General features: G+C 69.5%; 53 protein-coding genes, 1 other RNA gene and 1 pseudogene (1 of these 55 cut by a window edge). 33 read left to right on the top strand and 22 right to left on the bottom strand.

Annotated features, from left to right (window positions below; genetic code table 11):
* From rpsU to E6O51_RS10270, 4 genes are all read right to left on the bottom strand, one after another.
* Positions 1-12, bottom strand: partial view of a 30S ribosomal protein S21 gene (gene rpsU / locus E6O51_RS10285; protein WP_110522461.1) — the start only. Its footprint begins 201 nt before the window's first position; the window shows 12 of its 213 coding nt (coding positions 1-12); the start codon lies at positions 10-12; its stop codon lies beyond the left edge, outside the window.
* 90 nt (positions 13-102) lie between these two features.
* Complete coding sequence (locus E6O51_RS10280; RefSeq protein WP_136384908.1) at positions 103-747, bottom strand: BON domain-containing protein; 645 nt, start codon at positions 745-747, stop codon at positions 103-105.
* Positions 744-1337, bottom strand: coding sequence for a phosphoheptose isomerase (locus tag E6O51_RS10275; RefSeq protein WP_136384907.1), 594 nt, complete (start codon positions 1335-1337; stop codon positions 744-746). Before E6O51_RS10275 ends, E6O51_RS10280 begins: the two co-directional genes overlap by 4 nt.
* 151 nt (positions 1338-1488) lie before the next feature.
* A complete protein-coding gene (locus tag E6O51_RS10270) occupies positions 1489-1902 on the bottom strand; it encodes a YraN family protein (protein ID WP_211091383.1) in 414 nt (137 codons plus the stop codon).
* Between E6O51_RS10270 and rsmI the strand changes: the two genes are divergently transcribed.
* The 21 genes from rsmI (at position 1901) to E6O51_RS10165 (ending at position 23076) form a co-directional block, all read left to right on the top strand.
* Complete coding sequence (rsmI, locus tag E6O51_RS10265) at positions 1901-2761, top strand: 16S rRNA (cytidine(1402)-2'-O)-methyltransferase (RefSeq protein ID WP_230976758.1); 861 nt, start codon at positions 1901-1903, stop codon at positions 2759-2761. The two genes, E6O51_RS10270 and rsmI, sit on opposite strands and share 2 nt — an antisense overlap.
* An 83-nt stretch (positions 2762-2844) precedes the next feature.
* On the top strand, positions 2845-3882 hold the full coding sequence (gene pyrC / locus E6O51_RS10260) for a dihydroorotase (protein WP_136384905.1): 1038 nt from the start codon (positions 2845-2847) through the stop codon (positions 3880-3882).
* Positions 3883-3926: 44 nt separating this feature from the next.
* Complete coding sequence (locus tag E6O51_RS10255) at positions 3927-4343, top strand: hypothetical protein (RefSeq protein ID WP_136384904.1); 417 nt, start codon at positions 3927-3929, stop codon at positions 4341-4343.
* A 24-nt stretch (positions 4344-4367) separates the two neighbouring features.
* Positions 4368-4751: RNase P RNA component class A (gene rnpB / locus E6O51_RS10250), an RNA gene on the top strand.
* Positions 4752-5067: 316 nt separating this feature from the next.
* A complete protein-coding gene (mraZ, locus tag E6O51_RS10245; protein WP_136384903.1) occupies positions 5068-5511 on the top strand; it encodes a division/cell wall cluster transcriptional repressor MraZ in 444 nt (147 codons plus the stop codon).
* Positions 5508-6443, top strand: a complete 936-nt coding sequence (gene rsmH / locus E6O51_RS10240; protein ID WP_136384902.1) for a 16S rRNA (cytosine(1402)-N(4))-methyltransferase RsmH — start codon at positions 5508-5510, stop codon at positions 6441-6443. The genes mraZ and rsmH overlap by 4 nt, the downstream gene beginning before the upstream one ends.
* Entirely contained in the window at positions 6440-6706 is a 267-nt protein-coding gene (gene ftsL / locus E6O51_RS10235; RefSeq protein ID WP_136384901.1) for a cell division protein FtsL, read from the top strand. The genes rsmH and ftsL overlap by 4 nt, the downstream gene beginning before the upstream one ends.
* On the top strand, positions 6703-8466 hold the full coding sequence (locus E6O51_RS10230) for a peptidoglycan D,D-transpeptidase FtsI family protein (protein ID WP_136384900.1): 1764 nt from the start codon (positions 6703-6705) through the stop codon (positions 8464-8466). The genes ftsL and E6O51_RS10230 overlap by 4 nt, the downstream gene beginning before the upstream one ends.
* The gene (locus E6O51_RS10225) at positions 8463-9971 is read left to right on the top strand and encodes a UDP-N-acetylmuramoyl-L-alanyl-D-glutamate--2,6-diaminopimelate ligase (RefSeq protein WP_136384899.1); all 1509 of its coding nucleotides are present in this window, start codon (positions 8463-8465) and stop codon (positions 9969-9971) included. Before E6O51_RS10230 ends, E6O51_RS10225 begins: the two co-directional genes overlap by 4 nt.
* Positions 9968-11380 (top strand): UDP-N-acetylmuramoyl-tripeptide--D-alanyl-D-alanine ligase, encoded by a 1413-nt coding sequence (locus E6O51_RS10220; protein ID WP_136384898.1) that lies wholly within the window; start codon positions 9968-9970, stop codon positions 11378-11380. Before E6O51_RS10225 ends, E6O51_RS10220 begins: the two co-directional genes overlap by 4 nt.
* Positions 11370-12458, top strand: coding sequence for a phospho-N-acetylmuramoyl-pentapeptide-transferase (gene mraY / locus E6O51_RS10215; RefSeq protein ID WP_136384897.1), 1089 nt, complete (start codon positions 11370-11372; stop codon positions 12456-12458). Before E6O51_RS10220 ends, mraY begins: the two co-directional genes overlap by 11 nt.
* A complete protein-coding gene (murD, locus tag E6O51_RS10210) occupies positions 12455-13852 on the top strand; it encodes a UDP-N-acetylmuramoyl-L-alanine--D-glutamate ligase (protein ID WP_136384896.1) in 1398 nt (465 codons plus the stop codon). The genes mraY and murD overlap by 4 nt, the downstream gene beginning before the upstream one ends.
* The gene (ftsW, locus tag E6O51_RS10205) at positions 13849-15081 is read left to right on the top strand and encodes a putative lipid II flippase FtsW (protein WP_136384895.1); all 1233 of its coding nucleotides are present in this window, start codon (positions 13849-13851) and stop codon (positions 15079-15081) included. The genes murD and ftsW overlap by 4 nt, the downstream gene beginning before the upstream one ends.
* On the top strand, positions 15078-16145 hold the full coding sequence (gene murG / locus E6O51_RS10200; RefSeq protein WP_136384894.1) for an undecaprenyldiphospho-muramoylpentapeptide beta-N-acetylglucosaminyltransferase: 1068 nt from the start codon (positions 15078-15080) through the stop codon (positions 16143-16145). Before ftsW ends, murG begins: the two co-directional genes overlap by 4 nt.
* Positions 16142-17557 carry a UDP-N-acetylmuramate--L-alanine ligase gene (gene murC, locus E6O51_RS10195; RefSeq protein ID WP_136384893.1) on the top strand — a complete coding sequence of 472 codons (1416 nt, stop codon included), beginning with the start codon at positions 16142-16144 and terminating at the stop codon, positions 17555-17557. The genes murG and murC overlap by 4 nt, the downstream gene beginning before the upstream one ends.
* Positions 17554-18468 carry a D-alanine--D-alanine ligase gene (locus E6O51_RS10190; RefSeq protein ID WP_136384892.1) on the top strand — a complete coding sequence of 305 codons (915 nt, stop codon included), beginning with the start codon at positions 17554-17556 and terminating at the stop codon, positions 18466-18468. Before murC ends, E6O51_RS10190 begins: the two co-directional genes overlap by 4 nt.
* Positions 18461-19294: a cell division protein FtsQ/DivIB gene (locus E6O51_RS10185; RefSeq protein WP_136384891.1), complete on the top strand. Its 834-nt coding sequence runs from the start codon at positions 18461-18463 to the stop codon at positions 19292-19294. Before E6O51_RS10190 ends, E6O51_RS10185 begins: the two co-directional genes overlap by 8 nt.
* On the top strand, positions 19291-20520 hold the full coding sequence (gene ftsA, locus E6O51_RS10180; RefSeq protein WP_136384890.1) for a cell division protein FtsA: 1230 nt from the start codon (positions 19291-19293) through the stop codon (positions 20518-20520). The genes E6O51_RS10185 and ftsA overlap by 4 nt, the downstream gene beginning before the upstream one ends.
* A 144-nt stretch (positions 20521-20664) precedes the next feature.
* Positions 20665-21801 carry a cell division protein FtsZ gene (ftsZ, locus tag E6O51_RS10175; RefSeq protein WP_136384889.1) on the top strand — a complete coding sequence of 379 codons (1137 nt, stop codon included), beginning with the start codon at positions 20665-20667 and terminating at the stop codon, positions 21799-21801.
* Positions 21802-21960: 159 nt separating this feature from the next.
* Positions 21961-22878 carry a UDP-3-O-acyl-N-acetylglucosamine deacetylase gene (lpxC, locus tag E6O51_RS10170; RefSeq protein ID WP_136384888.1) on the top strand — a complete coding sequence of 306 codons (918 nt, stop codon included), beginning with the start codon at positions 21961-21963 and terminating at the stop codon, positions 22876-22878.
* A gap of 12 nt (positions 22879-22890) precedes the next feature.
* Positions 22891-23076 carry a hypothetical protein gene (locus E6O51_RS10165; RefSeq protein ID WP_136384887.1) on the top strand — a complete coding sequence of 62 codons (186 nt, stop codon included), beginning with the start codon at positions 22891-22893 and terminating at the stop codon, positions 23074-23076.
* Between the two features lie 7 nt (positions 23077-23083).
* Here the strand turns inward: E6O51_RS10165 and E6O51_RS10160 are convergent, their stop codons facing one another.
* On the bottom strand, positions 23084-23512 hold the full coding sequence (locus E6O51_RS10160) for a DciA family protein (protein WP_136384886.1): 429 nt from the start codon (positions 23510-23512) through the stop codon (positions 23084-23086).
* Positions 23513-23639: 127 nt separating this feature from the next.
* On the opposite strand from E6O51_RS10160, the gene secA reads away from it, so the two are divergent.
* Together secA and argJ are read left to right on the top strand one after the other, a co-directional pair.
* A complete protein-coding gene (gene secA / locus E6O51_RS10155; RefSeq protein WP_136384885.1) occupies positions 23640-26366 on the top strand; it encodes a preprotein translocase subunit SecA in 2727 nt (908 codons plus the stop codon).
* Positions 26367-26415: 49 nt separating this feature from the next.
* Positions 26416-27654 (top strand): bifunctional glutamate N-acetyltransferase/amino-acid acetyltransferase ArgJ, encoded by a 1239-nt coding sequence (gene argJ, locus E6O51_RS10150; RefSeq protein ID WP_136384884.1) that lies wholly within the window; start codon positions 26416-26418, stop codon positions 27652-27654.
* Between the two features lie 9 nt (positions 27655-27663).
* On the opposite strand, the gene E6O51_RS10145 is transcribed toward argJ, so the two are convergent.
* Entirely contained in the window at positions 27664-28776 is a 1113-nt protein-coding gene (locus E6O51_RS10145; protein WP_136384883.1) for a PA0069 family radical SAM protein, read from the bottom strand.
* Between the two features lie 162 nt (positions 28777-28938).
* Between E6O51_RS10145 and E6O51_RS10140 the strand changes: the two genes are divergently transcribed.
* Together E6O51_RS10140 and E6O51_RS10135 are read left to right on the top strand one after the other, a co-directional pair.
* A complete protein-coding gene (locus tag E6O51_RS10140) occupies positions 28939-29766 on the top strand; it encodes a PP2C family protein-serine/threonine phosphatase (protein ID WP_136384882.1) in 828 nt (275 codons plus the stop codon).
* Positions 29767-29780: 14 nt separating this feature from the next.
* Complete coding sequence (locus E6O51_RS10135) at positions 29781-30770, top strand: tetratricopeptide repeat protein (RefSeq protein ID WP_168735244.1); 990 nt, start codon at positions 29781-29783, stop codon at positions 30768-30770.
* A 4-nt stretch (positions 30771-30774) separates the two neighbouring features.
* Here E6O51_RS10135 and E6O51_RS10130 read toward each other — a convergent pair whose 3' ends face one another.
* The 3 genes from E6O51_RS10130 to apaG form a co-directional block, all read right to left on the bottom strand.
* Positions 30775-32472 (bottom strand): protein kinase domain-containing protein, encoded by a 1698-nt coding sequence (locus E6O51_RS10130; RefSeq protein ID WP_136384880.1) that lies wholly within the window; start codon positions 32470-32472, stop codon positions 30775-30777.
* A gap of 11 nt (positions 32473-32483) precedes the next feature.
* Positions 32484-33002 (bottom strand): FHA domain-containing protein, encoded by a 519-nt coding sequence (locus E6O51_RS10125; protein ID WP_211091382.1) that lies wholly within the window; start codon positions 33000-33002, stop codon positions 32484-32486.
* A 168-nt stretch (positions 33003-33170) separates the two neighbouring features.
* Positions 33171-33554, bottom strand: a complete 384-nt coding sequence (gene apaG, locus E6O51_RS10120) for a Co2+/Mg2+ efflux protein ApaG (protein ID WP_136384879.1) — start codon at positions 33552-33554, stop codon at positions 33171-33173.
* 117 nt (positions 33555-33671) lie between these two features.
* Between apaG and purB the strand changes: the two genes are divergently transcribed.
* Together purB and E6O51_RS10110 are read left to right on the top strand one after the other, a co-directional pair.
* Positions 33672-35039: an adenylosuccinate lyase gene (gene purB / locus E6O51_RS10115; RefSeq protein ID WP_136384878.1), complete on the top strand. Its 1368-nt coding sequence runs from the start codon at positions 33672-33674 to the stop codon at positions 35037-35039.
* A gap of 105 nt (positions 35040-35144) precedes the next feature.
* Positions 35145-35462 carry a DUF2322 family protein gene (locus tag E6O51_RS10110; RefSeq protein ID WP_136384877.1) on the top strand — a complete coding sequence of 106 codons (318 nt, stop codon included), beginning with the start codon at positions 35145-35147 and terminating at the stop codon, positions 35460-35462.
* 70 nt (positions 35463-35532) lie between these two features.
* Here the strand turns inward: E6O51_RS10110 and secF are convergent, their stop codons facing one another.
* The 3 genes from secF to yajC all read right to left on the bottom strand — a co-directional run bounded on the left by secF (position 35533) and on the right by yajC (position 38757).
* On the bottom strand, positions 35533-36465 hold the full coding sequence (gene secF, locus E6O51_RS10105; protein ID WP_136384876.1) for a protein translocase subunit SecF: 933 nt from the start codon (positions 36463-36465) through the stop codon (positions 35533-35535).
* 21 nt (positions 36466-36486) lie between these two features.
* On the bottom strand, positions 36487-38352 hold the full coding sequence (gene secD, locus E6O51_RS10100) for a protein translocase subunit SecD (RefSeq protein WP_136384875.1): 1866 nt from the start codon (positions 38350-38352) through the stop codon (positions 36487-36489).
* A gap of 81 nt (positions 38353-38433) precedes the next feature.
* Positions 38434-38757 (bottom strand): preprotein translocase subunit YajC, encoded by a 324-nt coding sequence (gene yajC / locus E6O51_RS10095; protein ID WP_136384874.1) that lies wholly within the window; start codon positions 38755-38757, stop codon positions 38434-38436.
* A gap of 247 nt (positions 38758-39004) precedes the next feature.
* Here yajC and E6O51_RS10090 point away from each other — a divergent pair, with 247 nt between their 5' ends.
* Genes E6O51_RS10090 through mnhG form a run of 6 tightly spaced genes read left to right on the top strand, consistent with a single transcriptional unit; the run spans position 39005 to position 45065 of the window.
* Complete coding sequence (locus tag E6O51_RS10090) at positions 39005-41929, top strand: monovalent cation/H+ antiporter subunit A (protein ID WP_136384873.1); 2925 nt, start codon at positions 39005-39007, stop codon at positions 41927-41929.
* Positions 41929-42273, top strand: coding sequence for a Na+/H+ antiporter subunit C (locus E6O51_RS10085; protein WP_136384872.1), 345 nt, complete (start codon positions 41929-41931; stop codon positions 42271-42273). Before E6O51_RS10090 ends, E6O51_RS10085 begins: the two co-directional genes overlap by 1 nt.
* A complete protein-coding gene (locus E6O51_RS10080) occupies positions 42270-43916 on the top strand; it encodes a monovalent cation/H+ antiporter subunit D (protein ID WP_136384871.1) in 1647 nt (548 codons plus the stop codon). The genes E6O51_RS10085 and E6O51_RS10080 overlap by 4 nt, the downstream gene beginning before the upstream one ends.
* Positions 43913-44419: a Na+/H+ antiporter subunit E gene (locus tag E6O51_RS10075; RefSeq protein WP_136384870.1), complete on the top strand. Its 507-nt coding sequence runs from the start codon at positions 43913-43915 to the stop codon at positions 44417-44419. The genes E6O51_RS10080 and E6O51_RS10075 overlap by 4 nt, the downstream gene beginning before the upstream one ends.
* Entirely contained in the window at positions 44416-44694 is a 279-nt protein-coding gene (locus tag E6O51_RS10070) for a K+/H+ antiporter subunit F (protein WP_136384869.1), read from the top strand. The genes E6O51_RS10075 and E6O51_RS10070 overlap by 4 nt, the downstream gene beginning before the upstream one ends.
* Positions 44691-45065 carry a monovalent cation/H(+) antiporter subunit G gene (gene mnhG / locus E6O51_RS10065; protein WP_136384868.1) on the top strand — a complete coding sequence of 125 codons (375 nt, stop codon included), beginning with the start codon at positions 44691-44693 and terminating at the stop codon, positions 45063-45065. The genes E6O51_RS10070 and mnhG overlap by 4 nt, the downstream gene beginning before the upstream one ends.
* Here the strand turns inward: mnhG and E6O51_RS10060 are convergent.
* From E6O51_RS10060 to E6O51_RS10015, 10 genes and pseudogenes are all read right to left on the bottom strand, one after another.
* Positions 45062-45964 carry a DMT family transporter gene (locus E6O51_RS10060; RefSeq protein ID WP_136384867.1) on the bottom strand — a complete coding sequence of 301 codons (903 nt, stop codon included), beginning with the start codon at positions 45962-45964 and terminating at the stop codon, positions 45062-45064. The two genes, mnhG and E6O51_RS10060, sit on opposite strands and share 4 nt — an antisense overlap.
* 101 nt (positions 45965-46065) lie before the next feature.
* Positions 46066-46839: a MetQ/NlpA family ABC transporter substrate-binding protein gene (locus tag E6O51_RS10055; protein WP_136384866.1), complete on the bottom strand. Its 774-nt coding sequence runs from the start codon at positions 46837-46839 to the stop codon at positions 46066-46068.
* Positions 46840-46878: 39 nt separating this feature from the next.
* Positions 46879-47544, bottom strand: coding sequence for a methionine ABC transporter permease (locus E6O51_RS10050; RefSeq protein ID WP_136384865.1), 666 nt, complete (start codon positions 47542-47544; stop codon positions 46879-46881).
* Positions 47541-48551, bottom strand: coding sequence for a methionine ABC transporter ATP-binding protein (locus E6O51_RS10045; RefSeq protein WP_136384864.1), 1011 nt, complete (start codon positions 48549-48551; stop codon positions 47541-47543). Before E6O51_RS10045 ends, E6O51_RS10050 begins: the two co-directional genes overlap by 4 nt.
* A gap of 154 nt (positions 48552-48705) precedes the next feature.
* Entirely contained in the window at positions 48706-49422 is a 717-nt protein-coding gene (locus tag E6O51_RS10040) for an ABC transporter ATP-binding protein (RefSeq protein WP_136385070.1), read from the bottom strand.
* On the bottom strand, positions 49422-50246 hold the full coding sequence (locus E6O51_RS10035; protein ID WP_136384863.1) for an ABC transporter ATP-binding protein: 825 nt from the start codon (positions 50244-50246) through the stop codon (positions 49422-49424). Before E6O51_RS10035 ends, E6O51_RS10040 begins: the two co-directional genes overlap by 1 nt.
* Positions 50243-51541, bottom strand: coding sequence for a high-affinity branched-chain amino acid ABC transporter permease LivM (gene livM / locus E6O51_RS10030; RefSeq protein WP_136384862.1), 1299 nt, complete (start codon positions 51539-51541; stop codon positions 50243-50245). Before livM ends, E6O51_RS10035 begins: the two co-directional genes overlap by 4 nt.
* Entirely contained in the window at positions 51541-52455 is a 915-nt protein-coding gene (locus tag E6O51_RS10025; protein WP_136384861.1) for an ABC transporter permease subunit, read from the bottom strand. The genes livM and E6O51_RS10025 overlap by 1 nt, the downstream gene beginning before the upstream one ends.
* A 155-nt stretch (positions 52456-52610) precedes the next feature.
* Positions 52611-53714, bottom strand: a pseudogene (locus E6O51_RS10020) (branched-chain amino acid ABC transporter substrate-binding protein); the annotation flags it as partial.
* A gap of 175 nt (positions 53715-53889) precedes the next feature.
* Positions 53890-55777: L-glutamate gamma-semialdehyde dehydrogenase (locus E6O51_RS10015; RefSeq protein WP_136384859.1), on the bottom strand; the 1888-nt coding region annotated here is incomplete at its 5' end.

The following is a 55777-nucleotide window of genomic DNA, read 5'->3' as shown; positions in this document are numbered from 1 at the left end:
AATACCCGGCATTGCGTACTTCCTTGAGATGTCTGTTGGGCAGAAAAGGCGGCAAGTATAACCGCGTGCGGCACGTCCGCCAAGTCCACTGCCCGGATGAGTTTACTTGCTCTGGCCGACGCGCGCGTCCAGCCGGCGCGCCTCGTCGTCGCTGATGTATTCGAACACGCGCACGACCTTGCGCACGCCGTTCGTGGTGCGGGCCACTTCGGTGGCCGCGTCGGCCTCTGCGCGGGTGACCAGGCCCATCAGGAACACCGTGCCCGCCTCGGTGACGACCTTGACGTGATGGGCGCCGAAGGTCTGCGTATCGACGAAGCGCGCCTTGACCTGGGAGGTGGTCACCGCGTCGGTGGCGCGCGCGCTCAGGGGGCTGATGCCGGCGACCTGGGTCTCGTTGATCACGGCGCGCACGTTGGTCACGCCCTTGGCGATGGTCTCGATTTCGGCACGCGTCGGCTCGTCGGGTACTTCGCCCGTGAGCAGCACGTTGCGGTTGTATGAGGTGATGCTGACGTTGACCGCGTCGCCGAAGCGCTCCTTGATGCGGTTGCGGGTGCGCCATTCGATACCCTCGTCCTCCACGTAGGAGCCCGAGGTGCGGCGGTCGGCGAACATGGCGGCGCCGACTCCGGCGCCGGTCGCGACCACCGGGAAGCAGCCTTGCAGGGCGGGAACGGCGCCGAGGGCGGCCAGCGCGAGCAGCGCCTTGCGGCGGGGGATGGATACGTGGGCTGTTTTCGTCATTCTTCCACTCCGAGTAGCAGACAATCGATGCCGTCGCACAGGCAGTGCAGGGCCAGCAGATGGACTTCCTGGATGCGCGCGGTGCGGTCGGCCGGAACGCAGAGATGGACGTCCTGCGCGCCCAGTTGTTCCCCCATCCGGCCGCCGCCTTTCCCCGTCAGCGCGACCACGCGCATGTCGCGTTCGTGGGCGGCGGCGATGGCCTCCATCACATTGGGCGAATTGCCGCTGGTGGAAATGGCCAGCAGCACGTCGCCCGGTTGGCCCAGCGCGAGGACCTGCTTGGAGAACACCTGGTTGTAGTCGTAGTCGTTGGCGATGGAAGTCAGCGTGGAGCTGTCGGTCGTCAGCGCCACGGCCGCCAGCGGCGGGCGTTCCATCTCGAAACGGTTGACCAGCTCGGCGGCGAAATGCTGCGCGTCGGCAGCCGAGCCGCCGTTGCCGCAGGCGAGGATCTTGCCGTTGTTGAGCAGGCAGTTCGTCATCACCTCGATCGCGCCGGCCAGCGGGGCGGCCATGGATTCGACCGCGGCGAGCTTGGTCTGCGCGCTGTCGTGGAACTGGCGGGAGATGCGTTCGATGAGGTCCATGCGTGAGCGTCGGTCGGGGTTCGTGCGGGGCAGAAAGTCTAGCATGCCGGCCCAGGCTGCCCGGCCGCGGGACGGCGGGGCGAGGGGAATGTAGCGCGGATGCCGCGGCGGCGGCGCCTGTGCTTACAGGAATTTACCAAGCGCGCGACCTTCATTCCGCATCGAAGGCGGCGTGGATCCACTCCACGCCGGCGGGGTCCAGATCGCGCAGCAGCACGGCGTCGAAGCGGCAGGGGTGGTCGGCGTACGCCCGTCCCGCGCCGGCCAGCCACCAGCGCGCGGCGAGCACGACGCGCCGGCGCTTGTGGGCGGTGATGCTGGCGGCGGGTCCGCCGAAGGCGCTGCCGCTGCGCAGACGGACCTCGACGAAGACGACGGTGCCGCGCACCAGGCCGACGAGATCGATCTCGCCGCCGCGGCAGCGCACGTTGCGGGCGAGGATGCGCATGCCGTGGGCGGCCAGGAAACGCGCCGCGAGTTCTTCCGCCGCGTGCCCGCGGGCTTGCGCGGCCGGCGCTGCGGCGTCGAGAATCGGTCTTCGAATGCCTGCGAGGAAACGTTTCATGAGCCGCGAGATCATGCCGCTGTCCAGTACGCCGTCATTGTATGTGGTGGCCACGCCGCTCGGGAACCTGCACGACATCAGCCCCCGCGCCGTGGCCGTGCTGGGCGCGGTGGCGGCCATCGCGGCCGAGGACACGCGCCACAGCCAGCGCCTGCTCGATGCCTGCGGCCTCCGCACGCGCCTCATGGCGCTGCACGAGCACAACGAGCAGGCCGCCGCCGGGCAGGTGATCCGCTTGCTGGAAGAAGGCGATTCGGTGGCCCTGATCAGCGATGCGGGCACGCCCGCGGTGTCCGACCCGGGGGCTCGGGCGGTGGCGCGGGTGCGCGAGGCGGGTTTCCCGGTGATCGCGGTGCCGGGGCCGTGCGCCGCGGTGGCGGCGCTGTCCATCAGCGGCTTCGGCGAGCACGGCTTCCGTTTCGTCGGCTTCCTGCCGCCCAAGTCGGCCGCGCGTCGTGCGGCGCTCGATGCCCTGCGCGACGACGCCGATGCGCTGATCTTCTACGAGGCGCCGCACCGCATCGCGGAATGTGTCGTCGATCTGGCCGCGGTGTTCGGGCCGCAGCGCCGCGTGCTGATCGCCCGCGAACTGACCAAGCTGCACGAACAGAGCGTGGTGCTGGCGCTGGGCGAGGCCCCGGGCTGGCTGGATGCGGACCCGAACCGCCTGCGCGGCGAGTTCGTGCTGGTGGTCGAGGGGGCACCGCCGGCGAGCGGCCTGGGCGCCGAGGCCGAACGCGTGCTCGCCCTGCTGCTGGCGGAACTGCCGCTCAAGGCGGCGGTGCGTCTCGCGGCCGAGATCACCGGCGCGCCGAAGAACGCGCTGTACGCCCGTGCGCTGGAACTCAAGGGCGCCTGAAGCGCGCCTATAATGCGCGGGCCGGCGCCTTGCCCAGGCTCCGGCGACATCGACCGGCACACCGCACCATGGATGCAACGAGCATGACCGCACTGACCCTCATCCGCCCCGACGACTGGCATCTGCACGTGCGCGACGGCGCCGCGCTGGCCACCGTGGTGCCGCACACCGCGGCCCGCTTCGGCCGGGCGCTGGTCATGCCCAACCTGCGCCCGCCGGTCACCACCACCACGCAGGCGCTCGCCTACCGCGATCGCATCCTCGCCGCCGTGCCGCGGGGCGTGTGCTTCGAGCCGCTGATGAGCCTGTATCTCACCGACAACCTGCCGCCGGACGAGATCGACCGGGCGAAGGCGAGCGGCGCCATCGTCGCCGCCAAGCTGTATCCGGCCGGCGCCACGACCAACTCCGACGCGGGCGTCACCGCCATCGAGAAAATCCACCCGGTGCTCGAACGCATGGAGAAGGTGGGCCTCGTCCTGTGCGTGCATGGCGAGGCCACCGGCGCCGAGGTGGACGTGTTCGACCGCGAGCAGGTCTTCATCGAGCGCGTGCTGGCCCCGCTGGTGCGGCGCTTTCCGGGCCTGCGCGTAGTGTTCGAGCACATCACCACGGCGGAGGCGGCGGCCTTCGTGCGCGAATCCGGCGACAACGTCGGCGCCACGGTCACCGCCCACCACCTGCTGCTCAACCGCAACGCCATCTTCGCCGGCGGCATCCGGCCGCACCACTACTGCCTGCCGGTGCTCAAGCGCGAGACCCACCGCCTCGCGCTGGTGGAGGCGGCCACGTCCGGCAGCCGCAAGTTCTTCCTCGGCACCGATTCGGCGCCCCATGCGAAGAGCACCAAGGAGGCCGCCTGCGGCTGCGCCGGCTGCTACACCGCCCACGCCGGCATCGAACTCTATGCCGAGGCCTTCGAAGCGGCCGGTGCGCTCGACAAGCTCGAAGCCTTCGCCAGCCTGAACGGCCCGGCCTTCTACGGCCGGGCGCCGAACCCGGACACCATCACGCTGCGGCGTGAGGCGTGGACCGTGCCGGCGTCCTACGATTACCTGGAGGCCGATCCGCTGGTGCCGCTGCGCGCGGGCGAAGCGGTCGCCTGGTGCCTCGTATCATAGAAAGAGAAGACAGCCAAGAAAGAAAAAACAACCGGAGACCGTCCATGCCGTCCATCCTGCGCCGCCTCAGCCCCCTGGTGCTGCTGCCCCTGCTCGCCGCGTGCGAGAACAGTGCCACCGCCTTCATGGTGGAGGGCAACCAGCATGCCGTCGTCCTGGTGCGCGAGCAGCCCTATTTCTGGACCGCCGAGGTCGAACAGGCGGTCGTCGTCTCCCGCCTGCCGGCCTGCCAGCGCAAGGTGGCCATTCATCCGAGCCCCAAGGAACTGGTGGAGGTGGAGGTGTTCGAGGCCGGCAACCTGCTGTGGGCGATGCGCCAGGGGCAGCGCTGGTATCTCGCCAGCACCGAGCGCTGCCTGGTGCAGGACTGGACCAACGAAGCCGGCACGCCGCCGGGGCCGCTGGTCGGCACCTTCCGCCTGGGCGAGGGCAAGCCCGTATTCGTGCGGGCGGGGCAGTGAACGACCGGCTATAATTCCGGCCGGGAAGTTCGCCAGGCAGTCGCTGCGCACCCCGCTGTGCGTGGAGGAAAGTCCGGGCCCCATAGAGCAGGATGCCGGCTAACGGCCGGGCGCCGCGAGGCGACGGAAAGTGCAACAGAGAGCAGACCGCCGATGGCTTTCGTGAGAAAGATCAGGCAAGGGTGAAAGGGTGGGGTAAGAGCCCACCGCGGTCTTGGCAACAAGGCTGGCACGGCAAACCCCATCTGGGGCAAGGCCAAATAGGGGAGCGATGGCGTGGCTCGCGCTGCTCCCGGGTAGGCTGCTGGAGCGCCGCGGCAACGCGGCGCCAAGAGGAATGACTGCCCGACGGCCACGGTGCGAACCGCGGCCGTTCGACAGAACCCGGCTTATCGGCGGACTTCCCGATCCTCATTCGGCAGCACCGACGCGGCACGGAAGTGGGGCGGAACCCCACTTCCGTGCCGCGTCTCCCACTGTGCCCCACTTCTCCGGTCGGGGTGTTCGTAGTTCAAGTCCTTTCTCATGAAAACGCGCTATATGCCTTGATTTTTCAAGGTTTACTTCGTGTGCGCATTTTCTCCGTAAGTCATTGTGTAACAACGGGAAAGCCCCCGGGGCCTCCCTTGACCGGGTTTTGCCTTTGCTCTAGAGTGGGAAACAGTGGTGAAAAGTGGGTGAAAGTGTCAGAAAAGCACTTTCGCCGGATGCTTCAGGGGAATCCATGTTCCAGGGTGCAATTCAGCTCAGTCTCGATGCGAAGGGTCGCCTGGCGATCCCTGCGCGGCATCGGGATGCGCTGGTGCCGGAAGGCGCCCCCCTGGTGATCACCGCCCATCCCCACCAGTGCCTGCTGGTCTATCCGCAGGCCGCCTGGGAACCCATCAGCCAGAAGATCGCCGCCATGCCCGGCCTGGACAAGACCACGGCGGCGCTCAAGCGCCTGCTCGTCGGCTTCGCCCAGACCGAGGAGACCGACGCGGCGGGCCGCGTGCTGGTGGCGCCTTCGCTGCGCCAGTGGGCGCAGCTCGACAAGCAGGTGTGGCTGGTCGGGCAGGGCACCCATTTCGAATTGTGGTCGGATGCGGGCTGGCAGAAGCAGTTGGAGTCCATGCAGGGCCTCGACAGCGATGCCCTGCCGCCCGGATTCGAGAGCCTGGCCCTGTGAACGCAGTGCAGCAGCATGTCAGCGTCCTGCTCGAAGAGGCACTGGACGCGCTGGCGGTCAGGCCGGACGGGGTGTACGTGGACGGCACCTTCGGCCGCGGCGGGCACAGCCGGGCCCTCCTCGCGCGCCTGGGCGCGGCGGGGCGGCTGATCGCCTTCGACCGCGACCCGGCGGCCATCGCGGCCGGCCGGACGATAGCCGATGAACGCCTGACGCTGGTGCATGCGCCGTTCAGCGCCCTGGCCGAGGAACTGGACGCCCTCGGCGTGAATGCGTTCGACGGCCTGCTGCTCGATCTGGGCGTATCGTCGCCGCAACTGGACGACGCCGCGCGCGGCATGAGTTTTCGCTTCGATGCGCCGCTGGACATGCGCATGGATACGAGCCGCGGGCAGACCGTGGCGGACTGGCTGGCGGAGGCGTCCGTCGGCCAAATCACGGAGGTGCTCAGGGACTATGGGGAAGAACGGTTTGCTCATGCGATTGCAAAGGCGATTGCAACTGCTCGGGCAGGGGGGGCTGTTGCGACCACTGGACAACTTGCCACGCTCGTGGAAAAGGCGGTCCGTACGCGCGAGCCAGGTCAGCACCCGGCGACGCGCAGCTTTCAGGCTCTACGGATTTTCATCAATCAGGAGCTCGAGGAGCTGAGCCGTGTCCTGCCCGAAGGCGTGGCGCGGCTGAAACCGGGCGGGCGGCTGGTGGTGATCAGCTTCCATTCCCTGGAGGACCGCATCGTCAAGCGCTTCATGCGCGACGAGTCGCGGGCCGACCGCCTGCCGGCGCGCCTGCCCCTGCGCGCGGACCAGTTGCCCAAACCCCGCCTGGCGCTGGTCGGCAAGGCGGTGCGTCCGTCCGCCGCCGAAGTGGCCGCCAACCCGCGCGCGCGCAGCGCGGTGATGCGCGTGGCCGAGCGCATGGAGGCGGCATGATCCGGCTGGATGCCTTCATCATCGCCCTGGTGGTGGCCAGCGCGCTGGGCGTGGTGGCCGCCCAGCACCAGGCGCGCAAGCTCTTCTCCGAGCTGGAGCGCGAACAGGCACGCGCGCGCGGGCTGGAGGTCGAATGGGGACAGCTCCAGCTCGAACAGAGTACCTGGGCCGCCCACGGCCGGGTGGAGCGCATGGCCCACGAGGTGCTGGGCCTGCGCCCGCCGGCCAGCGGCCAGGTCATCGTCGTGGAGCCGCGCCGATGAAGAAGAAGCCCGTGGCCGTGACCCTCAACCACAACCCCCTGCTCAAGCGCGAACTGCCGGTGTGGCGTTCGCGCGTGGTGCTGGTGGGTCTGCTCGGCTGCTCGGTGGCGCTGGTGGCGCGGGCGGCCTGGCTGCAGGGGTTCAACAACGAATTCCTGCAGGCCAAGGGCGAGTCGCGCTATGCGCGCTCGCTCGAAGTGCCCGCCACCCGCGGCCGCATCACCGACCGCAACGGCGACGTGCTGGCCATGAGCACGCCGGTGCGCTCGGTGTGGGCGATTCCGTCCGACGCGCGCCTGTCGCCCGCCGATGCCCGAGCGCTGGCGGGGCTCCTCGGTATGGACGTGGCGGACCTCAACGACCGCCTCGGCAGCGCGCGCGATTTCGTCTACCTGCGCCGCCAGCTCGCCCCCGAAGTGGCCGAGAAGGTGGCCGCGCTCAAGCTGCCCGGCATCCATCTGCAGCAGGAATACCGCCGCTATTACCCGGCTGGCGAGACCACCGCCCACATCCTCGGTTTCACCGGCGTGGAGGACCGCGGCCAGGAAGGCATCGAACTGGCCTACGACCGCGTCCTGACCGGCGCCTCGGGTTCGCGCCGGGTGATCAAGGACCGCCGCGGCCAGATCGTCGAGGACGTGGAATCCATCCGCCCGCCGCGGGACGGCGAGGATCTGGCCCTGTCCATCGATTCCAAGATCCAGTACCTGGCCTATTCCGCGCTGCGCGAGGCGATGCACAAGCACAAGGCCAAGGCCGGCGCGGTGCTCGTGCTCGACGCCCAGACCGGCGAGGTGCTCGCGCTCGCCAACGCGCCGACTTACAACCCCAACAACCGCGCCAACCTGACCGGCGCGCAACTGCGCAACCGGGTCATCACCGACAGCTTCGAACCCGGCTCCACGCTGAAACCCTTCGTCGCCGCACTGGCCATTGAACGGGGGAAGGTCACCGCGGCCACCCAGATCGACACGGGTGAGGGGCGCATGAACATCGGCCGCAACACGATCCACGACACGTCGCGCCACGGCCTGATCAACGTCGCGGAGATCGTGCAGAAATCGTCCAACGTGGGCACGGTCAAGATCGCCATGGACTTCCCGCCGCAGGAGCTGTGGACCTTCTACGACGCCCTCGGCTTCGGCGCGCAGCTCGGCCTGGATTTCCCCGGCGAGGCGGCGGGGCGCCTGCGTCCCGCATCCACCTGGCGCCCCATCGAGCAGGCCACCATGTCCTACGGCCACGGCCTGTCGGTGACCCTGATCCAACTCGCCCGCGCCTATCTCGCTTTCGCCCGCGACGGCGACCTGCTGCCGGTGTCCCTGGTGCGCAAGGACGGCCTGCCCCGCGCGGGCAAGCGCGTGCTGTCGGTGCAGACCGCGCGGGAGATGCGCGCCATCCTGGAAATGGCCGCCGGACCCGGCGGCACCGCGCCCAAGGCGCAGATTCCCGGCTACCGGGTGGCTGGCAAGACCGGCACCGCGCACAAGCTGGAAAATGGGCGCTACACGAACAAGTACGTGTCGTCCTTCGTCGGCTTCGCGCCGGTGTCCGCCCCGCGCCTGGTGGTGGCGGTGATGATCGACGAGCCCGTTTCCGGCCAGCACTACGGCGGTGCCGTGGCGGCACCCGTGTTCGCACGCATCACCGCAAGCGCGCTGCGGGCGCTGGGCGTGGCGCCCGACGCGCCGCTGCAGCCGCTGCAACTGGCCAGGCCCGCCACGGCTGACGCCGCGGCCCGAGACCGGGAGGCGATGTGAGCGCGCCCGCCGCCCTGACCATCCTCGACACGCTGCGCCGGGCCGGCGTGGCGCCTGCCGGCATGACGGCCGATTCGCGCCGCGTGGTTGCGGGCGACGTTTTCGCCGCCTGGCCGGGCTTCCGTTCCGACGGCCGGCGCTACATCGGCGATGCCGTGGCGCGCGGGGCGGCGGCCGTGCTGTGGGACGACGCCGACGGATTCGAGCTGGACGCCGTGCCGGTGCCGGCCCTGGGGGTGGGCGGCCTGCGCGAACTGGCCGGCTCGCTGGCGGACGAGATCTTCGGCCGCCCCTCCGCAGCCCTGTGGCTGGCGGGAGTGACCGGCACCAACGGCAAGACCACGGTGAGCCAGTGGCTCGCCCGCGCGCTGTCCGAGCTGGGCGCACGCTGCGGCGTGATCGGCACGCTGGGTTGCGGGTTTCCGGGCGAACTGGTGGAAGGGGTGAACACCACGCCGGACGCCATCGACCTGCATCGCCACCTGGCTGAATTCCGCGCTGTCGGTGCAGAGGCCGCGGCCATGGAGGTGTCGTCCATCGGCCTCGACCAGGGGCGCGTCAACGGCGCCCGCTTCGACGTGGGCATCTACACCAACCTGTCCCGCGACCATCTGGACTACCACGGCACGATGGAAGCCTATGCGGCGACCAAGGCGCGCTTCTTCGACCTGCCCGGCGTCGCCACCGCGGTGATCAACCTGGACGACACCTTCGGCCTCACGCTGGCGCGCCGCCAGGCGGAACGGGGCATGGACGTGATCGGCTACACCCGCGTGGCGACCAATGCGGACGCGGTGCGCGGTGCGCGCGTACTGATCGCCGACGGCCTGCACCATGCGCCGGGCGGCCTGCGCTTCGCCCTCGGCTGGGAGGGGCGGCAGCACGACCTGCAGGTACGCATGGTCGCGCCGTTCAACGTCTCCAACCTGCTCGCGGTAGCCGGCGCCTTGCTCGCCCGCGGCGCGGCGGTGGACGACATGGCCGGCGTGCTCGCCCGCCTGACGCCGCCGGCGGGCCGCATGCAGCTCGTGGGTGGCGTGGCCGAACCGCTGGTGGTCATCGATTACGCCCATTCGCCCGATGCGCTGGCCAAGGTGCTCGAAGCCGTGCGCGACACCGCCTCCACCCGCCACGGTCGCGTGGTGTGCGTGTTCGGCTGCGGCGGCGACCGCGACCCGGGCAAGCGTCCGCTGATGGGCGAGGTGGCGAGCCAGCTCGCCGACCGCGTGATCGTCACCAGCGACAACCCCCGCAGCGAGGACCCGATGCAGATCATCGCCGCGGTCGCCGCCGGCGCCCGTGCCGGGGTGGACCGCGTGGTGGACCGTGCCCAGGCGATAGCCCTCGCGATCGCCGAAGCGGCCGCCGACGACGTGGTCGTGGTCGCCGGCAAGGGGCACGAGCCCTATCAGGAAGTGCTGGGCCAGCGCCTTCCGTTTTCCGATCTCGACCAGGCCCGCGCCGCGCTGCAGGCCTGGAACCGCAAGCAGGGGGTGGGCGCATGATGACGCTGCAGGATGCCGCCCGCGCCCTCGACGCCCGTGCCACCGGCGTCGCCCGCTTCGCCAGCGTCGGCACCGACAGCCGCGCGATCAGCCCCGGACAGCTCTTCGTCGCCCTGCGCGGAGAGCACTTCGATGGCCACGACTTCGTCGCCGCCGCAGGCCGGGCCGGCGCGGTGGCGGCCATGGTGGATGGCCGCTGGGCCGCCGCCCACGAACCGGCGCCGCTGCCCCTGCTGGTGGTGGACGACACCCGTCTCGCCCTGGGCCGCCTCGCCGCCCACTGGCGCGCCGGCTTCGACATTCCGCTGCTCGGCGTGACCGGCAGCAACGGCAAGACCACGGTCAAGGACATGTGCGCCGCCATCCTGCGTGCCCAGGCGATCCTCGACGGCGCCGGCCCGGATGCGGTGCTGGCCACCGCCGGCAACCTGAACAACGACATCGGCCTGCCGCTGACCCTGCTCGGGCTGCGCGCCCAGCATCGCGCCGCGGTGATCGAGATGGGCACCAACCATCCGGGCGAGATCGCCTACCTGACCCACATCGCGCGCCCCACCGTGGCCATCGTCAACAACGCCCAGCGCGCCCACCTGCAGGGCATGGGCAGTGTGAGCGAGGTCGCCCGCGAGAAGGGCGCCATTTACGAGGGGCTGGGCAGCGACGGCGTCGCCGTGGTCAATGCGGACGACCCCCACGCCGCCTACTGGCGCGACCTCAACGTGGGGCGCCGCGTGTTGTCGTTCTCGCTGCAGCATCCGGCGGACGTGGTCGGGCGCTGCGCGCTGCACGGCCTGGGGTGCCGCATCGAACTGACCACGCCGGCCGGCCTGGTGGGCTTCGAACTGCAGGTGCCGGGCGAGCACAACGCGCGCAATGCTGTGGGCGCGGCCGCCGCCTGCCTGGCCGCGGGCGCCTCCCTGGAAGCGGTGGCGGCCGGGCTGGCCGGCTATGCCGGAGCCCGCGGCCGGCTGCAGCGCCGCGCCGGGGGCAACGGCGCCACCGTGCTCGACGACACCTACAACGCCAACCCGGATTCGGTGCGCGCCGGCATCGACGTGCTGACCTCCACCCCGGGCCACAAGATCCTGGTGCTGGGCGACATGGGCGAGATCGGCAGCACCAGCGCCCAGGTGCACGACGAGATCGGCGGCTACGCCAAGAGCAAGGGCGTGGATGCGCTTTACGCGCTGGGCGACATGAGCGCCGTGGCGGCACGCAACTTCGCCGACGGCGGCCACCACTTCGCCACCGTGGATGCGCTCGTCGAGGCCCTGCTGCCCGAACTGGACGCGAACACCGTGGTGCTGGTGAAGGGTTCGCGCTTCATGCGCATGGAACGCGTGGCCGACCGCCTGGCCGCGTCCGCCGGCACGGCCGGCAACGAGGATAACGACAAAGATGCTGCTTGAACTTGCCCTCTGGCTTGGCCAGGACACCCGCGCCTTCAACGTGTTCGGCTACATCACGCTGCGCGCGGTGCTGGCCGCGCTGACCGCGCTGGCGATCTCGCTGATGTTCGGCCCGCGGGTGATCCGCTGGCTGACCGCGAAGAAGATCGGCCAGGCGGTGCGCGACGACGGCCCCAAGTCGCACCTGACCAAGGCCGGCACGCCCACCATGGGCGGGGCGCTGATCCTGATCGCCATCGCGGTCACCATCCTGCTGTGGGGCGATCTCTCCAATGAATACGTGTGGGTCACGCTCTTCGTCACCCTCGGCTTCGGCGCGGTGGGCTGGGTGGACGACTGGCGCAAGGTCGTGCACCGCGACCCCAAGGGGCTGGCGAGCCGGTGGAAGTATTTCTGGACCTCGGCCATCGCGCTCACAGCGGCCGTCTACCTGGGGCTCACCGCCTCCACCCCGGCCGAAACCGAGCTGATCGTACCCTTCTTCAAGGCCGTCGCCTATCCGCTGGGCATTTTCGGTTTCATCGCGCTGTCCTACTTCGTCATCAACGGCACCAGCCACGCGGTGAACCTCACCGACGGGCTGGACGGCCTGGCGATCATGCCGACGGTGATGGTGGCGGGGGCGCTGGCCATCTTCGCCTACGTGGCGGGCCACGCCGGCTTCTCCAAGTACCTGGGTGTGCCCTACGTGGCCGGCGCGGGCGAGCTGGCCGTGTTCTGCGGCGCCATCTGCGGCGCGGGGCTGGGCTTCCTGTGGTTCAACGCGTATCCGGCCGAAGTGTTCATGGGCGACGTGGGGGCGCTGGCGCTGGGCGCGGCGCTCGGCACCGTGGCCGTGGTGGTGCGCCAGGAGATCGTGCTCTTCATCATGGGGGGGCTGTTCGTCGCCGAGACCCTGTCGGTGATGGTGCAGGTGCTGTACTTCAAGGCCACCGGCGGCAAGCGCATCTTCCGCATGGCACCGCTGCATCACCACTACGAACTGGGGGGCTGGAAGGAAACCCAGGTTGTGGTGCGCTTCTGGATCATCACCATCATGCTGGTGCTGTTTGGCCTGTCGACGCTGAAACTGCGATGAGCATGCTTGAGAACAAACTCGTACTGGTTCTCGGGCTCGGCGAATCGGGCCTGGCGATGGCGCGCTGGTGCGCGCGCCAAGGTGCCCGTCTGCGCGTAGCCGACACGCGCGCCGAGCCGCCGGGCGCGGCCCGCCTGCGCGACTGCGCCCCCCGGGCCGAGTTGTTCACCGGCGCCTTCACCGACTGCCTGCTGGATGGTGTCGACCTGGTGGCCCTGAGCCCCGGCCTCGATCCCCGGACCGGCGTGATCGCCGAAGCCCGCCGGCGCGGCCTGCGCGTGGTGGGCGAGATGAGCCTCTTCGCCGCCGCGCTGGCCGAACTCGGAGCGCGGGCGCACACCCGCATCCTGGCGATCACCGGCACCAACGGCAAGACCACCACCACCGCGCTCGCCGCGCACCTGGCGCAGGCCGCCGGGCTGGACGCGGTGGCCGCGGGCAACATCAGTCCGGCGCCCCTGGACGTACTGGCCGACCGCCTGGAAGCCGGCGTGCTGCCCCCCGCGTGCTGGGTGCTGGAACTGTCCAGCTTCCAGCTGGAGGCGGCAGACGGCTTCGCCGCCGATGCGGCCGCCGTGCTCAACGTCACCGACGACCATCTCGACCGCTACGCGGATCTGGATGAATACGCCGCCACCAAGGCGCGCATCTTCGCCGGCTCCGGCGCGCAGGTGCTGAACCGCCAGGATGCGCGCGTGGCCGCAATGGCGTTGCCGGACCGGGAGGTGTTCACCTTCGGCACCGACGCGCCGGGCGCGGCCGGCGAGTTCGGTCTCGCGAAGCACGGCGGGCAGCGCTGGCTGGCCGAAGGCGGCACTGCGCTGCTGGCGCTCGCCGACCTGCCCCTCGCCGGTCTGCACAACGCCGCCAATGCGCTCGCCGCGCTGGCCCTGTGCCGCGCCATCGGCCTGCCCCAGGCGGCGCTGGTGGAAGGCCTCAAGACCTTCCGCGGCCTGCCGCACCGGGTCGAACTGGTGGCCGAGCGCGCCGACGGCGTGCTGTATTACGACGACTCCAAGGGCACCAACGTGGGCGCCACCCTCGCCGCGCTGGAAGGGCTGGCGCGGCCAGTGGTGCTGATCGCCGGCGGCGACGGCAAGGGCCAGGACTTTTCTCCGCTGCGCGGGCCGGCAGCCCGCTACGCGCGGGCGGTGCTGCTGATCGGCCGCGACGCGCCGCGCATCGCCGCCGCGCTGGAAGGCTGCGGCAGGACGGTGGAGCACGTGGCCGACCTGGACGCCGCGGTGGTGCGCGCCGACGAACTGGCGCAGCCCGGCGACGCGGTGCTGCTGTCCCCGGCCTGCTCCAGCCTGGACATGTTCCGCAACTACGCGCATCGGGCCGAGGTCTTCGTCGCCGCGGCGCGCCGCCTGCCGCAGGTGGAGGCGCGATGAAGCTGGCGCTGCCGTTCTCCGCGCCGTCCCCCCCGCGCCGCGCCCGCGGCGGGGCGGAGACCGCGCGCGCGGTGAGCCGCCTGATGCGCCCGGCCGCGCCGTCGCGGGAACTCGATCCGCTGCTGATCTGGTCGGCCGCGGCGCTGCTGCTGATCGGCCTGATCATGGTGTATTCGGCCTCCATCGCCATCGCCGAAGGCAGCCATTTCACCGGCCGCCAGTCCCATTACTTCCTGATGCGCCATGGCCTGTACCTGGCGCTGGGCACTGCGCTGGGCCTGCTCGCCTTCCAGGTGCCCATGGGGCGCTGGCAGCAGGCTGCGCCCTGGCTGTTCATGGCCGGCGTGCTGCTGCTCATGCTGGTTCTGATTCCGGGCATCGGCCGTGAAGTGAACGGCGCCCGCCGCTGGATCGCGCTGGGGCCGATCAACGTGCAGCCCTCGGAACTGATGAAGGTCTTCGTCGGCCTCTACGCCGCCGACTACACGGTGCGCAAGCTCGACGCCATGGGCAGCTTCAAGCGCGGCTTCCTGCCCATGGCCGGTGCCATCATCCTGGTGGGCTGCCTGCTGCTGCTGGAGCCGGACTTCGGCGCCTTCGTGGTGATCTGCGCCGTCGCCTTCGGCGTGCTCTTCCTCGGCGGCGTGAATGCGCGCGTGTTCGCGGTGCTGGTGCTGCTGGCGCTGGTGGGCTTCGCGCTGCTGGTGTGGCTGTCGCCCTACCGGCGCGAACGCATCTTCGGCTTCATGGACCCGTGGCAGGACGCCTTCGGCAAGGGCTACCAGCTCTCCCACGCGCTGATCGCCTTCGGCCGCGGCGAGTGGCTGGGCGTCGGCCTGGGGGCGAGCGTGGAAAAGCTCTTCTATCTGCCCGAGGCGCATACCGACTTCCTGCTCGCGGTGCTGGCCGAGGAACTGGGGTTCGCCGGCGTGCTCGTCGTGGTGGTGCTGTTCGCGCTGCTGGTGCAGCGTGCGTTCACCATCGGGCGTGCGGCGATCAAGCTGGAACGCTACTTCGCCGGCCTGGTGGCGCAGGGGATCGGCCTGTGGATGGGCGTGCAGTCCTTCATCAACATGGGCGTGAACATGGGCCTGCTGCCCACCAAGGGCCTGACCCTGCCGCTGATGAGCTTCGGCGGTTCGGGCATCGTCGCCAACTGCCTGGCTTTGGCCATTCTGTTGCGCGTGGACTGGGAAAATCGCCAAGTCATGCGGGGAGGCCGGGCATGAAGACCCTCCTCGTCATGGCCGGCGGCACCGGCGGGCACATCTTCCCGGGCATCGCGGTGGCCGAGGTGCTGCGCGCCAAGGGCTGGCGCATCGTGTGGATGGGCAACGCGGACCGCATGGAGGCGCGCATCGTCCCGGCCCGCGGCTACGAGACCGCCTGGGTGCGTTTCGGCGCGCTGCGCGGCAAGGGCCTGGTGCGCAAGCTGATGCTGCCGGTGAATCTCCTTTCCGGCTTCTGGCAGGCCCTGGGCCAGTTGCGCCGCATCCGTCCGGACGTGGTGCTGGGCATGGGCGGCTACGTGACCTTCCCCGGCGGCATGATGGCCGTGCTCACCGGCCGGCCGCTGGTGCTGCACGAACAGAACTCGGTAGCGGGGCTCGCCAACCGCGTGCTCGCGGAGGTGGCCGACGGCGTGCTCAGCGGCTTCCCGGGCGTGCTGAAGAAGGCGCGCTGGGTGGGCAACCCGGTGCGCGAGGACATCGCCGCGCTGCCGCCTCCGGCCGAGCGCTTCGCGGGGCGCGAAGGCCCCCTGCGCGTGCTGGTGGTGGGCGGCAGCCTGGGCGCATCGGTGCTCAACGCCACCGTGCCGCAGGCGCTGGCGCGCATTCCGGCGGACCGACGCCCCGTGGTCACCCACCAGGCCGGTGAGACGCAGATCGACGCGCTGCGCGCGGCCTACCGGGACGCGGGCGTGGAGGGCGAACTGCTGCCCTTCATCGACGACATGGCGGCACGCTACGGAGCGGCCGACCTGGTGATCTGCCGCGCCGGCGCGCTGACCGTGGCCGAACTGGCGGCGGCGGGCGCGGCCAGCCTGCTGGTGCCTTTCCCGCATGCGGTGGACGACCACCAGACGAGCAATGCGCGCTTCCTCGCCGATCACGGCGCGGCCTTCCTGCTGCCGCAGCCGGAATTGGACGCGGACAAACTCGCCGGCATCCTCGCCGGACTGACCCGCGAACGCCTGCTGGAGATGGCCGGCAAGGCGCGCGAACTGGCGAAACCGCAGGCGGCGCAGGACGTGGCCGCCGCATGCGAACGGCTGGCGGAGGGCCGGCGATGAAACACAAGGTCAAGCACATCCACTTCGTCGGCATCGGCGGGGCCGGCATGAGCGGCATCGCCGAAGTGCTGGTGAATCAGGGCTTCACCGTGAGCGGCTCGGACCTGGGCGACAACGCGGCCACCCGCCGCCTGCGGGCCATGGGCGCGCGCGTGGTGCGCGGGCACGAAGCCGCCCACATCGACCGCGCCGACGTGGTGGTGACCTCCACCGCGGTCAAGGGCGACAACCCGGAAGTGATCGCCGCCCGTGCGCGGGGCATTCCGGTGGTGCCGCGGGCGCAGATGCTGGCCGAGCTGATGCGCTTCCAGCGCGGCATCGCCATCGCCGGCACCCACGGCAAGACCACGACGACCTCGCTGGTGGCAAGCATCCTGGCCGAAGGCGGCATGGACCCGACCTTCGTCATCGGCGGCCGGCTCAATGCCGCCGGCGCCAACGCGCGCCTGGGCAAGGGCGACTTCCTGGTGGCGGAAGCGGACGAGTCGGACGCCTCCTTCCTGATGCTGAACCCGGTGATCTCGGTGGTCACGAACATCGACGCCGACCACATGGACACCTACGGACACGACTTCGCCCGCCTCAAGCAGGCCTTCGTCGATTTCCTCCAGCACCTGCCTTTCTACGGCGTCGCGGTGCTGTGCGAGGACGACCCCCACGTGCGCTCCATCATGCCGCTGGTGTCCAAGCAGATCGTGCGCTACGGCCTGTCGGAGAACGCCAACATCCGCGCCGAGAACGTGCGCGCCGAAGGCGGGCGCATGCTGTTCGACGCGGTGCGCGTCAACGGCACCACCAGCCGGCTGCAGATCGAACTCAACCTGCCCGGCATGCACAACGTGCTCAATGCCTTGGCGGCCATTGCGGTGGCCACCGAGGTGCAGGTGCCGGATGCGGCCATCGTCAAGGCGCTGGCGGAATTCAACGGCGTGGGGCGGCGCTTCCAGCGCTACGGCGAAGTGGCGCTGACGGACGCGGAAGGCAATCCCCGCGGCAGCTTCACGCTGGTGGACGACTACGGCCACCACCCGGTGGAGATGGCGGCGACCATCGCCGCGGCCCGCGGCGCCTTTCCCGGCCGCCGCCTGGTGCTGGCCTTCCAGCCCCACCGCTACACGCGCACGCGGGACTGCTTCGAGGACTTCGTCAAGGTGCTGTCCTCGGTGGATGCGCTGCTGCTGGCCGAAGTCTATGCCGCCGGCGAGACGCCCATCGTCGCCGCCGACGGCCGCACGCTGGCGCGGGCGCTGCGCGTGGCGGGCAAGGTGGAGCCGGTGTTCGTGGAGGACATCGAGGCCATGCCGCAGGCCATTGTGGACGCCGCCCAGGACGGCGACGTGGTGATCACCATGGGCGCCGGCTCCATCGGCGCGGTGCCCGGCAAACTGAGCAAGGACGGGGGAGAGGCGTGAGCACGGATTTCGGCAAGGTCGCGGTGCTGTTCGGCGGTTCGAGTGCCGAGCGCGAGGTGTCGCTGATGTCGGGCGCCGCGGTGCTCTCGGCGCTGCAGCGCGCGGGCGTGGATGCCCATGCCTTCGATCCGGCCGAGCGCGACCTGCATGCCCTCAAGGACGAAGGCTATGCGCGCGCCTTCATCGCGCTCCACGGCCGCGGCGGCGAGGACGGCACGGTGCAGGGCGCGCTGGAACTGATGGGCATCCCCTACACCGGCAGCGGCGTGATGGCCTCCGCCCTGTCCATGGACAAGTGGCGCACCAAGATGGTGTGGCTGGCCGCGGGCCTGCCCACGCCGCGCTACGCCATCCTCGACGAGCACAGCGACTGGGACGCGGTGGCCGCCGACCTGGGCCTGCCCATCTTCGTCAAGCCGGTGCATGAAGGCTCCAGCATGGGTGCCACCAAGGTCACCGACGCCGGCCAGTTGAAAGCCGCCTGGGAACTCGCGGCGCGCTTCGACGACCTGGTGATCGCGGAGGAATTCGTCACCGGCGCCGAACTCACCGCGCCCTTCCTCGGCGAACGTGTCTTGCCGCTGGTGCGCATCGTCGCGCCGGAAGGCAACTACGACTACCAGCACAAGTACTTCACCGACGACACCCGCTATGACTGCCCGAGCGGCCTGCCAGCGGAGCAGGAGCGCGAGTTGCAGGCGCTGGTGATGAAATCGGCCAAAGTGTTGGGATGCCGCGGCTGGGGCCGCGCCGACCTGATCCTGACCGACGACGGCCGCCCCTACCTGCTGGAGATGAACACCGCGCCGGGCATGACCGGCCATTCCCTGGTGCCCATGTCGGCGCGCGTGGCCGGCCTGAGCTTCGAAGAACTGTGCCTGGCGATCCTTGCGGAGGCCCGTCTTGGCTGAACTGGCTCGGCGCCGTCTCGCTTCCTCCCAGCCCGGCCGCGAAGGCGGGCGGGGAGGGCGTGCGCGCGAGTCCGAAGGGCTGTGGAACCGCCCCGCGCTGCTCAACCTGGCCGCCGACCTGCTGATGCTGTTCGCGGCGCTGGGGCTGACCTGGGTGGCGGTGAGCTGGTTCCTGGCGCGTCCCTTCTTCCCGCTGCGCGAAGTGGTGCTGCTCAGCCCGCCGGCCCAGGTCACCACGGCCCAGCTCGAATACGTGGCGCGCTCGGCGATCCGCGGCAATTTCTTCACCGTGGATCTGGACCGGGTGCGCGCCGATTTCGAGAAGCTGCCCTGGGTGCGCCGCGCCGAGGTGCGCCGGCGCTGGCCGGACGTGCTGGAGCTGCGCCTGCAGGAGCACCAGGCGGCGGCCTACTGGACCAGCGGGGACGAGGGCGACACGCACCTGGTCAATCGCCAGGGCGAAGTCTTCGTGGCGGCGAGCAACGCCCGCCTGCCGAGCTTCTCCGGGCCGCAGGGTTCGGCCGCCTACGTGCTGGCGCGCTACGAGCGCTTCTCCCGCCTGCTCGCGCCCCTGGGCCGCAAGCCGGTGGGCGTGGTGCTGTCCGCCCGCGAGGCCTGGCAACTGCGCCTGGACGACGACATGGTGATCGTCCTCGGCCGCGAGCAGGACAAGGCGCCCCTGGACGAACGGCTGGCGCGCTTCGTCGCCGCATGGCCGCAGGCGCAGGAAGGCATAGGCGTGCAGGTGGCGGTGGCCGACCTGCGCTATCCGAGCGGATTCGCCCTCACCCCGGCAGACACCCTGGCTATGAAAGGCAAGAAATGAGCAAGGACTACAAGGACCTGATCGTCGGCCTCGACATCGGCACCGCCAAGATCACCTGCATCGTCGCCGAGGTGCGGCCCGACGGGCGCCTGGACGTGGTCGGCCTGGGTACCCAGCCCACCAACGGCCTCAAGCGCGGCGTGGTGGTGAACATCGAGGCCACGGTCGATGCCATCTCCCGCGTGATCCAGGAAGTCGAGCTGATGGCCGACTGCAAGATCCGCGACGTGTATACGGGCATCGCCGGCAGCCACATCAAGAGCTTCAACTCCAACGGCATGGTGGCGATCAAGGACAAGGAAGTCACGCCCATGGACCTGGAGCGGGTCATCGAGGTGGCGCGTGCCATGCCCATTCCGGCCGAGCAGCAGATCCTGCACATCCTGACCCAGGAATTCATCATCGACGGCCAGGGCGGCGTGCGCGAGCCCATCGGCATGAGCGGCGTCAAGCTGGAAGTGAAGGTGCACATCGTCACCGGCGCGGTGTCCGCGGCGCAGAACGTCATCAAGTGCGTGCGCCGCTGCGGGCTGGAGGTGATGGACCTGATCCTGCAGCCGCTGGCCTCCAGCTACGCGGTGCTCACCGAGGACGAAAAAGAACTGGGCGTGTGCCTGGTGGACATCGGCGGCGGCACCACCGACATCGCCGTGTTCACCCAGGGCGCCATCCGCCACACCGCGGTGATCCCGGTGGCTGGCGACCAGATCACCAACGACATCGCCATGGCCCTGCGCACCCCCACCGCGGAAGCCGAGGAACTGAAGATCCGCCACGGCGTGGCCATGCACACCCTGGCCGATCCCGAGGAAATGATCGAGGTGCCCGGCGTGGGCGACCGCCCGCCGCGCAAGCTCTCCCGCCAGGCCCTGGCCGACGTGATCGAGCCGCGCGTCTCCGAGCTGTTCGAGCTGGTGCAGGCCGAATTGCGCCGCAGCGGCTACGAGGAACTGTTGTCCTCGGGAATCGTGCTCACCGGCGGCTCCTCGGTCATGAGCGGCATGGTCGAGCTGGGCGAAGAGGTGTTCCACATGCCGGTGCGCGTGGGTGCGCCCCAGTACGAGGGCGGCCTGGCGGACGTGGTGTGCCACCCGCGCTACGCCGCGGCCATGGGGCTGTTGCTGGAAGGCGCAGCGCAGCGCCGGCGCGGCATCCAGGCGCGGGAGACGCGCAGCGTGCGCCAGGTGTTCGGGCGCATGAGGGCGTGGTTGGAGAAGAACTTTTGATCCGGGCGGATGGGCCGTCCGGATGACGTGAATGAGTGCCTGTCATGGACCGATATTTAGTTGTAGACTTCGTCCGCAATACTAAATACAGGTCCGGTGGGTGTTCTGTGTGCAGTAGGGCTTTTCAACTCGGAGGCGAGTCAAATGTTTGAAATCCATGAGAAGGTTCCCACCGGAACGATGATCAAGGTCATCGGTGTGGGCGGTGCCGGCGGCAACGCTGTCGATCACATGATCCGCGAAGGCGTGCAGGGCGTAGAGTTCGTCGTTGCCAACACCGACGCGCAGGCGCTGCGCCGCTGCCTCGCGCCCACCAAGATCCAGCTCGGCGACTCGGGCCTGGGCGCCGGCTCCAAGCCGGAAGCGGGCCGCGCCGCGGCGCAGGAGTCGCGCGAAGCCATCGCCGCCGCGCTGGAAGGCGCGCACATGTGCTTCATTACCGGCGGCATGGGCGGCGGCACCGGCACCGGCGCGGCCCCCGTGGTGGCGGAGATCGCCAAGGAGAAGGGCATCCTGACCGTGGCCGTGGTGACCAAGCCCTTCGACTTCGAGAACCGCCTGCGGGTGGCGGAGAGCGGCGTCGAGGAACTCACCCGCAACGTGGATTCGCTCATCGTCGTCCTCAACGACAAGCTGCTCGAAGTGTTCGGCGACGACGCCGGCTTCGAGGACTGCTTCCGTTCCGCCGACAACGTATTGCGCTCCGCGGTGGGCGGCATCGCCGAGATCATCAACGTGCCGGGCCTGGTCAACGTGGACTTCCAGGACGTGCGCACCGCCATGGCCGAGATGGGCCGCGCGATGATGGGTTCGGCCGAAGCCGCGGGCCTCGACCGGGCGCGCATCGCCGCCGAACAGGCCGCCGTGTCGCCGCTGCTGGAAGGCACGGAACTCTCCGGCGCGCGCTGCGTGCTGATCAACATCACCGCCAGCCGCTCGCTGAAGATGTCCGAAGTGCGCGACGCGGTGAAGACCGTGCAGGCCTTCGCCGCGCCGGAAGCCTTCGTCAAGTACGGCACCGTGTTCGAGGAGAGCATGGAAGACCGCATCCGCATCACCGTGGTCGCCACCGGCCTGGGCACGCCCCGCGCCGCGCGCCAGCCGGTGATGCAGGTGGTGCAGGGGACCGGCACCTACGGCCCGTCCGGCGGCGTGGACATGAGCAACCTGGACGTGCCGGCGGTGATCCGCAGCGGCCGCCGCACCACGGTCGAGGCCATGAGCGCCAACGGCATGGGTACCTACGACATCCCCGCCTTCCTGCGCAAGCAGGCCGACTGACGCAGGATTCGCCTCCGCCTGCGTCAGGCGGGCGCCCCGGCACGGACCTCCGCCTCCGGTCCGTGCCCGGGCGCCCGTCCCCGTTCACTGCCCGCTGTCACTGCAATGCAACAAGAGCCCGGACTGCGTTAAACTGTTGCGTCGCAAGGGAAATCCACCATGATCAGGCAGCGCACGCTCAAATCCATCGTCAAGGCCACCGGGGTCGGCCTGCACGGCGGCCGCAAGGTCAATCTCGTGCTGCGTCCGGCCGCGCCGGACACCGGCATCGTCTTCCACCGCGTCGATCTCGACCCGCCCCTGTCCCTGCCGGCGGACCCTTACGCGGTGTGCGACACCCGCATGTGCTCGGGGCTGGAAAAGGGCGGCGAGAAGGTCGGCACGGTGGAGCACCTGATGTCCGCGCTGGCCGGGCTGGGCATCGACAACCTGCACGTGGACGTGGATGCGCCCGAGATTCCCATCCTCGACGGCAGCGCCGGCCCCTTCGTGTTCCTGCTGCAATCGGCCGGCATCGAGGAGCAGAAGGCGCCCAAGCGCTTCCTGCGCGTCAAGCGCGCCGTGGAGTACCGGGAAGGGGACAAGTGGGTGCGCCTGGAACCCCACGACGGCTTCCGCCTCACCTTCTCCATCGTCTTCAATCACCCGGCCATCGACCGCAGCTCCTCCGAGGTCACGGTGGACTTCGCCGAACAGTCCTACGTGCGCGACGTGGCCCGTGCCCGCACCTTCGGCTTCATGCAGGACGTGGACTTCATGCGCGCCAACGGGCTGGCCCTGGGCGGCAGCCTGGACAACGCCATCGTCATGGACGAGTACCGCGTGCTCAATGCCGACGGCCTGCGCTACGGCGACGAGTTCGTCAAGCACAAGGTGCTCGACGCCATCGGCGATCTCTACCTGTGCGGCCATCCGCTGCTCGCCGCCTACTCGGCGCACAAGGCGGGCCATGCCCTCAACAACCAGATCCTGCGGGTGCTGCTGGAAGACCGGAGCGCCTGGGAAATCGTCACCTTCGAAAAAGCCGCGGCCACGCCGCAGGCGGTCAGCCACCAGTTCGACCTCGCGCTGGCCTGAGCCCGGCCGTCGATGCCGATCATCCGTATCCTGGTGCTGCTGGCCGCCGTCGGCATCGGCGCCTCGCTGCTCGCCTGGCTCTTCACCGGCAATCCGCGCTACCGCCTGTGGGCGTGGAACTTCACCCGCGGCACGCTGGCGGCGGTGCTGCTGGTGATGCTGCTGTTCGTGCTGGAACGGATCTTCTTTTCGGGCTGAGGCCGCTTCAGCGGCTGCGCCGGGCCAGGCGTTCGAGCGCTTCGCGCAGGGGCGAGTCCGCGGGCAGCGAGGCGGCGAGATCGGTCAGGCTGCGTTTCCCCTCCGCCGAAATGTGGCGCTCGACCGGTGCCGGTCGCCAGGGTGCGGGTTGATGCACCGCCACCTTGACCTGAATCTCCCGCAGCGCGTGTCCTTGTTCAACCAGCCGGGCGGCCAGGCCGGGGGCCATCTGCTTGAGCTTCGCGGCCACCGCATTGCCCTGCGCGAACACCACCAGCGTTTCCCCCTTCAGATTGCCGACCCGGCACGAAGCCGCCAGCAGCGGCGGCAGGCAGCGCTCGAAGGCCGTCTGCAGGCGACGCAGCCGCGCGGCGTGGTCGTGCAGGCGGGCGAGGGCGTCGCCGCTGCCGAGATAGCGCTGGATGGAGTGGGTCATGGGCGGATTCCGCGGTCCGGACCGGGATGGTAGGCGGGCGAAGGGCGTCCGGCAAGCCGCGCACTTAGAAGGTGCAATCCCTGCATGTTAGACTTGCGCCTTTGCCGAATCCACGCTACGGAACCCCATGATCTCCGGCCTCCTCAAGAAAATCTTCGGTAGTCGCAACGACCGCCTGATTCGCCAGTATCAGCAGACCGTCAACCGGATCAACACCCTGGAGCCCGAGATCTCCGCCCTGTCGGACGAAGCCCTGCGCGCCAAGACCGACGAATTCCGCCAGCGTCTGACCAGCGGGGAGGCACTCGACGCCCTGCTGCCGGAAGCCTTCGCCGTGGTGCGCGAGGCCGGCAAGCGCGTGCTGGGCCTGCGCCACTTCGACGTGCAGTTGATCGGCGGCATGGTGCTGCACAACGGCAAGATCTCCGAGATGCGCACCGGCGAAGGCAAGACGCTGGTGGCCACGCTGCCGGCCTACCTGAACGCGCTCACCGGCAAGGGCGTGCACATCATCACCGTCAATGATTACCTGGCGAGCCGCGACGCGGAGCAGATGGGGCGCATCTTCGGCTTCCTCGGCATGAGCACCGGCTGCAACCTGTCGCGCCTGCCCCACGCGGAGAAGCAGGCCGCCTACGCCGCCGACATCACCTACGGCACCAACAACGAGTTCGGCTTCGACTACCTGCGCGACAACATGGTCTATGCGACCGCCGAGCGCGTGCAGCGCGGGCTCAACTTCGCCATCGTGGACGAGGTGGACTCCATCCTCATCGACGAGGCGCGCACGCCGCTCATCATCTCCGGCCAGGCCGAGGACCACACCGAACTCTACCTGAAGATGAACCAGGTCGCGCCGCTGCTGAAGAAGCAGGAAGGCGAGGGCGACAACGTCACCGAGCCGGGCGACTACACCGTGGACCTCAAGTCCAACCAGGTGCTGCTCACCGAGCAGGGCCACGAGACCGCCGAGCAGCTCCTGGTGCGCATGGGCCTGCTGGCCGAGGGCGGCGGCCTGTACGAGCCGGGCAACATCCTGCTGGTGCATCACCTCTACGCCGCGCTGCGCGCCCATGCCCTGTACCACAAGGACCAGCACTACGTGGTGCAGAACGGCGAAGTGGTGATCGTGGACGAATTCACCGGCCGCCTGATGGCCGGCCGGCGCTGGTCCGACGGCCTGCACCAGGCGGTGGAGGCCAAGGAAGGCGTCAAGATCCAGGCCGAGAACCAGACGCTCGCCTCCATCACCTTCCAGAACTACTTCCGCATGTACGGCAAGCTCGCCGGCATGACCGGCACGGCCGACACCGAAGCCTTCGAATTCCACTCCATCTACGGCCTGGAAACGGTGGTCGTGCCCACCAACCGGGCCATGATCCGGCGCGACGAGAACGACAAGGTCTATCGCACCGCCAAGGAGAAGTGGGAAGCGGTGATCGCCGACATCCGCGACTGCGTGCAGCGCGGCCAGCCGACGCTGGTGGGCACCACCTCCATCGAGACCAACGAATTCCTTTCCGCGCTGCTGAAGAAGGAAAAGATCGAGCACCAGGTGCTCAACGCCAAGCAGCACGAGCGCGAGGCGCAGATCGTCGCCGAGGCCGGCCGTCCCGGCGTGGTCACCATCGCTACCAACATGGCCGGCCGCGGCACCGACATCGTGCTGGGCGGCAACATCGACAAGCTGATCGCCGCGGTGAGCGCCGACGAGGCGCTCGCGCCCAAGCAGAAGGAGGCGAAGATCGCCGATCTGCGCGCCGACTGGCTGAAGGTGCATGAGCAGGTGGTGGCGGCCGGCGGCCTGCACATCATCGGCACCGAGCGCCACGAATCGCGCCGCATCGACAACCAGTTGCGCGGCCGTTCGGGGCGCCAGGGCGACCCCGGCTCCAGCCGCTTCTACCTGTCGCTGGAAGACCCGCTGATGCGGATCTTCGCCGGCGAACGGCTCAACGCCATCATGGTGCGGCTGAAGATGCCCGAGGGCGAGGCCATCGAGCACGCCATGGTGACGCGCTCGCTGGAATCCGCCCAGCGCAAGGTCGAGCAGCGCAACTTCGACATCCGCAAGCAACTGCTCGAATACGACGACGTCGCCAACGACCAGCGCAAGGTCATCTACCAGCAGCGCAACGAACTGCTCGAGAGCGAGGACATCTCCGAGACCATCCAGGCCATGCGCCAGGGCGTGCTGCACGACGCCTTCCGCATCCACGTGCCCCAGGACAGCGTCGAGGACCAGTGGGACGTCCCCGGCCTGGAACAGGCGCTGGCGGCCGACTACCTGCTCAAACTGCCGGTGGCCGAGTGGCTGAAGGCCGAGCCCAGCCTGGACGACGAAGCCATCCTGCGGCGCATCCTGGACGCCGCCGAAGAGGCCTACGCCGCCAAGACCGCGCTGGTGGACCCGGCCGCCTGGCACCAGTTCGAACGCAACGTGATGCTGCAGAGCCTGGACAACCACTGGCGCGAGCACCTGGCCGCGCTGGACCACCTGCGCCAGGGCATCCACCTGCGCGGCTACGCCCAGAAGAATCCCAAGCAGGAATACAAACGCGAGTCCTTCGAACTGTTCGAGAGCCTGCTCGACATCGTGCGCAGCGAGGTCACCAAACTGCTGCTGACCGTGCAGGTGCGTACCGAATCCCAGCTCGAACAGGCCGAAACGCCGCCGGAAGTGGAGAACGTGCAGTACCACCACGCCGACTACGACGAGGCCCTCGGTGCGGCCGCCGCCGCGGGCGACAGCGCCCGCCAGCCGGCGGTGGCCGGCCCCAAGGTCGGCCGCAACGACCCCTGCCCCTGCGGTTCGGGCAAGAAGTACAAGCACTGCCACGGCAAGCTGAGCTGATCGTCCGGCCGCGGCGCAGCGGCCCCAGCAATCCCCACAGGAGCCCTTCATGGCCGTCAATCTGAGCACCCCGAATCCCGCCGACCTGCGCCCGGTGCCGGGCGTGCGGCTCGGCGTCGCCGAGGCCGGCATCCGCAAGGCCAACCGGCGCGACCTGACCCTGATCGAGCTGGCCCCGGGCAGCCGCGTGGCCGGCGTATTCACGCGCAACCGCTTCTGCGCCGCGCCGGTGCAGGTGTGCCGCGAGCATCTGGCGGTTGGCGACATCCGCGCGCTGGTCATCAACACCGGCATCGCCAACGCCGGCACCGGCGAGCCGGGCCTGGCCGCGGCGCGGGGGACCTGCGCCGCCACCGCCCGGCTGCTCGGCATCGCGGCGGATCAGGTGCTGCCGTTTTCCACCGGGGTGATCCTGGAGCCGCTGCCGGTCGAGCGCCTGGTGGCCGGATTGCCCCGCGCCCAGGCCGATCTGCGCGCCGACGGCTGGTTCGCTGCCGCCCACGCCATCATGACCACCGATACCCTGGCCAAGGCCGTGTCGCGCACCGTCGAGGTGGATGGCCGGACGGTCACCATCACCGGCATGAGCAAGGGCGCCGGCATGATCAAGCCCAACATGGCCACCATGCTGGGCTTCGTGGCCTGCGACGCCGTGGTGTCGCAGGATCTGCTCGGCGCGCTGGTGCGTGAGGCGGCCGATCTGTCCTTCAACAGCATCACCGTGGATGGCGACACGTCCACCAACGACTCCTTCATCCTGATCGCCACCGGCCAGGCCGGCAATGCCGAGATCACGGCGGCGGCTGGTGCCGCCTGGGCGGCGCTGCGGGAAGCGGTCATCGACGTCGCCGTGCGCCTGGCCCAGGCCATCGTGCGCGACGGCGAAGGCGCCACCAAGTTCATGAGCATCGCCGTGGAAGGCGGCACCGACCGCGACGAGTGCCGCAAGGTGGGTTACGCCGTGGCCCATTCGCCGCTGGTCAAGACCGCCTTCTTCGCCTCCGACCCCAACCTGGGTCGCATCCTCGCGGCCATCGGCTACGCCGGCATCGACGACCTGGACGTGAGCCGCCTGCGGGTGTGGCTGGGCAATCCGGACGAGAGCGTGCTGGTGGCCGAGCACGGCGGCCGCGCGGCGAGCTACGTGGAAGAGGCCGGTGCGCGCATCATGGCCCACAGCGAACTGACGGTGCGCATCGATCTCGCCCGCGGCAGCGCCGCCGCCACGGTATGGACCTGCGACTTCTCCTACGACTACGTCAAGATCAACGCCGACTACCGGAGCTGATCCCTGCCGTCAGAACAGGCTGCCCTGCACGGGCGGCTCGCCGGCGGGATTCGCCGGGGCGCGGAAGAGATCGCAGCGCAGTTCCTCCATGCCGTGCGGCACCATCCCCAGGCGTTCGCGCACGCGGGCCATGCGTTGGCCGTAGAGGCGGGCGAAGGGGCCTTCGCCGCGCATGCGGTGGCCGAAGCGGGGATCGTTGGCCAGCCCGCCGCGGCTCTGGCGCAGTACGCTCATGACGTGGGCGGCGCGCGCCGGGTAGTGCGTCGCCAGCCAATCCTCGAACAAGGGCTGCACCTCCCGCGGCAGGCGCAGCAGCACATGGGCGGCCTGGTCCGCGCCGGCCGCGTGGGCGGCTTCCACGACGGATTCCAGCTCATGGTCGTTGAGCGCCGGGATCAGCGGCGCGAAGAACACCCCCACCGGAATGTCCGCCGCCCGCAGCGCGGCAATCGTCGCCAGGCGCCGTTCCCCGCGCGACGCGCGGGGCTCCAGGCGACGCGCCAGGGCGTCGTCGAGGGTGGTGACGCTGACCGTGACCCGCACCAGGCCCAGCCGGGCGAATTCGCCTAGCAGGTCGAGGTCGCGCTCGATCAGCGCGGACTTGGTGACGATGGCGACGGGATGGCGGCATTCCAGCAGCACTTCCAGCACGCGGCGGGTGAGTCTCAGCCTGCGTTCGGCCGGCTGCCAGCAGTCGGTGTTGGTGCCCAGCGCAATGGGTGCGCAGCGGTAGCGCGGGTGTGCCAGTGCGCGCCGCAGCAGTTCGGGCGCGTCCGGCTTGTAGAACAGGCGCGTTTCGAAATCCAGCCCCGGCGACAGGTCCATGTAGGCGTGGCTGGGGCGCGCGTAGCAGTAGATGCAGCCGTGCTCGCAGCCGCGGTAGGGGTTGATGGAGCGGTCGAAGGGCAGGTCCGGTGAACGGTTGTAGCTGAGGATGCTGCGTGCCCTTTCCGCGGTCAGTTGCGTGGGCGGGCCGCCGTCCGCGGCGGCGTCGGCTTCCGCCTCGCGCTGCAGGGCGAGAAAGCGCGCATGCGGATTGAACGTGCTGCCGCGTCCGCGCACGCCGGCCACGTGCGCCACCGGGGGGCTGTGTATCTTGATACTGTGCGTTCTTACAGTCATGCCCCATTGCACACTCCGCCCGGCCCGCTGTCAACGGCGCGGACGGCCGTTATGCAGTTTGCCCAAGCTGTCGTTACCCCGTAACATCCGACGCGATGACGCGGCCCGCCCGAGGCCGCATGCGGCCGGCCTGCCACGGGACGGCGACGGCGCGGAGGCGGAATGAGGGGGTCGAAACGTGCAGGATACGCAGCCCATATCGGCGGACGGCCGGTGCAGCAGGATCGCGCCGCCTGCTTCGTCAGCGCGGACGGCACGGTTCATCTGCTCGTCGTGGCCGACGGCATGGGCGGGCGGCAGGGCGGGGACCTGGCTGCCCAGGTGGTGATCGACACCGCCGCTCGCCTGTGGGGCGGGCGGGCCGATCCTCCGGCCGATCCGGGCGCGTTCCTGGAAACCCTGTGCCAGGAGGCGCACGCCGAGATCCGGCGCGGTGCGCAGGATGGCGGCGAGGCGGGCGGCTCCACGGTGGCGGCCCTGCTCGCCACCCCGGAGCGGGCGTGGTGGGTGCATGTGGGCGACAGCCGGGTGTATGGTTTTCGCGACGGCCTGCCGGTATGCCGCACCGAGGATCACACGGTGGTGCAGCAACTGGTGCGCTGCGGGCGCATCGACGCGGACGCCGTTGCCGCACACCCCGAGCAGAACAAGCTGCTGCGCGGGCTCGGCGCGGACGAGACCGTACAGACCACCCACGGACAGATGCAGGTGAGCGCCGGGACCGGCTTCGTGCTGTGCACGGACGGCTTCTGGGAACGGGTTTCCGGCGCCGAGATGGCCGGGCTGCTGCGGGAAGCCGATGCGGCAGCGGCCTGTACGCGTTGGGTGGAGATCGCCGCCGGACGCGGCGGCGCGGATGGTGACAACGCGACGGTGGCCGTGCTGCAGCCGGCCGGGGAACCCCTGCGCATGGCGCACCGGCAACTGTGGCCGCTGTATGCGGCCGTTTTCGCGGCGCTGGCGATGGGACTGTTTCACGCCTTCAGATGACGGAAAGACATGCCATGACCATACGATCGGGCTACTTGCTGCTCGCTCTCTCACTGACGCTCGGTGCCTGCTCCCATCTTCCGCCGTTCCTGCGTCCGGCAGCGACGGCCCCGGCGGAGCCGGCAGCCAAGCCGGTGGCCAAGCCTGCTGCCGCGCCCGAGCCCAGCGCGCCGGCCAGCAAGGCCAAACCCCAGGCGCCGGTGCGCAATCTTTCCACGATCATCAGGATGCTGGAGCGCGGGCGCAACAGCGAGGCGCGCGAAGCGCTCGTGGCCTACCTGAAACGCGAGCCGGGCAGCGGTGTGGCCAGAAAGCTGCTGTACCAGCTCGACTCCGACCCGGTGGCCGTTTTCGGCGAGGAGCATCGCCGCCACGTGGTCAGCTCCGGCGAGACGCTGGGCGGTCTGGCGAAGCGCCACCTGGGCGATGCCATGTATTTCGTCGGTCTCGCCCGCTACAACGGCATCTCCCCGGCCAAGGGGCTGAACGTGGGGCAGGCGCTGAAGATACCGCGCCAGCGGCCCGTGCCGCCGCCCGCCCGGCTGGAGGCCGAGCGGGAGAAGGAGCCGCGGGCCGAGGAAACGACGCAGCGGGACGAGGCGGAGCAGGCAGCAGCGCCGCAGCGGCCGGCGGCCAGGGAGCCGCGGCCCGCCGAAGCGTCCAAAGCCGTCGAAACCGCGGAGTCGGCGCGGGAGCACCAGGAACAGGGGATCAAGCTGATGCGCGCCGGGCATCTGGAAGCCGCGCACCGGGCCTTCGGCCTGGCGCTGGCGCTTTCGCCCGGTCTGGAGCCGGCGCAGCAGCATCACCAGGAGATCGGGCGCAAGCTCGTGGCGGGCTATCACGAAGCGGCGGTGGTGCATTACCGCAACCAGCGTCTGGACGAGGCGATTGCGCTGTGGGACAAGGCGCTCGCCCTCGACCCCACGTTCGAGCCGGCACGGGGCTATCGCACGCGCGCGCTGGAGATCAAGCGGCGCCTGAACGAGCTGGACGCATCCTGATCTTTCAGCGCCTGGTGGCGGGGCCCGCCTTGCGCGCGAGGCGCGTCTCGGTTTCGACCATGCGCGTGGCGGGCTCCGCGGGCTTGCCGCTGGGCACCGCGGCGTTGCGCCGGGCGGAGTGGGCCACGAACATGCGCGCTTCCAGTGAATCCGCCATGCTGTTGTAGGCCGCGAACAGGCGTTCGAATTCGTCGTTGCGGCGCATGCGGATGCGGCTGCCGAAACGCCCCTGGGCGATGTGGCCCAGCGCCCGGCGCAGGATCTCCAGCGGCACGGCGAGCCGCCGCGACAGCATGTAGGCACCGATGAAGACCGTCACCAGGATGACCAGCATGACCGCGACCATCGCCGCCAGCGTGGTGCGATTGGCCGCCTGTACGGCGTTGGTGGCCAGTCCCACGCGCAGGTGGCCGAGCTCGTGGGCCTGGTACTGCACCGGGGTGTCGAACAGGAAATAGGAGTGGCCCTCGGCGTCGGCCACTTCGTAAACCGCCTGGTCGTCGCGGCTGAGCAGGTGGCGTCCGGTGGGCAGGTCGCCGCCGTCGGCGCCGAGCAGGGCCTCATCGGTGCTCGCCACGATGCGGCCGCTGCGGTCGCTGACGGCGATGTAGACGATCTCCCGGTTGAGCACCATCTCGTCCACCAGCGCCTGGATGGCGATGCGGTCGTCGAGCAGCAGGTCCTCGGCACTTTCCGTGGCCAGCGTGCGGGTGAGGGTGAGCCCGAAGTCGAAGGCGACGCGGGTCATGGCCTGGTTCTGCTTGTAGTACACCACGGCCATGCCGAGGGCCACGGTGACCGCCACCAGCATGCCCATCAGCGCGGTCCAGCGTACGCGGATGGGGATGATGCGGCGGCCGTGCCAGGCGGTTTCGCGCTCGGCCAGCGCGTCGTCGATGCGGCGCAGGTCCTCGATCAGTTCGGCCGCGGTCTGGTAGCGTTCGGCGGGGTCCTTGGCCAGCAGCGTGCGCACCAAGTCCAGCAGGGCTTCCGGCGTGGCCGGGTCCAACGGCTTGAGCGGCGGCAGCGGCTCCTTGAGCACCTTGCGCAGCAGGTCGGGCACGTTGTTGGTGCGAAACGGCGTGTGTCCGGCCAGCAGCCAGTAGAGCAGCACCCCGAGGGCGTAGAGGTCGGTGCGTCCGTCCACGGCGCCGCCGCGGATCTGTTCCGGGGACATGTAGTGCGGCGTGCCGGCCACGCCGTCGGTGGCGTTGTCGCGTTCGGCCTTGTGGCGCAGACGGGCGATGCCGAAATCCATCACCTTGACGTTGCCGCTCTCGCTGGTGACGACGATGTTTTCCGGCTTGATGTCCTGGTGCACCACGCCCTGGCGGTGGGCGTAGTCGAGCGCGTCGGCGATCTGCGTGACGATGCGCAGGATCATGCGCAGGGGCAGGCGCCCGTGGCGTTCGACGAAGGACGCCAGCGTCGGCCCTTCCAGCAGCTCCATGGTGATGAAGGGCACGCCGTTGACCACGCCCACGTCGAAGATGGTGACGATGCCGGGGTGGGTGAGGGTGCCCGCGGCGCGCGCCTCGGACAGGAAGCGGTAGCGGTATTCCTCGCGCTCGGCGTATTCCGGGCGCAGCGTCTTGATGGCGAGGATGCGCCGGATGCGCGGATCGTAGCCGCGGTGGATGATGGAGGTCGCCCCGCTGCCGAGCTCTCCGCGCAGGATGTAGCGCCCGAGCGTGACGGACATGGGCGCCGGGCTCAGAAGGCGAGCAGGGCGGCCGCGGCGAGGGCGAGCACCAGGGCCGCCGCGCCCCACACCCAGCCCGGCACGCCGGTCTGCACGGCCTTGGGGCGGACCGGCGGCAGCCCGCCGTGGAAGACGAACTCGGCGCGGCCCAGGCGGATGCGGTCGCCCTCGCTCAGCGTATGGTCGTGAATCCGCTCGTCATTGACGAAGGTGCCGTTGGTCGACAGCATGTTGATGACGCGGTAGCTCCCGTCCTCGTGCAGGATCCAGGCGTGCTGGGAGGACACGCTGTCGTCCGGCAGGATGATGTCGTTGTCCTCGCGGCGGCCGATCAGCGTCTTGCCGCGCTTGAGAACGAAGCGCTGGTCCTCGAAGGGCGGCGTGATGCCGACCAGGGCGGCGCGTTCGACGTCGCCTTCACTGTCGGCCGACGGCGAAGCGATCACTTCGGCGAGTTCGTCCGGCCGGAAAAGGATGGTGCCCTGCGGGCCGGTCCATTCGCCCCTGGCGTCGCTGCGTTGATTGACCACGATTACGTATCCCGTTGCGTTGCGACTTTGTACTTCGTATCAAGGGCGGAGTATGCCCGTTCGGGCGTCGCGCGACAACGGTCGATGCCAGATGCAAGGCAAAAAACTTGATCCAGATCTATGTCTTTAGGCGTATCGGGCGACACGGGTGCCGGGCACCGGCCGGGATCAGTGCAGCACGCGCGGCATCGCCAGCATGAAGGGCGGAATCTCGGCCTCGAACTTGTGGCCGTCCTCGGCCACCATCTGGTAGCTGCCGTGCATGGTGCCCACCGCGGTGGCGATGCTCGAACCGCTGGTGTAGTCGAACTTCTCGCCCGGGGCGAGCACGGGCTGTTCGCCGATCACACCGAGGCCGCGCACCTCCTGCTGCTTGCCGGTGCCGTCGGTGATGACCCAGTGCCGGCTGATCAGTTGCGCGGAGACGGTGCCGGTATTGGTGACGGTGATGCGGTAGGCGAACACGTAGCGGTCGTCGTCGGGATCGGATTGTTCCGCGACGTATTCGGCGACGGCCTCCACCTGGATACGGTATTTCTCGGAATTGCTCACGTTGCGGCCTGCTCTCGGGGGTTGGAACACGTGGGCGATGCAAGTTCTGCACCCGATCTGCTGCTGTCGCGTGCCGGGTGAACGGTAAAATAGCACTCTTTGTCCGGAAGACCCGCCATGTCCGCTTTCGCCCTTACCGCGCTCTCCCCGCTCGACGGCCGCTACCACGCCAAGGTGGCCGGCCTGCGCGACCACTTCTCCGAGCACGGCCTGATCCGCAACCGCGTGCGCGTGGAGGTCGAATGGCTGAAGGCGCTCGCGGCCGAGCCGGCGCTGGCCGAGATCGCCCCCTTCTCCGCCGCCACCGTGGCCGAACTGGATGCCGTGGTGGCCGCCTTCTCGCCGGCCGACGGCGAGGCCGTGAAGGCCATCGAGGCCACCACCAACCACGACGTGAAGGCCATGGAGTACTGGCTCAAGAAGCGCCTGGGCCACAACGCGGAAGTGATGAAAGTGTCGGAATTCATCCATTTCGCGTGTACGTCGGAGGACATCAACAACACTTCCCACGCGCTGATGCTGCGTGGCGGGCGGGACGAGGTACTGCTGCCGGCGCTGGACGCCGTGATCGCGCGCTTCCGCACCCTGGCCCACGGCCTGGCCGAGCTGCCCATGCTGTCGCGCACCCACGGCCAGCCCGCCAGCCCGACCACGCTGGGCAAGGAGATGGCCAACATCGCCGCCCGCCTGCTGCGTGCCCGCGCACAGATCGCGGGGGTGTCCCTCACCGCCAAGTTCAACGGCGCGGTGGGCAACTACAACGCCCACCTGTCCGCCTGGCCGGAATTCGACTGGGAGGGCTTCAACCGCCGCTTCATCGAGTCCCTGGGGCTGGAGTTCAATCCCTACACCATCCAGATCGAACCCCACGACGCCATGGCCGAGCTGTTCGACGCCGCGGCGCGCGCCAACACCATCCTCATCGACGCCTGCCGCGACATCTGGATGTACATCTCCCTGGGCTACTTCAAGCAGAAGCTCAAGGAAGGCGAGGTGGGTTCGTCCACCATGCCCCACAAGGTCAATCCCATCGACTTCGAGAACGCGGAAGGCAACCTGGGCGTGGCCAACGCGGTGTTCCGCCACTTCTCCGAGAAGCTGCCGGTGTCGCGCATGCAGCGCGACCTCTCGGATTCCACCGTGCTGCGCAACATGGGCGTGGGCTTCGGCCACACCGTGCTGGCGCTCGACTCCGCCCTGCGCGGGTTGAACAAGCTGGAAGCCGAGCCGGCGCGCCTGGCGGCGGACCTGGCCGAATGCTGGGAGGTACTGGCCGAGCCGGTGCAGACGGTGATGCGCCGCTACGGGCTGGAGAACCCCTACGAGCAACTGAAGGCGATGACGCGCGGCAAGGGCATCACCCGCGAGGCGCTGCACGGATTCATCGCTGCGCTGGCGATCCCGCAGTCCGAGCGCGAGCGCCTGCTGGCCATGACACCGGCGAGCTACGTGGGCAAGGCCGCCGAACTGGCGCGCCGCGTGTAGGAGCGGCCTTGGCCGCGATGCCGGCCTCATTGGTACAGAGAACCGCCGCATCGCGGCCAAGGCCGCTCCTACAGGGGCGGTTCGCTACATCGAGGAAGAAGAACGATGGCTTTTGCCGACAACCTCAAGACCCTGCCGGGCGTCTCCCATCTGGCCGCGTTGAACCTGATCGGCACCGGCGATACGGTGGTCGCCACCATCGAAAACAAGCCCGGCCAGGCTGGCTCGCTGGCGGTGTACAACCACCTCGCCCAGCTCTACGGCGCCATCTCCCCCGAAGCGGCGAAGAAGGGCCTGGAACTGTACGCGGAGCACACCGAGGACGCGCGCGGGAACCCCGGCAAGCACCCCAACATCGACCGTCTGATCGGCCTCGCGGAGCGGGGCGAGACGCTGAAGGTGAAGCAGGTGTTCGCCGTCTGAGCGGCACCGGCATCGCAGAAAAGAAGAGGGCGCCCGCGGGCGCCCTCTTTCGTTTTCGGGTGCGGCGGCCTTACACCACCGCCTCCTGCTTTTCCTTCTTCGGCTTGACGAACTGCTCCCGCGACATGCCCAGCCACACCGCCAGCGGGCTCGCCACCAGCACCGAGGAGTAGATGCCGAAGCAGATGCCGATGGTGAGCGCGAGCGCGAAGTAGAACAGCGTCTCGCCGCCGAAGACCAGCATGGACAGCACCATCATCTGCGTACTGCCGTGGGTGATGATGGTGCGGGAGATGGTGCTGGTGATGGCGTGGTCCACGACCTGCAGGGTGCTGAGGCCGCGCTTCTTGCGGAAGGTTTCGCGCACCCGGTCGAAGACCACCACGGATTCGTTCACCGAGTAGCCCAGCACCGCCAGGGTGGCCGCCAGGACGGCCAGGGAGAATTCCCACTGGAAGAGGGCGAAGAAGCCCAGGATGATGACCACGTCGTGCAGGTTGGCGATGATGGTCGCCACCCCCAGGCGCCATTCGAAGCGCAGGGCCAGGTAGATGACGATGCCGAAGATCACCAGCAGCAGGGCCATGGCGCCGTCGCTGGCGAGTTCCTTGCCCACCTGCGGGCCGACGAACTCGACGCGGCGCAGCTCCGGAGCCGAGGTGCCGAGCCGGCCCAGCGTGGCCACGACGTTGTCGGCGATGCTCTTGCTGTCCACGTTGTCGCGGTTGGGCAGGCGGATCAGCACGTCCCGTGCGCTGCCGAAGTTCTGCACCAGCATGTCGGTGTAGCCGTCGGCCGCCAGTGCCTGGCGGATCGGTTCGAGCTCGGCCGGCTCACTGTAGCTCACTTCGATCAGCGTGCCGCCGGTGAACTCCACCGACAGGTGCAGGCCGCGCGTGGCGAGGAAGAACACGGCGAGGATGAAGGTCGCCAGCGAGATGATGTTGAACACCATCGCGTGGCGCATGAAGGGGATGTCTTTCCTGATGCGGAAAAATTCCATGATCGCTGTTCCTTGCCGCGCTTACTGGTTGTCCGGCTTCCAGATCTGGCCGATGGAAACGCTTTCGATCTTGCGCCGGCGGCCGTAGATGAAGTTGATCAGCATGCGCGAGACGAGGATGGCGCTGAACATCGAGGTCAGGATGCCCAGGCAGTGCACCACCGCGAAGCCGCGCACCGGCCCGGAGCCGAACACGAGCAGCGCGATGCCCGCGATCAGGCTGGTCACGTTGGAGTCCAGGATGGTGCCCCAGGCGCGCTCGTAGCCGGCGGCGATGGCCGCCTGCGGGCTCGCGCCGTTGCGCAGTTCCTCGCGGATGCGCTCGTTGATCAGCACGTTGGCGTCGATCGCCATGCCCAGCGTCAGCGCCATGGCGGCGATGCCGGGCAGGGTCAGCGTGGCCTGCAGCAGCGACAGCAGCCCCACCAGCAGCAGCAGGTTGGCGGCCAGCGCGATGGAGGACACGATGCCGAACAGGGCGTAGTAGATGCACATGAACGCCGCGATGGCGACGAAACCCCACAGCGTGGAGTGGAAGCCCTTGGCGATGTTGTCGGCGCCCAGGCTGGGGCCGACGGTGCGCTCCTCGATGATCTCCATGGGCGCGGCGAGCGACCCGGCGCGCAGCAGCAGGGCCACGTCGTTGGCCTCGGTGGTGGTCATGCGGCCGGAAATCTGCACCCGGCCGCCGCCGATCTCGGTGCGGATCACCGGCGCGGTGACGACCTCGCCCTTGCCCTTCTCGATCAGCAGGATGGCCATGCGCTTGCCCACGTTCTCCCGCGTGACGTCGCGGAAGATGCGCGCGCCGGCGGCGTCCAGGGTCAGATGCACGGCCGGTTCGTTGGTCTGGCCGTCGAAGCCGGGCTGGGCGTCGGTGAGGCGGTCGCCGGTCAGCACCACCTGGCGCTTGACCAGCAGCGGGGGGCCGCCGCGCTCGGTGTAGAGCTCGGTGCCGAAGGGCACGTTGCCGGCCAGCGCCGCTTCCAGCGCGCCCGGGGTGTCGTCCACCATGCGCACTTCCAGCGTCGCGGTGCGGCCCAGGATGTCCTTGGCCTTGGCCACGTCCTGCACGCCGGGCAGTTGCACGACGATGCGGTCCGCGCCCTGCTGCTGGATCACCGGTTCGGCCACGCCGAGTTCGTTGATGCGGTTGTGCAGCGTGGTGATGTTCTGCTTGATGGCGAAGTCGCGCATGGTCTGCTGCGCCTGCGCGGTGAGGGTGGCGACCAGCTTCAGGTCGTCGGCGCCGTCGTCGCGGTCGGTGAGCTGCAGGTCGGCGGTGGTGTTCTGGATCGCGCGGCGCCCGGTCTCGCGCTGCTCGGCGTCGCGGAAGCGCAGCACCACGGTGTTGCCCTCGCGGGTGATGCCCGCATGGCGCACGCTGCGGTCGCGCATCAGCGTGCGCAGGTCGCCGGCGGTGGAGTCCAGGCGCTTGGTGAGCGCGCCCGGCATGTCCACCTGCAGCAGGAAATGCACCCCGCCGCGCAGGTCCAGGCCCAGGTACATGGGCAGCGCGCGGATGGCGGTCAGCCAGTTGGGCGAGGCCGAGAGCAGGTTCAGCGCGACGATGTAGGACGGATTCTGCGGGTCCGGGTTGAGGGTGTTCTCGATGACGTCGCGGGCGCGGATCTGATCCTCGGTGCCGGCGAAGCGGAAGCGCAGGCTGTTGGCGTCGGAGAAGAAGCCGGTATGGCCGATGCCGGCGGAGCGCAGCGCCTCTTCGACCTGCCCGCCGAGGGCCGCGGGGTCGACTTTCAGCGTGGCCTTGGCGCTGGAGACCTGCACCGCGGGCACTTCGCCGTAGAAGTTGGGCAGGGTGTAGAGCACCCCCCACAACAGGATCAGACCGATCAGGAGGTTCTTCCAGAGGGGATAGCGATTCATGGCCGGAGAGTCAGGAAGGCGGGGGGCCGGCCTACGCCGGCGGGTACGGCCGGCCTTGGGTGGCCGGCCGGGGAACGCTGCTCAGAGCGTCTTCAGCGTGCCCTTGGGCAGCACCGTGGCGACGGCCTGCTTCTGCACGGCGACCACGGTGTTGGCGGCGATCTCGATCTGCACGAAGCTGTCGCCCACTTCGGCGACGCGTCCGGCGATGCCGCCGCCGGTCACCACCTCGTCACCCTTGGCCAGCGCTTCGACCATGGCCTTGTGTTCCTTGGCGCGCTTCATCTGCGGGCGGATCATCAGGAACCACAACACCACGAACATCAGGATCAGCGGCATCAGGCCGAGCAGGCCGCCCCCTTGCGCAGCGTCGGCGGCCTGGGCGTATGCGTTGGAAATCAGCACGTTTTACTCCAGAGGTTGACGTGAAACGGCCGATTATAAGGGGTAGGGGGCGGGGCGAGGGATTTTTTGCCCGGGGGAACCCGGGCGGCGGCGGGGGAGTCCGACGCGCCGGAAGAGGGCATTCGGATGATGTTCGGGTAGCATCGGGCGGGAAATCATGTCGACAGGCCCGATGTCCGGGTGTTATCCGTAGTTCAAATATGGCACGATCCATGCTGTAGTTCCCGCTTCGTTCAAAGCCCCTTCCATGCCCACATCCGAGCATCTCCTGCTGCTTCTGGTGGTGCTGCCCTTCATCGGCAGCGTCGTCGCCGCCTGCATGCCGTCCAACGCCCGCAACCGGGAGGCGTGGCTGGCCGGCCTGGTGGCGCTGATCGGCCTGCTGGTGGTGGTGTATCTGTACCAGCCGGGCGGCGGAGAGGTGCTGCACTACCGCCGCGAATGGATGCCGCTGCAGGGCGTGAGCTTCTCCCTGCGCATGGACGGGCTGGCCTGGGTGTTCGCGCTGCTGGTGCTGGGCATCGGCCTGCTGGTGGTGGTGTATGCGCGCTACTACATGTCGCCGGAAGACCCGGTGCCGCGCTTCTTCTCCTTCCTGCTCGCCTTCATGGGCTCCATGCTGGGCGTGGTGCTGTCGGGCAACCTGATCCAGCTCGTGGTGTTCTGGGAGCTCACCAGCATCACCTCCTTCCTGCTCATCGGCTACTGGCATCACCGCATCGACGCCCGCCGCGGCGCGCGCATGGCGTTCACGGTCACCGCCGCGGGCGGTCTGTGCCTGCTCGCGGGCGTGCTGATCCTGGGCCACATCGCCGGCAGCTACGAACTGGACGTGGTGCTGTCCGTGGGCCAGGCGGTCCAGGCCCACGAGTGGTACGTGCCGGCCCTGGTGCTGATCGCCCTGGGCGCGCTCACCAAGAGCGCGCAGTTCCCCTTCCATTTCTGGCTGCCGCATGCCATGGCCGCCCCCACGCCGGTGTCGTCCTACCTGCATTCGGCCACCATGGTGAAGGCCGGCGTGTTCCTGCTGATGCGCCTGTGGCCGACCCTGTCCGGCACCCCCGAATGGACCTGGATCGTGGGCGGGGCGGGGGTGTGCACGCTGCTGATCGGCGCCTTCACGGCCATCTTCCAGCACGACCTGAAGGGGCTGCTGGCCTACTCGACGATCAGCCACCTGGGCCTGATCACCCTGCTGCTCGGCATCGGCACGCCGCTGGCGATGGTGGCGGCGATCTTCCACACCATGAACCACGCCACCTTCAAAGCCTCCCTGTTCATGGCCGCGGGCATCATCGACCACGAAACCGGCACCCGCGACATGCGCGTGCTGCGCGGCCTGCACGGCGCGCTGCCGATCACCGCCACGCTGGCCATCGTGGCCAGCGGCGCGATGGCCGGGGTGCCGCTGCTCAACGGCTTCCTGTCCAAGGAAATGTTCTTCGCCGAGACGCTGCTGGTGGGCGGCGCCGAGAGCTGGTGGCTGTCGTGGGCCGCGGTGGCCATGGGCGTCTTCAGCGTGGCCTATTCGCTGCGTTTCATCAGCGTGTTCTTCGGCACGCTGCCGGACGACCTGCCGCGGGTGCCCCACGAGCCGCCGCGCTGGATGCGCTTTCCGGTGGAGTGCCTGGTGCTGCTGTGCCTGGTGGTCGGCGTGGCGCCCGGGGTGAGCGTCGGGCCGGTGCTGGAGAACGCGGTGGTGTCGGTGCTGGGCGAACGCACGCCGGACTACAACCTGGCCATGTGGCACGGCTTCAATCTGCCGCTGATGATGAGCCTGGCCGCACTGGTGGGCGGCGTGCTGTTCTACCTGCTGCTGCGGCGCTACTACGGCCTCGCGGCGCGCGAGCGCGTGCCGGTGCTGCACCGCTTCAGCGGCGCGCAGGCCTACGAGACCACCATGCTGCGCCTGTCCGCGGGCGCGGCCTGGCTGGTGAAATGGCTCGGCACCAGGCGCCTGCAGCCGCAACTGCTGCTGCTGATGCTGGCCCTGCTGGTGGTGCCGGCGCTGCTGGTGCAGCCGCTGCCGCGCCCGCGCTTCGATCCGGCCGTGCTCGCCGGCGCCGATCCGCTGTTCGCGCTGATGTGGGTCATCGGCTGCGGCTGCGCGCTGGCCGCCGCCTGGCAGGCCAAGTACCACCGCCTGGCGGCGCTGATCCTGGTCGGCGGCACTGGCATCGTCACCAGCATGACCTTCCTGTGGCTGTCGGCGCCGGACCTGGCGCTGACCCAGTTGATGGTGGAGACGGTCACCACGGTGCTGATCCTGCTCGGCCTGCGCTGGCTGCCGCCGCGCATCGTGCCGCGCGAACTGAACATCCGCATCCCGCACAGCGTCTGGCTGCGGCGCTCGCGGGACTTCACCGTGGCGGTGGCCGGCGGGCTGGCGATGGCGGTGCTGAGCTACGTGGTGCTGATGCGCCCGCAGCCGCCCAGCATCGGCGACTTCTTCCTGCTGCGCGCCCTCTCCGAGGGCGGCGGCACCAACGCGGTCAACGTGCTGCTGGTGGATTTCCGCGGCTTCGACACCATGGGCGAGATCACTGTGCTGACCATCGTCGCGCTCACCGTCTACGCGCTGCTGCGCCGCTTCCGTCCGGCGCCGGAAAGCGTCGCGCTGCCCGCCCAGCAGGAGAGCAAGATCGATCCGGCCTCCACGCAGACCCCCGCCGAGCAGGCCGAGCACGGCTACCTGCTGGTGCCCGGCGTGTATGTGCGCGCGCTGCTGCCCTTCATGGCGCTGGCCGCGGCCTACTTCTTCATGCGCGGCCACAACCTGCCGGGCGGCGGCTTCGTCGCCGGGCTGATCTTCGCGGTGGGGGTCATCGCCCAGTACATGCTCGCTGGCACCACCTGGGTGGAATCCCGTCTGCACCTGCGCCCGCAGCGCTGGATGGCGTGGGGGCTGGTGGTGGCCTGCCTGACCGGCCTGGGCGCCTGGCTGCTGGGCTATCCCTTCCTCACCAGCCATACCGCCCACCTGAACCTGCCGCTGGTGGGCGAGGTGCACGTGCCCAGCGCCTTCATGTTCGACCTCGGGGTATTCATGGTGGTGGTCGGTTCCACGATGCTGATCCTGGTCGCGCTGGCCCACCAGTCCATCCGCAGCCACCGCCTGCCCGCCGGCAGTCCGGCCGAGACGCGCGCGGCCGCAAGGCAGGAGGCCGCCTGATGGAGATCGTCATCGCGGTGGCCATCGGCGTGCTGTTCGGCTCCGGCCTGTGGCTGGTGCTGCGCCCGCGCACCTTCCAGCTCATCACCGGGCTGCTGCTGATGTCCTACGCCGTCAACCTGTTCATCTTCATCATGGGGCGGCTGTGGGTGGATGCGCCGCCGCTCACGCTGGGCGACGGCCCGCCCGATCCGTCGGCCTACGCCGATCCGCTGCCCCAGGCGCTGGTGCTGACCGCCATCGTCATCGGCTTCGCCACCACCGCGCTCTATCTCGTGGTCATGATCGGTTCGCGCGGGCTGACCGGCACCGACCACGTGGACGGCGAGGAGGGCGACGAATGAGCCTTCCTTCCTGGATGCAGCACCTGATCCTCGTGCCGGTGCTGCTGCCGCTGCTGTGCGGCGCGCTGCTGCTGCCCCTCAACGAGAGCCACCACCGTCTCAAGTACGGCGTGAACTTCGCCTCCGTGCTGGGCCTGCTCGCCACCGCACTGGTGCTGATGGGGATGGCCGACGGCGAGCAGTGGCCCACCGGCATCGGCGTCTATCTGGCCGCCAACTGGGCCGCGCCCTTCGGCATCGCGCTGGTGGCCGACCGCCTGGCCGCGCTGATGCTGCTGCTCGCCGCGGTGCTGGCGCTGGCCGCGCTGGTGTATTCGGCGCAGCGCTGGAGCCGCGTCGGCGTGCATTTCCATTCCCTGTTCCAGTTCCTGCTGATGGGCGTCAACGGCGCCTTTCTGACCCACGACCTGTTCAACCTGTTCGTCTTCTTCGAGGTCATGCTGGCGGCCTCCTACGGCCTGCTGCTGCACGGCTACAACACCACGCGCATCCGCGCCGGGCTGCAGTACATCGCCGTCAACCTGGCCGCCTCGCTGTTCTTCCTGATCGGCACGGCGCTGATCTACGCCAGCACCGGCACGCTCAACATGGCCGACCTGGCGGTGCGCGTGCCCGCGCTGACGGGCACCGACGTGGTGCTGCTGGAGGTGGGCGTGGCGGTGCTGGCGATCGCCTTCCTGGTCAAGAGCGCCATGTGGCCGCTGGGCTTCTGGCTGCCCACCACCTATGCCGCCGCCTCGCCGCCGGTGGCCGCGATGCTGGTGCTGATGACCAAGGTGGGCGCCTACGCCATCCTGCGCCTGTGGCTGCTGCTGTTCTCGGACGAGGCGGGGGCCGCCGCCGGTTTCGGCTACGAGGCGCTGCTGTGGGGCGGCATGGCCACCATCCTGTTCGGCGCCGCCGGCCTGCTGGCGAGCGAGGTGCCCGGGCGGCTGGCCGGCTACGGCGCCATCGTGTCCTCCGGCACCCTGCTGGCGGTGGTCGGCTACGGCCAGCCGGCGCTGGTCACCGCGGGGCTCTACTACCTGCTCGGCTCGACCATGGCCATGGCCGCCTTCATGCTGCTGATCGAACTCATCGAGCGCATCCGCTCGCCGGGCGCCGCGCTGCTGGCGGTGACCATGGAAGCCTTCGCCATCGAGGAAAAACCCGATGAGCCCGTCGGTGTGGGCATCCCCGGCGCGCTGGCCTTCCTCGGCCTGGCCTTCGCCGGCTGCGCGCTGATCATCGCCGGCCTACCGCCCCTGTCCGGCTTCGTGGCCAAGTTCGGCCTCTTCCATGCGCTGCTGAACTGGGGCCCCGACGCGGCGGTCACCCCCTACTCCTGGGCGCTGATGGGGCTCATCCTGTTTTCCGGGTTGGCCGCGATCATCGCGCTGATGCGCTTCGGCGTGCGCACCTTCTGGGCCGCCGGAGCGGTCATGCCGCCGCGCCTGCAGCCCACCGAGGTGCTGCCGGTCGGCCTGCTGCTGCTGCTGTGCGTAGGGCTGACGGTGGCGGCCGGGCCGGTGTTCGGCTACCTGGAGCGCACCAGCGCCGACCTGCACCGGCCCGGGCAGTACATCGACAGCGTGCTGTCGGCGCCGGTGGTGCCGGGCGTGGCGGGTGGCCGGGCGGCGAACGTGCCGGAGGTGGGGCAATGAAGCGCTGGCTGCCGTCGCCCCTGTCCTCGCTGGTGCTGTGGCTCGCGTGGCTGCTGCTCAACCAGAGCACGGAGCCGGCCCATTTGCTGCTCGGCGCCGGGCTGGCATGGGGGATTCCGTTGCTGACCCGGCGGCTGCAGCCTCATCCCCTGCTGCGCCTGGCGCGGCCCTGGGTGCTGTGCCGGCTGCTGTGGATGGCGCTGGTGGAGATCGTGCGCTCGTGCTTCAACGTCAGCCGCATCATCCTGTTCGCCAACCCCGAGGGGCTGAACTCGCAGTTCATCCGCGTGCCGCTGGACCTGCACGATCCGCACGGCCTCGCGCTGCTGTCCTGCCTGATCAATTCCACGCCGGGCACGGTGTGGGTGGAGATCCTGCCCGACGGCCACGAGCTCGCGCTGCACGTATTCGACCTGCACGACGAGCAGTGGTGGATAGACACCATCAAGACCCGCTACGAGAAACCCATCATCGAAATCTTCGAGCAAGGAGAGCGCCCGTGACGACGGTGCTGGAACTGGCGATCGGCTTCGTGCTGGTGTGCGTGATCCTGTCCATGGTGTTCTGCGCCGTGCGCCTGGTGCGCGGCCCCACCGCCCAGGACCGCGTGCTGGCGCTGGACACCCTGTGGATGTGCGCCATGCTGCTGGCCGTGGTGCTGGGCCTGCGCTTCGGCAGCCAGGTCTATTTCGAGGCGGCGATGCTGATCGCGCTGACCGGTTTCGTGTCCTCCATCGCGCTGGCCAAGTTCCTGCTGCGCGGGGAGATCATCGAATGAACGCCGCGGCCGAACTGCCCCTGTGGGCCGCCGTGCCGGTGGTGGCGCTGCTGGTGCTGGGCGGCGCCATCGTGCTGATCGGCGCGCTGGGCCTGATGCGCCTGCCCACCTTCTACCAGCGCATCCACGGCCCGGCCATCACCGTGACCCTGGGCGCCGGCTGCCTGCTGATCGCCTCGATGATCTACTTCAGCGTGCTCCAGTCGCGTCCGGTGATCCACGAACTGATCATCTCGGTGTTCATCCTGATGACCGCGCCGGTGGTGGCGATGCTGATCATGCGCGCCGCGGTGTACCGCGACCTGCGCGCCGGCAAGCGCGATACCGGCGCCATGTCCGGCGACGTGTACCACCTCCCGTCCGAGGATTAACGCTCGCCCCGCGCGGCGAGGTAGATGCCGCCCAGCAGCAGCACGAAGCCGGCCAGTTGCAGCGGCGCGAAGCCTTCGCCGAAGAACACCCAGGCCATCGCCGCGCTGCCCACCGGTTCGCCCAGCGTGACCACGGCGACGAAGGTGGCCGAGACGTGGCGCAGCGACCAGTTGTAGGCGGTGTGGCCCAGCAGTTGCGGGCCCAGCGCCATGCCGGCGAGCACGGCCCAGGCCACCACGCTGTGGCCGGTGAGGGCACTGCCCGAGATACCGCTGGCGCTCACCAGGAACAGCGCCGCCACGCCGTAGGCCAGCCAGATGTAGGCCGCCAGCCCCAGCCCGGCACGCAGGCGGCGGCCGATCAGCAGGTAGGCGGAAAAACACCAGGAACCGATCAGCGCCAGCAGGTTGCCGAAGAGCGGGTCGGCGCCCGCGCCGGCGTTCTGGCTGTCGCTCCAGAAGATCAGCAGGCTGCCGCCGAAGGAGAGCGCGATGCCGCCCAGCATCATGCGCGTGGGCGTCTCGCGGAAGAGCAGGAAGGAGGCCAGCCCGATCCACAGCGGGTTGGTGGTGACCAGCGCGGTGCTGGAGGCCACCGAGGTGTATTCCAGGGAGCTGATCCAGGTGGCGAAGTGGGCGGCGAGGAAGAGCCCGGCGGCCAGCGCCATCAGCACCTGCCGGCCGGACAGGGCGGCCAGGTCCCGGCGCGACTGCAGCAGGGCGATGGGGGTGACGGCCAGGGCGGCGATCCCCAGCCGCCAGGTGGCGACCACGAGCGAGTCCACGCCTTCGGCCTGGGCCAGGCGGGCGAAGATGGCGCCGAAGGAAATGGCGGTGAGGCCCAGGCCGAGAACGACGAAGGGCAGCCAGCGGGCGGGGGGAGTGGTGGGGGTGGGCATCTGCTTCTACGCGGGAACGGCACGGGCCGCCCCGTGACGGGACGGCCCGTGCGCATCGAGGATGGACGCGTCCGGCGGCGCGTCCGGGAACGGTCAGCGGATCAGAACGCCGGCACCACGGCGCCCTGGTACTTGTCGAGGATGAACTGCTTCACCTCCGGGGTCTGCAGCGCCTTGACCAGCTTCTGCACGGCGGGGCTGTTCCTGTTGTCCTCGCGCGTCACCAGCGTGTTCACGTAGGGCGACTCGCTGCCTTCGATGGCCAGGGCGTCCTTGCTCGGATTGAGCCTGGCTTCCAGCGCGTAGTTGGTGTTGATCAGCGCCAGGTCCACCTGGTCGAGCACGCGCGGCAGGGTGGCCGCTTCCAGTTCGCGGATCTTGATGCCCTTTGGGTTGGCGGCGATGTCCTTCTGGGTGGCGAGGATGTTGGTGGAGTCCTTGAGCTTGATCACGCCCGCCTTCTCCAGCAGCAGCAGCGCGCGGCCGCCGTTGGTGGCGTCGTTGGGGATCACCACGCTGGCGCCCTGGGGCAGGTCGGCGATGTTGCCGATCTTGCGCGAGTAGGCGCCGAAGGGTTCCACGTGCACGCCGGCCACGCTGACCAGCTTCGTGCCCTTGCTCTTGTTGAATTCGTCCAGGTAGGGCTGGTGCTGGAAGAAGTTGGCGTCCAGGCGCTTCTCCGCCACCTGCACGTTGGGCTGCACGTAGTCGGTGAACACCTTGACGTTGAGGGTGACGCCTTCCTTCGCCAGGGCCGGTTTGACGAACTCCAGGATTTCGGCGTGGGGCACGGCGGTGGCGGCCACGCTCAGGGTGTCGGCGGCGTGGACGGAGAAGCCGGCAATGGCGGCCAGGGCGGTCAGCAGTTTCTTCATGGTTTTTCCTCTCGTGGAGTGTGTTGCAAGGGAGCGGGACTACTTGCGGGAAAAATGCACCACCAGCCGGTCGCCGATGGACTGCAGGATCTGCACGATGACCAGCAGCAGGACCACGGTGACGATCATCACGTCGGTCTGGAAGCGCTGGTAGCCGAAGCGGATGGCGAGGTCGCCCAGCCCGCCGGCGCCCACCACGCCGGCCATGGCGGTGTAGGACACCAGGGCGATGGCGGTGATGGTGATGGCGGCGATGATGCCGGGGCGCGCCTCGGGCAGCAGGGCGTCGAGGACGATCTCGCGGGTGGTGGCACCCATGGCCTGGCTGGCCTCGATGATGCCCCGGTCCACCTCCCGCAGCGCGGTCTCCACCAGGCGCGCGAAGAAGGGCGTGGCGCCGGCCACCAGCGGTGGAATGGCGCCGGCCACGCCCAGGGAGGTGCCGGTGATCAGCACCGTGACCGGGATCATGACGATCAGCAGGATGATGAAGGGCAGCGAGCGCAGGGCGTTGACGACGACCGACAGCAGGCCGTACAGGCCGCGCCGCTCGAACATCTGGCGCGGCCCGGTGAGGAACAGCAGCACGCCCAGGGGCAGGCCGAACAGCACGGTGAACAGCAGGGAGCCGCCCAGCATCAGCAGGGTGTCCAGCGTGGCCTGCCAGATTTCCACCGGATCGAGGTTGGCGAACAGGGCGTTCATGGCCGCAGCACCTCCAGATGCACGTCGGCCTCGCCCAGGCGGCGCTGGGCGGCCTCCACGTCGCCGCCGATCAGGGCGATGGTGAGCTGGCCGTAGGGGGTGTCCTTGATGTGGTCGATGCGCCCGGCGAGGATGCTGTAGTCCACCCCGGTCTCGCGCGCCACCGTGCCCAGCAGCGGGGCGTAGGTGGCGTCGCCGCGGAAGGTCAGGCGCAGGATGCGGCCGCCCACGTGGGCGAAATCCTGCAGTTGCTCGTGTTCGTCCACCTGCTCCGCTTCGAGCACGAAGCGGCGCGTGGTGGGATGCCGGGGGTGGAGGAAGACGTCCCCGACCGTGCCCTGCTCGACGATGGCGCCGGCGTCCATCACCGCCACGCGGTCGCACACGCGGCGGATCACGTCCATCTCGTGGGTGATCAGCACGATGGTGAGCCCCAGTTCGCGGTTGATGTCGGACAGCAGTTGCAGCACCTGGGTGGTGGTCTGCGGATCGAGGGCGCTGGTGGCCTCGTCGCAGAGCAGGATCCGGGGCTCGGTGGCCAGCGCGCGGGCGATGCCGACGCGCTGCTTCTGGCCGCCGGACAGTTGCGCCGGATACTTGCGCGCGTGCGCCTCCAGCCCCACCCGCGCCAGCAGGGCATCGACCCGCTCGGCGATCTGCGCCTTGCTGCGGCCGCCGGCGAACTTGAGGGGCAGGCCGATGTTCTCCGCCACGGTCTTGGACGAGAGCAGGTTGAAGTGCTGGAAGATCATCCCCACGCGCTGGCGGAAGGCGCGCAGGCCGGCGGGGTCCAGCGCGGTGACGTCCTCGCCGTCCACCACGATGCGCCCGTCGGAAGGTTCTTCCAGCCGGTTGATGAGTCGCAGCAGGGTGCTCTTGCCGGCGCCGGAATGGCCGATCAGGCCGAACACCTCCCCCTGTTCGACGAACAGGTCGGTGGGCCGCACCGCGGGAATGTCGCGCCCGTCCAGCCGGTAAGTCTTGCCAACCTGTTTCAGTTCGATCACGCCGAGCTTCCTGCCGGTGCCACCCGGCGTGCGCCGGGTTGACGAAGCGCCGAGTCTACCCGGGCGGGTAGCGGGCGCAAGAACGATCTATGCATATGGATATCAGTCTGCGCGCTGACGCGGGGCGGCGGTGCGCCCCGCGCCGGAGCGGGGCTCAGCCGTGCGCGCCGCCTTCCAGGTAGGCCGCGCGCACCTCCGGGCTCGCCAGTAGTTCCGCGCCGCTGCCCGCCAGGGTGATCTCGCCGTGCTGCAGCACGTAGCCCCGGTGCGCCACCCGCAGCGCCTGGTTGGCGTTCTGCTCCACCAGCAGAATGGTCATGCCGTGGTCCCGGTTTAGTTCCCGGACGATCTGGAAGATCTTGCGGATGTAGATGGGTGCCAGGCCCAGGGAGGGTTCGTCCAGCAGCAGCAGCTTGGGCCGGCTCATCAGCGCGCGGCCGATGGCGAGCATCTGCTGCTCGCCGCCGGAGAGCGTGCCGGCGCGCTGGTTCTGGCGTTCCTGCAGGATGGGGAACATGGCATACACGCGGGCGATGTCCGCCTCGTAGTTGGCCGGATCGGCCTGGGCCGCGCCCATCTGCAGGTTCTCCAGCACCGTCATGCGCGGGAAGATGCGCCGGCCTTCGGGCACCAGGGCGATGCCGCGGCGGGCGATCTCGTGGGTGGTGAGCCGGGTGATGTCCTCGCCGTCGAACACGATGCGCCCGGCGCTGGCCCTTGGGTTGCCGAACAGGCTCATCATCAGCGTGGACTTGCCGGCCCCGTTGGCGCCGATCAGGGTGACGATCTCGCCCACCTGCACCGACACGTCGATGCCGCGCAGGGCGTGGATGTGGCCGTAGTGGGCGTGCACGCCTTCCATGGTCAGCATCATGACGTGCTCTCCTCCATGACGCCGGCTTCCTCGTCCTCGCCCAGGTAGGCCTTGATCACGTGCGGATCGTTCTGCACCGCGGCGGGCGTGCCTTCGGCGATCTTGCGGCCGTAGTTGATCACGCAGATATGGTCGGAGACGTTCATCACCACGCTCATGTCGTGTTCGATCAGCAGGATGGCGATGCCGAGTTCGCCGCACAGGTAGGTGAGCAGTGCGTTGAGTTCGGCGGATTCGCGCGGGTTGAGGCCGGCGGCCGGTTCGTCCAGGCACAGCAGCACCGGGTCCACGCACAGGGCGCGGGCGATCTCGATGCGGCGCTGGATGCCGTAGGGCAGGGCGCCCGCGGCGTGGTCCGCGTATTGCGTGAGCTGCAGGCGCTCCAGCCAGGTGGCGGCGCGCTCGACCGCGTCGCGCTCGGCCTTGCGGTAGCCGGGCAGGGCGAGCAGGCCGGCGACGGAGAACTTCGATGCGCGCTGCAGCACGTTGTGCTGGGCGACGATGAGGTTCTCCAGCACCGTCATCTTGGGGAACAGGCGGATGTTCTGGAAGGTGCGCACCACCTGGGCGTCCCGCGCCACGCGGTGGCTGGGCAGGGCCTCCAGGCGCAGGTCGCCGCGGGTGGGGTGGGCCAGCACCAGGCTGCCGAAAGTGGGCTTGTAGAAGCCGGTCAGGCAGTTGAACAGCGTGGTCTTGCCGGCGCCGTTGGGGCCGATGATGCCGGTGATGCTGCCGGCGGGTACTTCCAGCGACAGGTCGTCGATGGCGGTGAGGCCGCCGAAGCGCATGCTCAGGTTGCGGACGGACAGCAAGGTGCTCATTGCTCACCTCCCGCCGCCTTGGCAAGACGCAACGTGGGTTCCCGGTGGGCCAGCAGGCCGCCCGGCCGCCACACCATGATCAGCACCATGGCCAGGCCGAACAGCAGCATGCGGTATTCGGCGAAGTTGCGCCCGAACTCGGGGATCAACACCAGCAGCGTGGCCGCCAGCACCACGCCCATCTGCGAGCCCATGCCGCCCAGCACGACGATGGCGAGGATGATGGCCGACTCCGTGAACACGAAGCTTTCCGGTGAGACGAAGCCCTGGCGCGCGGCGAAGAACACCCCGGCGAAGCCGCCCAGCATGGCGCCGATGGCGAAGGCCGAGAGCTTGATGTGGGTGGTGTTCATGCCCATCGCCTTGCAGGCGATCTCGTCCTCCCGCAGGGCCTCCCAGGCGCGCCCCACCGGCAGCTTGCGCAGGCGCGAGACGAAGGCATGGGTGAGCAGGGCCAGCACCAGGATCAGGTAGTAGAGGAAGATCAGCCGGTGCATGGCGGAGAATTCCAGGCCGAAGAAGCTGGCGAAGCTGTGCCCGCCTTCCGGCGCGCTGCGGGTGAACGCCAGGCCGAAGAAGCTGGGCCGGGGAATGGAGCCGATGCCGTTGGGGCCGCCGGAGAACTCGGTCCAGTTCACCAGGATGACGCGGATGATCTCGCCGAAGCCCAGCGTGACGATGGCCAGGTAATCCCCGCGCAGGCGCAGGATGGGGTAGCCGAGCAGGATGCCGAAGCCGGCCGCGATGGCGCCCGCGACCGGCAGCGCCTCCCAGAAGCTCCAGCCGTATTGCGTGGACAGCAGCGCGTAGGCGTAGGCGCCCACCGCGTAGAAGGCCACGTAGCCCAGGTCGAGCAGGCCCGCGAGGCCCACCACCACGTTGAGGCCCCAGCCCAGCATCACGTAGATCAGCACCGTGGTGGCGGTATCCACCACGTAGCGGTTGTCGGAGAAGGCGATGGGCAGCGCCACGGCGGCGCCCAGCGCGATCCAGCCCAGCACGTTGGCGATGGTCTGGGTGCGGCTGATTGCGCTGCCGGCGCGCTGGCGGCTGGCCTTGCGCGCGGCCAGGCGGTCGAAGGCCCAGCGCAGGGCGAGGCGGCCGCCGAAGGCCACGGCGACCGCGGCAGCGAGCAGGCCGAAGCGGGTGTTCACCGCCAGCCGGCCGCCCACGTCCACGGTGGTGAGGCCGATCAGCGGAACGCCGAGGATGAAGGCGACGAAGGCGATCCAGCCCGCGTCGCGCAGGCGCTCGGCCGGGGTCATGCCATGGGCGGCGAAGACGACGGTGCTCATCAGACCTTCTCCACTTCAGGCCGGCCCAGCAGGCCCGAGGGGCGCAGCATCAGCACCAGGCACAGGATGCCGAAGGTGGCCACGTCCTTGTATTCCGCCCACAGGTAGGCGGCCCAGAAGGATTCGATGAGGCCGATCAGCAGGCCCCCCAGCATGGCGCCCGGCAGTGAGCCGATGCCCCCCAGCACCGCGGCGGTGAAGGCCTTGATGCCGGCCAGGAAGCCGATGAAGAAATCCACCACGCCGTAGTACACCGTGACCATCACCCCGGCCACCGCGGCCAGGGCCGCGCCCAGCATGAAGGTGAGGGAGATGGTGCGGTCCACGTTCACCCCCAGCAGGGCCGCCATGGTGCGGTCCTGCTCGCAGGCGCGCTGCTGCCGGCCGAAGGGGGTCTGGGTGATCATCCAGGTGAAGGCGATCATCAGCACCACGGTGGTGACGATGATCAGCAACTGGCTCCAGCCGATCTGCACCGTGAAGGCCGGCGTGCTCCACAGTTGCACGCCGCCTTCGATGACCGGCGGGATGGGCTTCACGCGCGCGCCCTGGGTGAGCTGCACCGCGTTCTGCAGGAAGATGGACATGCCGATGGCCGAGATCAGCGGGGCCAGCCGGGTGGAACCGCGCAGCGGGCGGTAGGCGGTGCGCTCCACCGCCCAGCCGTAGGCCGAGGTGAAGAAGAGCGCCACGATGAGCACGAAGGTCAGCGCCAGCGGTATGGAGGTGACGTCCGCGGCCGCGAGCAGCGTGAAGGCGGTGACCGCGATGAACGCGCTCACCATGAAGATGTCGCCGTGGGCGAAGTTGATCATGCCGATGATGCCGTACACCATCGTGTAGCCGATCGCGATGAGGCCGTACATGGCACCCAGCGTCAGGCCGTTGATGAGTTGTTGCAGTGCGTAGGCCACGCTCGTCTCCTGCTGTGGCGCGCACGACGGCCGCCCGTTCATGGCGGGCGGCCGTGCGCAGAGGGAAGGTCGTTATGGTGTGGGGTGTGGGAGCGGGCTTGCCCGCGATGCGGCGTCCGGTATGCGGAACAAACGCATCGCGGCCAAGGCCGCTCCTACCGGGCGTAGTCGTACTGGCCGCCCTGCCAGCGATAGACCACGAAGCCCGGCGCCTTCTGGTCGCCCTTGGCGTCGAAGGACAGGTCGCCGATCACGGTCTTGAAGCTGCCGTTGCGCAGGGCCTTCTCCAGGTCCGCGTACTTGGTGCTCCTGGCGCCGTTGGCGGCCTGTTCGAAGAGCTGCAGGGCGGCGTAGGCGTAGAGCACGTAGCCTTCCGGCTCCACCTTGGCGGCGCGGAACTTCTCCACCACCGGGGCGGCGTCCGGGTTCTTGCGCGGGTCCGGCGAGAAGGTGAACAGCACGTTGTCCGCGGCGGGGCCGGCGGCGGTGACCAGTTCCGAGTTGGTCATGGTGTCGCCGCTCATCACCGTGAGCTTGAGGCCGGCGGCCTGGGCCTGGCGCAGGATCAGCGCGACCTCGGTGTGGTAGCCGCCGTAGGCCATCACTTCCACGCCCGCCTGCTTGAGCTTGGTGACCAGGCCCGAGTAGTCCTTCTCGCCGGCGGTGATGGATTCGCGCAGGGTGGGCTTCACGCCCTTGGCTTCGACGGCCTTGGCCATCTCGTCCGCCAGGCCCTTGCCGTAGGCGCTCTTGTCGTCCACCACGGCCACCTTCTTGCCCTTGAAGTGGTCGGCGATGTAGCCGCCGGCGACCAGGCCCTGCTGGTCGTCGCGGCCCATGATGCGGAAGATGTTGTTCAGGCCGCGCTCGGTCACCTGCGGGTTGGTGGACACGGTGGCCATGGGGATGTCGGCCTCGTTGTACACCTCGGAGGCGGGGATGGTGGAGCTGGAACACCAGTGGCCGTGCATGAACACGATGTTCTTGTTCACCATGGTGTTGGCCACGGACACGGCCTGCTTGGGATCGCAGGCGTCGTCGCCCACTTCCAGCTTCAGCTTCTCGCCCAGCACGCCGCCGCGCGCGTTGATGTCGGCGATGGCCAATTCGGCGCCGCGCCGGATCTGGTCGCCGACCGAGGCGTACTGGCCGGTCATGGGGCCGGCGATGGCCACCGACAAATCGGCCAGGCTGGTCTGGGAATAGGCGCCGAGCGCCAGGCAGGCGGTGGCGAGCAGGGTTTTCTTCATGAATCCTCTCCTTTCGACAGTGGTGGAAGCTTCAGGGCAGTCCGCACGCCACGGCGTGGCGTTCGTGCCCGGCTACGATAAGCAGTTTTCTTCTTCTTGCCATTCGTGATGCCCCTAACAACGGGCCGCCTGCGGAGCGGGGCGTCTCTCCGCAGGCGGGGTTTTCAGCGGTTCTTCCCCTCCATCAGGCCCCCATCGCCATCAGGCTGGCATTGCCGCCGGCGGCGGCGGTGTTCACGCTCAGGGTGCGCTCATGCACCAGGCGGGCGGGGTCGTATTCCGGCTCGGGGCGCAGCAGGCCGACGATGGGGCCGGGACGGGCGGCCAGGCGCACCCGCCAGGCGTCGGCCTCGGCGTCCGGGCCGTCGAAGAGCAGGGCGCCGAATCCGGCCTGTTCCCAGTTCGCCGAGCGTTCCACGCGGGCGGCCAGGGGCGTGGGCAGGGCGGAAACGAGCTTGCGGGTGATGTCGTTGTCGTCCATCAGCAGGCGGTTGCCGGTGGCGAGCGCGGCCAGCACCTGGTGCAGGCGCGCCGCACTGCCGCTGGCCACGCCGGCGACGAGGCCGCGGGGCACGAAGGCGATGCTGTCGTCCTCGCCGGTGGGGCCGGGCAGGGTGAGGCGCAGGCCGTCGATGCGCCGCGCCCGGTAGGCGTCCAGGCGGTCCCGCAGCACGGCGATGTCGTCCCCTTCGAGGAGCGCCCGGCCCTCCCGCTCCAGCCAGTCGGCGAACAGGGTCAGCGCCGGCTGTTCGTCGCCGGCCGGGCGCTCGAAGCGCGGCCCCGGCGTGCGGGCGAGCAGGCGGTGCAGGTAGAGCGGACCGCCGGCCTTGGGGCCGGTGCCGGACAGGCCTTCGCCGCCGAAGGGCTGCACGCCCACCACCGCGCCGATCATGTTGCGGTTCACGTACAGGTTGCCCACGTGGGCGCGGTCCACCACCCTCGCGATGGTCTCGTCGATGCGCGTGTGTATGCCCATGGTCAGACCGTAGCCGCTGGCGTTGATGGCGTCCACCAGGCTTTCCAGGTCGCGCTCCCGGTAGCGCAGCACGTGCAGCACGGGGCCGAACTGTTCCCGTTCCAGGCGGGCGAAGCCGTCGATCTCGATGAGGGTGGGGGCGACGAAGGTGCCGTTCGCGCACTCGTCCGGCAGCGGCAGGCGGGAGACGCGGCAGCCCGCGGCCTGCATGGCCGCCACGTGGGCTTCCAGGCCCGCCCGGGCGTCGGCATCGATCACCGGACCCACGTCCCGGCGCACGTCGGCCGGGTCGCCCACGGTGAGTTCCCGCGCCGCGCCCTGCAGCATTTCCACCATGCCGTCGGCCACGTCCTCCTGCACGCACAGCACCCGCAGCGCGGAGCAGCGCTGGCCGGCGGAGTCGAAGCTGGAGGCGAGCACGTCGGCCACCACCTGCTCGGGGAGTGCCGTGGAATCCACGATCATGGCGTTCTGCCCGCCGGTCTCCGCGATCAGCGGCACGTTGCCGCCGCGGGCGGCCAGGCTGCGGTTGATGAGCGCGGAGACCTCGGTGGAGCCGGTGAACATCACGCCGCGCACGCGGGGGTCGGCCACCAGCGCGGCGCCCACGGTCTCGCCGCGGCCGGGCAGCAGTTGCAGCGCGGCGGGGGGGATGCCGGCCTCGTGCAGCAGGCGCACGGCGGCGGCGGCGATGAGCGGGGTCTGTTCCGCCGGCTTGGCGAGCACCGGGTTGCCGGCGGCCAGGGCCGCGGCCACCTGGCCGGTGAAGATGGCGAGCGGGAAGTTCCACGGGCTGATGCACACCACCGGGCCGAGGGGCACGTGGGTGCCGTTGTCGAAGGCCCGCGCCTGGGCGGCGTAGTAGCGGCAGAAATCCACTGCCTCGCGCAGTTCGGCCACCGCGTTGGCCCAGGTCTTGCCGGCTTCGCGCACGGCCAGCGCCAGCAGGCGGTCGCCGTCGCGCTCCAGCAGGTCGGCGGCGCGTTCCAGGCTTGCGGCGCGCTCGGCCGGCGGCACGGCGGCCCAGGCGGGTGCGCCGGCCGTGGCGGCGGCCAGCGCGGCTTCCACCTCGGCGCTGCCGGCTTCCACCACGTGG

Origin of the sequence: Pseudothauera rhizosphaerae, assembly GCF_004801305.1 — a bacterium.
Taxonomy (GTDB): Bacteria; Pseudomonadota; Gammaproteobacteria; order Burkholderiales; family Rhodocyclaceae; genus Pseudothauera; species Pseudothauera rhizosphaerae.
This window is presented reverse-complemented; position numbering and strand designations above follow the sequence as displayed.

Bases quoted from the DNA above. Each gene is read 5' to 3' on its own strand.
- E6O51_RS10280 (WP_136384908.1), bottom strand. From the start codon at position 747: ATGACGAAAACAGCCCACGTATCCATCCCCCGCCGCAAGGCGCTGCTC.
- E6O51_RS10275 (WP_136384907.1), bottom strand. From the start codon at position 1,337: ATGGACCTCATCGAACGCATCTCCCGCCAGTTCCACGACAGCGCGCAG.
- rsmI (WP_230976758.1), top strand. From the start codon at position 1,901: ATGAGCCGCGAGATCATGCCGCTGTCCAGTACGCCGTCATTGTATGTG.
- E6O51_RS10270 (WP_211091383.1), bottom strand. From the start codon at position 1,902: ATGAAACGTTTCCTCGCAGGCATTCGAAGACCGATTCTCGACGCCGCA.
- pyrC (WP_136384905.1), top strand. From the start codon at position 2,845: ATGACCGCACTGACCCTCATCCGCCCCGACGACTGGCATCTGCACGTG.
- E6O51_RS10255 (WP_136384904.1), top strand. From the start codon at position 3,927: ATGCCGTCCATCCTGCGCCGCCTCAGCCCCCTGGTGCTGCTGCCCCTG.
- mraZ (WP_136384903.1), top strand. From the start codon at position 5,068: ATGTTCCAGGGTGCAATTCAGCTCAGTCTCGATGCGAAGGGTCGCCTG.
- ftsL (WP_136384901.1), top strand. From the start codon at position 6,440: ATGATCCGGCTGGATGCCTTCATCATCGCCCTGGTGGTGGCCAGCGCG.
- E6O51_RS10230 (WP_136384900.1), top strand. From the start codon at position 6,703: ATGAAGAAGAAGCCCGTGGCCGTGACCCTCAACCACAACCCCCTGCTC.
- E6O51_RS10220 (WP_136384898.1), top strand. From the start codon at position 9,968: ATGATGACGCTGCAGGATGCCGCCCGCGCCCTCGACGCCCGTGCCACC.
- mraY (WP_136384897.1), top strand. From the start codon at position 11,370: ATGCTGCTTGAACTTGCCCTCTGGCTTGGCCAGGACACCCGCGCCTTC.
- murD (WP_136384896.1), top strand. From the start codon at position 12,455: ATGAGCATGCTTGAGAACAAACTCGTACTGGTTCTCGGGCTCGGCGAA.
- ftsW (WP_136384895.1), top strand. From the start codon at position 13,849: ATGAAGCTGGCGCTGCCGTTCTCCGCGCCGTCCCCCCCGCGCCGCGCC.
- murG (WP_136384894.1), top strand. From the start codon at position 15,078: ATGAAGACCCTCCTCGTCATGGCCGGCGGCACCGGCGGGCACATCTTC.
- murC (WP_136384893.1), top strand. From the start codon at position 16,142: ATGAAACACAAGGTCAAGCACATCCACTTCGTCGGCATCGGCGGGGCC.
- ftsA (WP_136384890.1), top strand. From the start codon at position 19,291: ATGAGCAAGGACTACAAGGACCTGATCGTCGGCCTCGACATCGGCACC.
- ftsZ (WP_136384889.1), top strand. From the start codon at position 20,665: ATGTTTGAAATCCATGAGAAGGTTCCCACCGGAACGATGATCAAGGTC.
- lpxC (WP_136384888.1), top strand. From the start codon at position 21,961: ATGATCAGGCAGCGCACGCTCAAATCCATCGTCAAGGCCACCGGGGTC.
- E6O51_RS10165 (WP_136384887.1), top strand. From the start codon at position 22,891: ATGCCGATCATCCGTATCCTGGTGCTGCTGGCCGCCGTCGGCATCGGC.
- E6O51_RS10160 (WP_136384886.1), bottom strand. From the start codon at position 23,512: ATGACCCACTCCATCCAGCGCTATCTCGGCAGCGGCGACGCCCTCGCC.
- secA (WP_136384885.1), top strand. From the start codon at position 23,640: ATGATCTCCGGCCTCCTCAAGAAAATCTTCGGTAGTCGCAACGACCGC.
- argJ (WP_136384884.1), top strand. From the start codon at position 26,416: ATGGCCGTCAATCTGAGCACCCCGAATCCCGCCGACCTGCGCCCGGTG.
- E6O51_RS10145 (WP_136384883.1), bottom strand. From the start codon at position 28,776: ATGACTGTAAGAACGCACAGTATCAAGATACACAGCCCCCCGGTGGCG.
- E6O51_RS10140 (WP_136384882.1), top strand. From the start codon at position 28,939: ATGAGGGGGTCGAAACGTGCAGGATACGCAGCCCATATCGGCGGACGG.
- E6O51_RS10135 (WP_168735244.1), top strand. From the start codon at position 29,781: ATGACCATACGATCGGGCTACTTGCTGCTCGCTCTCTCACTGACGCTC.
- E6O51_RS10130 (WP_136384880.1), bottom strand. From the start codon at position 32,472: ATGTCCGTCACGCTCGGGCGCTACATCCTGCGCGGAGAGCTCGGCAGC.
- purB (WP_136384878.1), top strand. From the start codon at position 33,672: ATGTCCGCTTTCGCCCTTACCGCGCTCTCCCCGCTCGACGGCCGCTAC.
- E6O51_RS10110 (WP_136384877.1), top strand. From the start codon at position 35,145: ATGGCTTTTGCCGACAACCTCAAGACCCTGCCGGGCGTCTCCCATCTG.
- secF (WP_136384876.1), bottom strand. From the start codon at position 36,465: ATGGAATTTTTCCGCATCAGGAAAGACATCCCCTTCATGCGCCACGCG.
- secD (WP_136384875.1), bottom strand. From the start codon at position 38,352: ATGAATCGCTATCCCCTCTGGAAGAACCTCCTGATCGGTCTGATCCTG.
- E6O51_RS10090 (WP_136384873.1), top strand. From the start codon at position 39,005: ATGCCCACATCCGAGCATCTCCTGCTGCTTCTGGTGGTGCTGCCCTTC.
- E6O51_RS10085 (WP_136384872.1), top strand. From the start codon at position 41,929: ATGGAGATCGTCATCGCGGTGGCCATCGGCGTGCTGTTCGGCTCCGGC.
- E6O51_RS10080 (WP_136384871.1), top strand. From the start codon at position 42,270: ATGAGCCTTCCTTCCTGGATGCAGCACCTGATCCTCGTGCCGGTGCTG.
- E6O51_RS10075 (WP_136384870.1), top strand. From the start codon at position 43,913: ATGAAGCGCTGGCTGCCGTCGCCCCTGTCCTCGCTGGTGCTGTGGCTC.
- mnhG (WP_136384868.1), top strand. From the start codon at position 44,691: ATGAACGCCGCGGCCGAACTGCCCCTGTGGGCCGCCGTGCCGGTGGTG.
- E6O51_RS10060 (WP_136384867.1), bottom strand. From the start codon at position 45,964: ATGCCCACCCCCACCACTCCCCCCGCCCGCTGGCTGCCCTTCGTCGTT.
- E6O51_RS10055 (WP_136384866.1), bottom strand. From the start codon at position 46,839: ATGAAGAAACTGCTGACCGCCCTGGCCGCCATTGCCGGCTTCTCCGTC.
- E6O51_RS10050 (WP_136384865.1), bottom strand. From the start codon at position 47,544: ATGAACGCCCTGTTCGCCAACCTCGATCCGGTGGAAATCTGGCAGGCC.
- E6O51_RS10040 (WP_136385070.1), bottom strand. From the start codon at position 49,422: ATGCTGACCATGGAAGGCGTGCACGCCCACTACGGCCACATCCACGCC.
- E6O51_RS10035 (WP_136384863.1), bottom strand. From the start codon at position 50,246: ATGAGCACCTTGCTGTCCGTCCGCAACCTGAGCATGCGCTTCGGCGGC.
- livM (WP_136384862.1), bottom strand. From the start codon at position 51,541: ATGAGCACCGTCGTCTTCGCCGCCCATGGCATGACCCCGGCCGAGCGC.